Here is a 54697-nt window from a genome sequence, read left to right as displayed (position 1 = left end):
CCGGCGGGATGGCCACCGAACCGGCGCTGTTGCTGACCGCGCGGATCGGGCAGGGTGTTGCCACGGCCATGGTAGTGCCGGCAGCACTTTCGCTGCTGCTCGGCTCTTTTCCCGAAGGCCCACTTCGGGATAGGGCACTCGGGCTGAACGGCTCCTTGATGGCCGCCGGATTCACCACCGGCGCCATCCTTGGCGGGCTGCTGACCGATCTCCTCAGTTGGCGTTGGGCGTTCTTCATCAACGTACCCGTCGCAGTTGCCGTTCTCCTGGTTGCGCCTGTGGTGCTGTCCGAAAGCAAGCCGAACATCAAGCGTCGACTCGACATACCTGGAGCCATCACGGTCACCCTGGGCCTTCTTGCCCTGATTTTCGGCCTTACCCGGGCGGCAGAACATTCATGGGCCGATTCCCTGACGCTCGGCGCGCTTGCGGCCGCCGTCGTCCTCTTTGCCATCTTCGCTGCGGTTGAAAGCCGCGCCCAGCACCCGTTGGTCCCCCTCGGAGTCCTGAAGCGTTCGAGCGTAGCGTGGGGCAATATCGCCGGGGTTCTTGCGTTCGTCACCGAGACGTCGCTGGTGTTCCTGCTGACCCTTTACCTTCAGCAGGTCCTCGGCTATACGCCGCTGGGTGCCGGACTTTCTTTCGCCGTCCTCGGTTTGGGCACGGTTCTGGGCGGCCTCCTCGGGCCAAAAGTGATCGCGATGGTGGGCAACAAGAAGGCAATCGTTTACGGGTTTGTAGTGCAGGCCGCTGCTACTGGCGTCTTGGTCCTGCTCAGCGCAGAACCCGCTTCCATCGGATTGTTGTTGGTGGCGACGTTTGTTGGGGGCGTCGCAAACCTCGTGGTCATCGTCGGCTTCATGGTCACGGCCACCTCCGGCTTGCCCGACATCGAGCAGGGAATGGCGACCGGACTGGCCACCATGAGCCAGCAGATCGGCATCACCATGGGGATCCCCGTGATGAGTGCGGTGTTCACTGCCCAGTTGCTGGCGGTCGGAGCCAGCGATGCGACCGCCGTGCTGAGCGGCGTCACGGTAGCGATCACCGTCAACGCAGTTCTTTGCCTCGCAGCGGCATTGGCCGTGGCATTGTTCCTCAACAGGAAGGCGCCACCAGCCGCGGGCTGAAGCCGGGCGCCGGCGGCGAAAGCGTACGACGGCGGCAGGTCGCCGTCGTGCGCTTGTTGCGTTGGGTGCGGCTTGCTGCGGCTGCGGTTACGGCCGTTGGGACGCCGCTGCGGAAGGTTCGAGGTCCGCGAGGGTGAGCAGGTGCACGGGGTCGGCAGGGAAAGGCACTGTGGACGTCACGGCCAAGTCCGGGCCGACGTGAACCAGTTCGCCGGAGGCCATGGGGCGCCAGCCCGGGTTGTGATCCATGGGCTCGGTCGCAAAGAGGACGTGCGGAGATCGGGCAAGCTCTGTACTGCGGGAATGGATTCGCCTGCTTCGGACGTCTAGTGGCGCGGGCGGATCCGGAGCAGCGGCCGGATCCCTTTCCAGCACATACAAGGGGTGGGTTGCCGGGTACCTGAGCGCCCATAGTTCGGTCGCCGTGGACAGGATGAAGTTCAGGCTGAAGACAGGCAGTTCGCGGGCAATCCAGCTGATCGCCCGGGTGATGCCTGCTCCGATGTCCCCACCCGACCTGCGGGTTTCAGCAGTGATCAGCGCGAAAAGGCGTTCGCTGTCCGACTGTCCCAGCACCAAATCCATGACCCCGAGCTCGGTAAGGCGGCGGTCGAGTTCATCCAGGCCGTGGAGTACGCCATTGTGCGCCAACAGGCGTCCATCCTGTTCGAACGGATGAGTGTTGGCCAGGGTGAGCGCGCCGGTGCTGGCGTATCGGACGTGCGCCAGGAACGTGGTGCTCTTCAGGTCTCGAGCTTCACGGGCGAAGGCGTGATCCTCCCATGCGGCGAGGGGTTGCTTGGCCACATGGGGTTTTCCGTCCGCCCCGAACGTGCCTATGCCCGCTCCGTCAGGTTCCCGGCGGCTCTGCACGGAGAGGCTGTCCGGAGCGTCCAGCAGCCAGAAGGTGGCACGGACGGGCCGGGGACCGGCATGCAGTCCAAAGAGACGGCACATGGCAACTCCTCCAAGGGTTAGTGGTGGAAGCCCTGTGCCTGCTTGTCCGCGGGCATGGGTGCTGTGAGGCTGTCGAGGTAGTCCACTTCCTTCTTGAGGTCAGCCAGGAAGCTGGAGGCGAGGTCGCGCGTGAAGCCGTTGCGGACCACGATCCTTTGGACCGTGACGTCGCTCAACCCTTCAGGCAGGGGGTAGGCAGGAACCAGCCAGCCGTTCATTCGCAGGCGCTCGGACAAGTGGTGGAGGTTCCAATGTTCGGTGTGCCCGTCGTTGAGCTGCCAGGCGAAAACCGGGATGTCGGAACCGTCGCTCCAGAGGGTGAAGGCTTCCATGGCTCCGATCTCGGTGGAAAGATACAGCGCAACGTCGCGGGACGTGGCTTGGACGGACCGGTATCCTGCAAAGCCCAGCCTGAGGAAGAGGTAGTACTGCAGCAACACTTGGGCGCCGGGTCGCGAGAAGTTAAGGGCAAAAGTGGGCATGTCCCCGCCGAGGTAGCTGACGTGGAAGATCAGGTCCTCAGGGAGTGCCGCTGCGTCCCTCCACACCACCCAGCCGAGCCCGGGATAAACCAGCCCGTACTTATGGCCGGAGGTGTTGATGGAGGCCACCCGCTGGAGACGGAAATCCCATACAGTCTCCGGTTGCAGGAACGGAGCCACCATCGCTCCGGAAGCGCCGTCAACATGGATGGGAATGTCCAGGCCACGGCGTGCCTGGATGTCGTCCAAGGCTTCGGAAATGAGCTGAACGGGCTCGTAGACGCCGGTATACGTGACGCCCATGATCGCGACGACGCCGATGGTGTTCTCGTCCACGTACTGGTCCAGGTCATGGCCGTCCAGCATGGGGTGTTCAGCTGATACCGGAACGAAGCGGGCCTCCACATCCCAGTAGTTGCAGAACTTCTCCCAGCACACTTGGACGGCCGAGCTGAGGATGAGGTTGGGCTTATCAGTGGACTTGCCCTCGGCACGCCGGGCATGCTGCCATCGACGCTTCAGCGCCAGGCCGCCCAGCATGCAAGCCTCCGAAGATCCGATCGTGGACGTGCCGATGCTCTTTTCGGCATCCGGAGCGTTCCAGAGGTCCGCGAGCATCCGCCAGCACCGGGTTTCGATGAGCGCCGTTTGCGGGTACTCGTCCTTGTCGATCATGTTCTTGTCGAACGTCTCGGCGTACAACGTGGCCGCTTCTGGTTCCATCCACGTCCCCACGAAGGTCGCGAGGTTCAGCCGGGAATTCCCATCCAGCATCGCTTCATCATGGACAACTTGATATGCGGTGGACGGCAGGGCCTCGCCCTCGGGAAGGGTGAACCGGGGAAAGAGGGTGGATTCTCCCGGCCTGCTGAACAACGGGTTCAGCTCCACTGCCGTGTTGGGTTGGTGCTGTGACGTTCGGTGGGACCTGCTCATGGGCCAGCTCCTTTGCAATCGTCCGCTCGCTGCGGGGGCAACCTGTCTGCCGTTCACGCTACCCGGGCCGGCGAGCACACCCAAGGCTTCCGCCGGGCTGATGGCACAGCAAAACGCCCGACGGCGGTAGTCGCCGTCGGGCAGTTTTGTTTACGTTTGCGGGCGGTGCGGAAGCCTAGTCCGGAATCTCCATCTGGAATCCGCACTCATCGCAATGCAGCACGCGAGTGTTGAGGTAGGCCTCAAGTTCAGGATCAACGTTTCGGCTCGAGAAACCAGCGGTCAGCAAGCTCCGTTTGCCGGCGCCCGTGTGCATGGGGACTCCACAGTGCAGGTAGTGCTTTCCGAACTGCAGGAGTCCTGGGAGTTTCGCTGAAGTGTTCAGGACCTCCGCAACGTCTGCCACGGTTGCTGCGTGCTCGCGGAAGGAACCGCAATTCCTGCAGTTGTAGCCAACCTCGACGAGTCCGGCCGAGAGGTCGGAGTGGGCATCGATGGTGTCAACCATGAGGTGTTGGCTGGTGCCGCATTGTTCGCAGCGGGGCTGGGACGCCGAGGAAGACGTCAAGGAAGAGGAGGAAAAAGTGGGGTGTGCTGACTGAGCAGACATTGTTGACCCTGCGGTGATGGAGAGTGGATACCTTTGTCACAAGTATGGTTTCTCCACTCCTGAGAGTAAGTGCGCGGGTGCCGTCCTGGCAAGCGGCTGAATCACCTCGCAGGAATTGCCGCTACCGCAAATGCATGGGCGATGGGACGATTTTCATATGGGCGAACAAGAGTATGGCCAGCCCGCCGCGCCGCCAGGCGCAGCGTCAGAGGACAGGGGAGACCCCACAACACAGCAGATGCGGACCATCGGCCAGCGGAGGCGTGAAGCCGAGCGGAAACTGGACCTGCACTTGGAGGAAGCAAGCCATAAGGGCGAACCGTCCGCTACTGAAGGCGAGGGTCATTCCGAAGGGTAGAGCCGCTCGCGTTCCCGGGATGCTTGGGGTGGACCAGTGGGGTGTCACTGCTGTGGGCTTCGCCGTGATGGAGCTGCAAGGCGCTGTGGATGAGCGGAAAGTGGCTGAAAGCCTGCGGGGTATTGCCAAGCTGCCGCTGTGCACGCGGATCCCATTCTTCGCTGAGCAGGCCAACATCGTTCCGCAGCGTCAGTAGGCGCTCGAAGAGTTCGGTGGCCTCGACCTTGCGGCCAATACCCAACAATGCGTCCACCAGCCAGAACGAACATGCAAGGAACACGCCTTCGCTGCCTGGTAGTCCGTCATGGCCTGCCTCGGTGCGGTATCGCAGCACAAAGCCGTCGTCCGTGAGCTCCTTCTGGATGGCATCCACCAACCCGGCGACCCGGGGGTGGCGGTGGGGAAGAAAGCCAACGCGGGGTATCAGGAGCAGGCTCGCGTCGAGTTCCTTGCTCCCGTAGGACTGCACGAAAGTGTTGCGTTCCTCGTCGAAGCCCTTGGCCATGACGTCGGCGTGGATCTCGCTCCGGAGCGCTGCCCAGCGGTCGTGCGGACCGGGCAGTCCTGAGGTCCGGACGGCCTTGACCATGCGGTCGGCTGCAACCCACGCCATCACTTTGGAGTGGGTGAAGTGCTGCCGGGGCCCACGCATTTCCCAGAGCCCGTTGTCCGGTTGGTCCCACGCCCCTTCGAGGTACTCCATCAACGCGACCTGAATGTCCCAGGAATTGTCTACGGTGCCCGGAGGCGAAGCGGCCCGCGTCAGTGAGAGTCCGTCCAGAACCTCACCCCAGACGTCCAGTTGAAGCTGCGGAGCCGCGGCGTTTCCCGTGCGGACCGGCTGTGAACCTTCGTAACCGGACAGCCAGGGGATGTCTGCCTCCGGAAGTCTCCTGGCGCCGTCGAGCCCGTACACAATCTGAAGTTCGGAGGGGTCGCCGGCGATAGCGCGCAGCAGCCATTCCCGCCACGCCGCGACCTCTTCCGTGTAGCCGGCGGCGAGCAGCGATTGGAGTGTGAGCGTGGCGTCCCGGAGCCAGCAATAGCGGTAATCCCAGTTGCGCGGGCCGCCGATTTGTTCGGGCAGGGATGTGGTGGCGGCGGCCACAATGCCACCTGTAGGCGCATACGTCAGTGCCTTGAGGGTAATCAGGGACCGTTCCACCGGCTCCTTGTACTTCCCTGTCATTTCGCTGCGGCCGATCCATTCCAGCCAGAACGATTCGGTGGCCTCGAGTGCCCGGTGGGGGTCGATCCGCCTCGGCTCGCGCTCATGGCTCGGCGCCCAGCGGAGCACGAAGGGAACCTTGTCGCCCGCACGGACGGTGAAATCGCTGTACGTCCGCCGGTCCCTGCCTTCGAGCGGGGCGTGGGTGGTGAGGTATGCGGAGTCCGGGCCTGCTACTGCGCTGATGCCGTGCTTGCTGTGACGGACCCAGGGCACCACGCGACCGTAATCGAAGCGCAGGACCAGCTCCATGTGCATGTCCACCTCGCCGGACAGGCCTTCGACGATGCGGACCAGGTCCACGGCGTCGTCGCGGACCGGCATGAAGTCGGTGACTCGGACGGAGCCGCCGTCCACCTCCCACTCGGTTTCGAGGATCAGGGTGTCCTCACGATATTGGCGTCGGGTGCAGTTGCCGTCCGCAGGGGTCCCGGCCGGTACCAGGAGCCAGCGGCCGGCGTCGGAAGTGTCCAGCAGTGCGGCGAAGCACGCGGGCGAATCGAATCGGGGCAAGCACATCCAGTCGATGGAACCACTTCGCCCCACCAGGGCCGCCGTGTTCAGGTCCCCGATAATCGCGTAGTCCTCAATCCTGGCCATGGATTCGATCCTAGCCTTCGCCTGCCGCCAAACGGCTGAGGCCATCGAGGATGAGGTCCAGGCCAAAGCCGAATTCGTCGCCAAAGTCGTAGCCGGGTTTGAGGACATGTTCGACGGCGATCTCCACCATGTGCGGATACTCACCGGTGGCGAAGCGCTCCATGATGGGGTTGGTGATCTCGGCCGCGGTGTCGCGGCCTTCGAACGGCAAGGCTGCTTCCTGGAGGGCGAAGCCGTAGATGTAGCTGTCCAGCAGGGCGTAAGCATGGGCTGTCAGTTGTATGGAGAAGCCCGCCGTCCTCAGGGTAGCGAGGGTTGCCTCGTGGTGCCGAAGGGTTGCAGGACCGGGCGCGGAACGGCTCTCCATCAACCCGACTGCCCAAGGGTGGCGCCTGAGCGCGGATCGAACTGCCTGAGCCCTCCGGTGCATTTCCTCCCGCCATTCTCCATGGGGGGCGGGCAGGTCGATTTCACTGAAGACCATGTCCACGATGCCATCAAGGATTTCGTCCTTGTTGGCCACGTAGTAGTAGAGCGACATGGGTTTGGTTCCCATGCTTTGGGCGAGCGTGCGGATGGTCAGGGCCGCTATTCCGGACTCGTCGGCAAGCGCGACGGCGCATTCAAGCACCCTTTCCCGGCTGAGTGGAAGGCGTTGGGATGCTGCGGTGGTCACGAGTCTTCCTCTTTCCAAGCTGGCCTCTAGCGGTTTAGTACAGTGTACGGTAGCGTCATTGGTACAACGTACGAAAAAATCGAAACACACCAATGCAATGAAAGGACCGGCCATGGCAAATGGTCAGCAAGCCAAGGAATCACACCCGTCAGAAGCCCCGCCGGCCTCTGAAACCATGCGGGCGATCGTGCAGGAGGCGTACGGTTCGGCCGATGTCCTGCACCAGGTGCTGATCCCGCGGCCCACCATCAAGGAGAACGAAGTGCTGGTTCGGGTCCTTGCCGCAGGGCTGGATCGTGGTACGTGGCACGTCGCCTCGGGCCTGCCATACGCGTTGCGCTTGGCCTACGGATTCAAAGCGCCCAGAAACCCTGTCCCCGGGCTCGATCTCGCTGGCACTGTGGAGGCCGTTGGAGCGAAGGTGACGCGTTTTGCGGTGGGAGACCAGGTCTTCGGGTCAGGCAAGGGTTCTTTCGCCGAGTACGCGTCGGCCCGCGAAAACCAGCTCGCCCACAAACCTCGGAACGTCAGCTTCGAGCAGGCGGCCGTGGTCCCGGTGTCGGCCTGCACGGCGCTGATTGCGTTGCGGGCGGGTGGCATCGACCCCAGCCGAGGTGCCATGCCGCAACCGCTAAAAGTCTTGGTTACCGGCGCATCAGGCGGCGTGGGCAGCTACGCGGTGCAGTTCGCCAAAGCAGCTGGCGCCGAGGTGACCGGCGTGGCCAGTACCACCAAGCTGGACCTTGTCCGTACCCTGGGGGCCGACCACGTCATCGATTACACCGCGCAGGACTTCGCTGACGGCGCTGGACAGTATGACGTCATCATCGACATCGCCGGAAACCCCACCATCTCCCAGCTCCGCCGGGCGCTCAGCGCTTCCGGTAAGGCTGTGATTACCGGTGGAGAGGAGGGCGGATCGTGGACCGGAAGCCTGGACCGACAATTCCGGGCTGTGGCGCTCTCGCCGTTCATCCGCCAGCGGCTCACCATGATCGTGGGCACGCAGGGAGCGGAGGACCTTGAATACATCGCGGGACTCCTGGCGGCGGGAACATTGACCCCGGCCATCGACCGGACCTACCCGCTCGCCCGGGTGCCCGATGCCATGCGCTACTTCGACGCCGGCAAGGCCCGCGGCAAGATCGCGATCACCATCTGAGCCGCGCGGCGCCCAACGCAACAAACGCACGACGGCGGCAGGTCGCCGTCGTGCGTCAGGCCTCCATGCGTCAGGCGTCCCTGATGGGGCGGTCAGCGGGTACGGCGTCCGGCGCAGGGGCCGTGGTGATGGGTTCGGCCAGTGGGGGCGGGTTCCTGGCCCCGCCGCGCTGGGACGCGGCGCCGGCGAACACCACAAGGGCGATGCCGATGAACTGGACGATCGATGGCTGCTGGTGCAGCACGATGAGTCCGAGGAGGACGCCGAAAGCCGGTTCCAGGGACATGAGCGTGCCAAAAGCTGTGGAGGTCATGCGGCGCAAGGCCATGAGCTCCAGGATGAACGGAAGAACGGGCATCAGCAGTGCCACTCCAAGGGCAGCCACAAGGACCCCCAGGCTGAGGTGCCCCGCCGCTTGCGGAATTCCCACGATTGCGGCGGTGACGGCGGCCACGGGAACCGTGAGCGAGAGTGCGCCGATACCGGTAAATCGATCGCCGATCCTTTGGGTCAGCAGTATGTAGGCACCCCAACCTGCGGCTGCGATGGTCGCGAACAATACGCCCAACACATCAATCTGCCCGTGCCAGGGTTCGGTCAGCAGGATCACTCCCACCAGTGCCAGCACCGGCCATGCCAGGGCCCGACGATTGTGGCTGCGAACCGCTGCGACGGTCAAGGGGCCGAGGAATTCGATGGCCACGGTGGTGCCGAGGGGAATGCGTTCAATTGCTGCGAGGAACATGATGGTCATCAGTCCGGTGGCAATGCCGAGCCCCAGCAGGGTTGGCACGTCGTGCCTGCGAACGGAACGCAGCGGTGGGCGGGCGATGGCCAGGAAGATGATGGCACCCAGGCTGAGCCTTAACCAGGCAGTTCCTGCCGGACCGACTTCGGAGATGAGGTTCACGGAAAATGCGGAGCTAAGCTGCACCGAGATCATGGCCGCGACCGCGAGTCCCCACGGTGGAACCGGGATGCGGTTACGAGTGGTCATGAACCCGTCTCCTGCCGATGCCCCGAACCCACTCCAGGCTCAAACACTGCCAAGGAGAAGCGGGCGGGTTCGCTGCCGGAGTTGGCATACGAATGCGCGACGTCGCCCGGGAAGGTCAGGGAGTCGCCGACTTCGAGAGTTACAGCCTGGCCCGCCACGTCTACGGTCAGCGACCCCATGTGGACCTGAAGGAGTTCCTTGGTGCCCGCGGCATGGGCTTCGCTACCGTGGCTATCGCCCGGTCCCAGCGTCCAGTCCCACAGTTCCACCACGTCCGGAGATTCGGTTCCCGCCACCAGGACTCCGCGGCCACCCTGCCCGCTCCTCCACAAGGTGGCGCCTTCGCCGCTGCGGACCACCCTGACGGGCTTCGGCCGCGGTGACTCCACCAGGGCGGGAAGTCCGACGCCCAAGGCGTCGCTGATTCTCAGCAACGTGCCGACACTGGGGTTCGCTGCTCCCTGCTCCACGTTGACGATCATTCTCCGGCTCACGCCGGCGGCTTCGGCCAACTGATCAAGGGTCCATCCGCGGTTCTGGCGTTCTTGCTTCACCCGTGCGCCAATGGCCAGGGAGAGCGTGGTGGTGCTTTCATCCATAAGTGCAGCATACTGCACTGGCAGTGCACTGCAATTCGCGATGGGCGCGGAGGCCTAGCCGCGGGGATCGGCGCGTGCTACCACTGACCATAAGAACGAGACCCCCAAGGAGAAACTGTGGCCGAAGACCTGCCTGTCCTTGTTGTCGGTGCCACGGGTTTTCTGGGTGGCCAAGTGGTGGATGAGCTTCTCAAGCGCGGCAAGAAGGTTCGTGCGCTCGTTCGCCCCAAGTCCAAGACCCACAAGCTTGAGGCGAAGGGTGTGGAGATCGCCCGCGGAGACATGTTGGACGCAGCTTCGTTGATCACTGCGATGACCGGCGTATCCGCGGCCATCTCCACGGCCGCCGGCTATACCCGAAATGACAAGAACGCCCACGCGATCGACACCTACGGGAACAGCAATCTTGCGGTGGCGGCCAAGCATGCCGCAGTGCCCCGCTTCGTGTTGATCAGCATCGTCACCAGCGATCAAACTCCGCAGATTCCCCACTTTTGGAACAAGAAGCTCGCGGAGGACAAATTCGAGGAGCTTGGCGTCCCGTTTGTAGCGCTGCGGCCGGGTGCCTTCTTTGACCAAGCGGTCGGCATGGGTGGCGATCCCTTTGCGAAGGGTCGCTTTGTGTGGCTCGGATCCAAGAACGCTCGGCTGACGTTCGTCCTGGCCAGTGACGTCGCCGCTTACTTGGCGGAGGCGGTGGATGCGGACATCGTTGAAGGGGAGCGCATCGACATCGGCTGGAGCCGGCCCGTGAGCATTCAGGAAGCTGCGGACTTGGCCGGGCGCAGGGCCGGTAAGCCGATCAAAGTGATGACCATTCCAGCGGGAGCCATTGCCGGACTCGGCAAAGTCACCTCCAAGATCCTTCCTTTGGTGGGTGACATGGCCAGTATGGTGGCATGGTTCGAGACCGGTAAGTACGTTGCCGACACAACCCGCCAGGAGCAGGTCTTCGGGCCGGCGCCGACTCCAGAGGATGCCATCTCCCGGGTAGCCGCTCGCTACGGCCACTGATTGGCGCGCTGCCCCGCTGATCAACACGTCGCTCAATGTCTGGTGGGAGCGGTAGATCGTAAGTATCCTGATCACACAGATCCGGCCGGAGACATTTCCCGCGGGCCGGACCAACATGAGGAGCACGTTATGAGAATCGGTTCTTCCATTGCCCTGATCGCCGTCGGAGCTATTCTGGCTTTCGCGCTCGCCCCTGGACTCATCCCCTTCCTGGACCAGGTTCTGGTGGGCTACATCCTGATGGTGGTGGGCGTCATCGGCCTGATCATCTCCATCGCTATGTCCAACAGGACCCGCCGCACCGTCGTCGAACGGCGCACGGCTCCCGAAACCGTTGTTGAGCGGCGCCCCGAGGTTTAGCAGCCGCAACAAACGCATGAAGCGCACGACGGCGAGTTGTCGCCGTCGCGCGCTTCATGCCTTAAGGGAGGGGCAGGCTAGGCAGAGGTAACCCCGCTGCGCTGTCCCGCCGTGTTGGAGTTGCTCCACTCCGGCGAGCGGAAGTGCGCGCCACCGAACATTGGGAAGGGCAGCAAGCCCTCCTGGTCACGAAGCTGTGCCCACTGGCGGTTAATGCCGTGTGTTCCGTAGCGTCGGAGTTGGGTAACGCGGTCCAGGTCCAGTACGGCAAAGAGGATCTCTTCCCCGCCCCGAGCATGCTGCATGATGGTGCCCTCGGGGTCCACGATGACGCTTTCACCCACCCCGGAAGGGGATGCGCCGTTGACGTTCACCACATAGACCTGGTTGGCGAAAGCATTGGCTTGGGACATGACGATCTCCATGGCCCTGTCCCGGGTGGTGGTGAGCGTTGGCTGGATGATGACTTCGGCGCCGAGCCAGGCCAGTTGCCTCGCCACCTCGGGGAAGCTGCCGTCGAAGCAGATAGCCAGGCCAATGCGTCCGCAGCCGGGGATATCGAACGTGACGAAGGAATCCCCGGGAGTGGTGGTTTCGAAGGGCCGCCAGGGGAAAAGCTTGCGGTAGCGTGCCACGATTTCGCCTTGGGGTGAGACGGCGATTGCGGTGTTGTAGGTGTTCCCGTTGTCAGTTTCCAGCAGTGAGCCGGGGACGAGCCACACATTCAGCCGCCGGGCCAGTGCCGAGATGCGGTCGGTCAGCGGGCTGGGGATGGGGGCGGCGGATCGGGTTTCGCCTTCCGGGTCCGGCATCAGGAACTCTCCGGGTGCCGCAAGCAGGAGTTCGGGAACCACGATGACGTCCACGTCGGGGCCGAGCTTCTTGGCTGATTCGGCCTGGGCCTCGAATCGTGCCCAGGTGGCCTCGAGGTCGTGGGGGACCGGGTTGGTTTGAATTGCTGCGATGGACAGGATGCGCATTTATGCCTCGGTTTCGTTGCTGAGAATGGTTGAAAGTTGGTGGCGGGTGGTGACGTTGCCACGGGGGATGGCTTCGCCGGAGAAGAAGCGCCGGAGGCGGGGCTTCAAGATCGCGGTGACCAGCAGGCCCAGGGCCAAGGCGCCGATGCCGATCCAGAAGACCGAACCGATGCCCAACCACGAAAGCCCCGCGTATTCAGGGGACAGCATGTCCACTGCGCTGTACGCGAACGCTCCGATCATCAGGAGTGCGCCGAGTCCGGGGAGGACACCCTTCAGGACCAAGGTGGAAACGGAGTTTCGCATCAGTGGCGCGAAGTACACCACTGAAGCCATGGCCGTCGCTGCGTAGTAGGCCGCGATCATGAGGCCCACCGACAGAATGGCCAGGCCGATGAAGTCGGCGCTGATGGCCGTCAGCCCCAGTGTTATTGCCACGGTAATAATCGCCCACCAGGTGATGGACGTTGTGGGGGTTCCGCGCCTGGCGTGCATCGTGGTGGTCGCCGGGTGGAGGGCTCCATAGGTGCCCATGCTGAGCCAGGTCCGGGGAGTGCTGACAGCCACGGTCATGAGCGCCGCCAGCGCGGAGAGGCCCACTGCCAGCATGATGACCTGGCCGAACACGTCGCCGGTCGCCTGCGGGCCGAGGACTGAGAGGACATCGGAGACGGTTTCCGGATCCGTGATGCCCGCGGTTCCTGCGAAGCCAACGGCGGCGGTGGCCGTGACGACGTAGAAGAACAGCAGGATGACGGTAGTGATGACCACTGCCTTGCCGGGCGTTCCCTTGCGGTCCGTGGTTTCCTCATTGACCGCAATCAGGGCATCCCAGCCCCAGTAGATGAACAGGCACAGGATGACGCCGGAAACGAGCCCGGACACGTCGCCGGATGCGAAAGGGTTGAACCATTCAAGGCCCGGTTTTTCAGCGCCATCCGTGGCGTTGCCCGTAGCCATCGCGGTGAACGCTGCGACGCAGAAGCCGCCGAGAGCCACCAGCTGCAAGGCAATCAGTGCGTACTGAACCCATGCGGAGAGCTCGATACCCCTTGCAGCGATCCATGCACTCAGGACAACCAGCCCGCACGCTATCGCGGCCACTGCGATGGGCTCCGCTGCGATCCATGCCAAGCCGGCGAAGTTGAGCAGATACGTGGTGGCCACTTGGGCCAGCGCCGCGCTGGCAATGAAGGTTGCCATTTGGGGTACCCAGCCACCCAGGAACCAACCGGCTGCCGGTCCGAAAACGCGGGTGATCCAGACGAAAACACCGCCACAGTCGGGCATTTCCTTGTTGAGGTCCCGGAAGGCGAGGGCGGTGAACAGAATCGGCACGAATCCCAGGAGGAAGGCTGCCGGGGTGCTTGCGCCAACAGCCAAGACAACGAAGCCAAGGGTTACGGCAAGGCTGTAGGCGGGGGCTACGGCAGCAAGGCCCAGGGCAACGGTGGGGCCGATACCAATGGAGCCGGCCTTGAGGCCCTTGGACGGTGGGTTCTGGGGTAAAGGGCCCTTGGCGAGCCCGGCGGGGAAGGGTGGTTGTGGCACGGAGACTCCTCGTTGAAGCGGTAATTTGAATCACATTCAAATTTGAATGCCATTCAATAACGGTCTAGAGTCAAAGTCAACAGATATCTTCAGAAGTCGGGGTATCTTCAGAAGTCCGGGGGAGCGGCAGTGGCAAAGGTGCACAAGAAGGAAATTCGACGCCAGGAAATAGTGGCCGCAGCCCAGGCCGTGGCCGCGCGCGATGGCGCGGAGGGCGCCACGCTGCGTGCCATCGCCGCAGAGGCGGGCATGGCCGCCAACGCTGTGCTGTACTACTTCGGCAGCCACGCAGAGATCATTGCGGCTGCCGTGCATGCATCGTCGGACAGGTTCCTGGAAAAGCTCGACGAGGCCATCGACCCCGGCATGGGCCCCACGGCCCGGTTGGCCGCGGTCATCAGCGCGGGAACGACCGCCGGGCTGGACGACGACGTCTCCCGCATTCTCTACGAGTACTGGCCGCACATGCTGCGGGATCCCGAACAACGCCGGATCCAGGAAGAGCTCACCGCCGCCCAGGAACGCATTTACCGTGACATCATCGACGCCGGAACGCTCTCGGGAGAGTTTTCGCCCGTCTTGGATCCGGCCAGGATTGCCCGCACCCTTGTAGCCCAGGAAGACGGGCTGGTGATGGATGTGTTGGCCGGGAGTGCCAGCAGCGAGTATGTGCTGGACCTGATGGGGAGCCTTGCGGCCGCTCTACTGGGAGTCAAAGAGGAAATCCTGCTGGGGTTGGTCAGCGCCCGGAATGGGTCATCACCCGCGGCGTGACGGCGTAGGCTGCTTCCATGGAGAAGTCATTCGACATCGAACTTGTGAATCAGAACGAGTACCTGGTGCGTTGGGCATCCGAAGGGCAGACCGGGGAATCCCTGGTCCATACCAACCCGGATTTCCTTGCAGAGGCGGGATTGGGCGGCTTCGATGAACAGTCGGTCGTGGAAGAAACCACCAGCTACCTCGCCGAGCACCAGCCCGTGATCGACTTCCCCCAGACTGTTGACCTGGAAGAAATTGCCGCAGCCTACGGCGACTACGCGCAGCAACTCAAGGCACGGCTCGAAGCCAGATAACCGGGCGCCCCGGCCGCCCGATCCTCGAACCGGGAAGCCTATGCCAACGCGCCTGAACTCTCTATTCTCGTGACAAGGGCGTTTGGGAGCATGGCGTGCGGGGAGCTTGGGGGTGGCACATGGGCACACAGGTCAATACTCCGCCTGCTGACAACTACGCCGCCTTCATCTTGAGGCTGGAGGCGGCTGCTTCGAACCTGGGCAAGCGCGCGAAAGCCGTGGATAAGGCAGTCTCTTCCGTCTCGCTGCTCTTGGAGAAGTACCAAGTGGCACTGCTGGGATGGGAGCGTCGGCGTGCCCGTGTCAGCGAAGAGCTGGACCGGTACTCGGGCGAACCGCAGACGTACGCCACCCTGGCGGAACTCCACGACACGGCAGTCAAGATGGTGTCGACGCGCCGTACCCAGGCACTCCGGATCGCGGAAAAGCTGCGGCGCTTGCAAGCGCAACGAGAGGCCGTGGGTCAGTCGCTGCGCGAACTCGAGGCCAGCAGGGCAAAGCTGACGTCGGCACGGCGTTTGTCACGCGACCGGGAAAACCTGAACAGGGTCATCTACCAACTCGCTGGCCCACGATCCGGCCCAACCACCCGGGACCAGGGTCTGCGCAATGATCTGCGGGAAGCACGCCAGGCAGTCATCCTGGCCGAAGCGCTCATGGAAGTGAAGGGAACCTGACGATGAATGATTCGGTGCGCCAACCATTGCAGCACGACTCCGTGACGGTGGTTCGCTGGGAGAGGAAGCCAGGCGACAACCCCATGGTCAAGTTCATTATTTTCAGTGCTCTGGGCCTGGTCCCTGGCCTTGCCCTGGCCTTCATGCCCGGCTTGGGAGGCTTGGGTGCGACGACCCTCTTCACTGCGCTTTTCGCCACTATCCTCACCATCCCGGCGATCGCTGGTCAGCGGAGCTTCATGCTGGGGCTCACCAAGAGAGTGAACGACACCATCGTCGAGGTGACGGGTAGCTCCCGCGACAGGCTTTCTGTGAAGCAACTCCGCCGATTGATTGCCAGCGGCGAGCCTCTTCCGCTCACAGTCAGCGGGCTTCCCGGGTTGCGGCTTCACGCCAAGCGACTCCTCGCGGTTGAGGCCGACGCTCCCCAAAAGTGGGCCGTCAAGATCTCGGCAGTCCCGCAAAGGGAGGGAGTTGCCAGCTTTGACCGTTTATTGTCGGCGGCGTTGTCCGCCCGGTCGGAGGGTCCCGGCGCCAGCTAGTACTCCATGGCTCCTCCCCCGGATCAGACCCTGGCGTCGGCGGTGACGCGCTCGCCGTTGAAGTACTCAAGCTCCCAGCCGTCCGTCACGTGGTGATGGGCCAAGTTCAAGACAGCGTTGTGGACACTGTCCAAGGTGCGACCGATGGCACGGTTGAGCGTCAGCCGAATCAAGGTGCCGTGAGCAACTACCAGGACACGCTTGCCGGCAAACTCTGCGGCCAGTTCCTCGAGCGCTCCCAAGCCTCGGCTGGCGGCGTCGTCATCGCTCTCGCCGCCACGGAATCCACCCGGAATGCGCAGGGCCTCCAGCTCGGGGCCCGCCTGCAGTCCCTCGGCAGGTCCAAAGCTGCGTTCGGTCAGCTCCGGAACGAGCCGCGCGACCTTGAGTCCCAGCCCCTCGGCAATGATCTCGGCGGTCTCAGCGGCACGGCCCAACGGCGAGGAGACTACAGCGTCCCATGAGCGATCCGACAAGAAGGCGACGGCGTCGCGCGCCTGTCCGCGGCCGACGTCGTTCAGTGGAATATCGGTAGAGCCCTGCAACCGGCGCTCCGCATTCCAGTCGGTCTGGCCATGGCGGACGAGGGCAAAGGTTGTAAGGGTCATGCCTCCCATTGTGCCCTGAGGCCCTGCCGGACCGCAGTTCCGTGCGTCACGTGAGGAAAGGCCCGACGCCGGGACGTCGGTTAGTCCTTTTCGTAGACGGTTCGCCCGCCTACCACCGTTCGCACAACCTTCACAGCCAGGAGTGTGGCCGCGTTGCCGGCGAAGACATCGGTGTCCAGGACAACGAAGTCCGCATACAGGCCGGCTGCAAGCCGTCCGATCTCATGCTCGGCGCCGCAGGTCCACGCAGGATCCCGCGTTGCATGCTCGATCGAATCGGCCAGTGGCAGCGCGAAGTCAGGCACGTTGGTTCCGGCGGACGCGTCCAAGGCAGAGGCACGCGTGGTGGCCACATACATATTGGGCAACGGTGCGTGCGGGGACGTGGGGGAGTCGGTGCCGAAGGCAAGGCAGGCGCCGGCCTCCTTGATCCACGGCCATGGGAAACCGCGCTCCACCCGCTCGTCACCCAGTTTGGCGGCCCAGTTCTCGCTGATGGCGGGATCGGCGTGGACAGGTTGCATGCTGGCGGTGATCCCCAGCGCGGCGAGGCGATCGACGTCGGCCCTGTCCACCAACTCAAGGTGCTCGATCCTGTGACGGCGTTCGCGGGGGCCGTTCGCCGCCACGGCGTGTTCCACGGCGCCGATCGCTATCCGCACCGATTCATCCCCAATGGCGTGCATCGCAACCTTGAGGCCAGCGGCATCCGCCGCCGCCACCACCGGCGCAAGCTCGTCAAGGCTCCAGATCGGCTCGGCGTTTGACCCGTCGGCGTACGGCATTCCCAGGGTGGCGGTGCAGCCGTCGATGGTGCCGTCGATGATCACCTTGATACCCGCCACCCGAAGGAACGGTGTTTCATGCTCGACGGCGAGCGCAGCCGCCCGCTGGACCTGGGCGATGTTGTCCTCCACAGAGCCGGTGTTGTTAACCCGCCAGTAAGCGATGAGTCGGCTGGTCAGCGTGCCGTCCTTATCTGCCCGTTTGAAGGCGTCGAGGTCCGTCTCGTTGAAGCCCATGTCGCACGCGGCGGTGACCCCGGTTTCGCGGTAGGCCTGCTGGACTGCGGCGATGCTGGCCGAGTGCTCATTCTCGCTGACCTGGGAGTCCAGGAAGGGGAGCACCAGATCGTAGAAAGCGTTCTCGTCGATGTAGCCCGTGGCATGCCCGTCGGCGTTGCGTTTGATGGTGCCGCCGTGGGGGTTCTCTGTGTCGTCGGTGATCCCGAGTTCAGTGAGCGCCGCGGAGTTCACCCACACCGAGTGGAAGTCGTAGGCGAAGGCATAAACGGGTTTGTCCGGGACCACGGCATCCAGCATGCCGGCGTTCGGGACGCCGCCAGGTATTGCTCCGTGAAGCCACCCGGTGGCCAGGATCCGGTGGGCATCCGGTCGTTCGGTATCCCGAGCCTTGATGCGTTGCTGGATGTCTTGCACGGACTTGGCGCCCCACAGGCTGACCTGTCCCAAGGCTTCGCCGGTGCCCACCACGTGGGCGTGGCCGTCGACGAACCCGGGGACTACCAAACGGCCCTCGAGGTCCGTGACCGCGGCGTCCGGTCGCAACCGCGCCGCTGTGCCTGCGTCCCCTACGTAGAGAAGGCGGTCATCCTGGACAATCATGGCCTCCGCCCAGCGGCGGGTATCAGAGGTGAAGATGCGGGCATTGGTGTAGAGCTGGGTGGTCACGCTGCGTTTTCCTTGCTTTCTGTTCCTACGGTGTTTGCGTCGTATCGGGCGCCGTGGTCAGCGGTGATGTGATCCACTGCATGGCTGACATCGAGGAGTAACTGGTTGTCGAGTTCATGGAAGTGGTCGCTGTCCGGTTCCGGCCACGTGGACAGCTTCACGATCACGGTATCGGTGGTGGGATCCAGCCAAAGGTACTGGCCGTGGATGCCAATGCCGGTGACGTTGCCGCGCTCGTTTCCCGTGCACCACCACTGCCTTGTGTAAGAGCCGCCGGGGTGGAGCGCTGTGTAGGAGGAATCGGCCATGGCGTGGGGGTCCCCGCCGTCGAGGATGCTGCGGACCCACCCCGCGGACACCACCCTCCCGCCTGGACCTTTGCCGCCGTCGAGCATCAGCCGGCCCACGCGGGCGAGGTCGCGGGCGGTGCAGGAGACCCCGCCGTTCGCGAAGCCGAAGCCTGCGGGATCGACGGTGATGGTGGCGTCCCGGCCAGCATCGAGCTTGGACCACAGATACTTGGAGAGCGCGTCCGAGTAGCGCAGCCCCGTAACCCGCTCAATGATCCATGCCAGGACGTCGGTGTTGGCCGAGCAGTACTGGAACGAACCCACTGTGCCGTTACCCGTGAGCGTAGTGAGGAAGGCGTACGTGTCCGCAGGGTCGGCGCTTTGCCGGGTGCGCCAGCCGGAGGACCGGTCGTGGGTCTGGACTTCGGAGGACGGATCCATATAGTCCTCGCTGTAGTCGAGGTGGATCGCCATATCCAGGACGTGCTGCACGGTGGGTCCATCGTAGGCCGACCCTGCGAGTTCGGGGACGTAGTCGACCACGCGGGCGGATGTCACGATGTCTCCTGAGCCCACCAAAGCCCCCAGCACCAGTCCGCACATGGATTTGGAAACGCTCATGACCAGGTGAAGGTCATCCGGGGCGAAGCCGGGGCGGTAGTACTCCGCGATCACCTCGTTGCGGTGCAGGACCAGGAAAGCATCGGTGTAGCTCGCTTCCAGCCGTTGTGCCAGGGCGGGCAATTCAAGGGCGTCCAACCGCTCGGCAGCTCTAACAGGGGTGGCCGGGAAGCGGCGGGTAATGGCCGCCGTCGGAACTATTTCCCCCAGGTGCGCGAACGTCCATCGGTTGTGCGGTCCCACCTGCCAGGTATCGAGGGTTGGTTGCTCGGCGGCGCCGGGGTAGCGGGCGGGGTGGGCGCCTGTGGTGGGGGACGTCATGCGCGGGCTCCTTCGATGGAGGGGATGGCGGTAGGGCGGCGCTTCGCGGCCAGGCGTGTCAGGGCGATGTACACCCCGGCGGTAGTCACCACGGATACCGGCACCGAGAGGTCCAGGTTGCCCATGGCCGCTGCGATGGGGCCTGTCCACACGGCGTTGGTGAGGAACAGGGACGCCACAGCCGCGCCCACAACGATGGCGAGCAAACCGGGAACGTGCCAGCCGCCGGAGTACCAGAAGGGGCTGCCGGGCTTTTCGTCGAAGAGGTCCCTTCCGCTGTAGCGATTGCGCCGAAGAATGACGTCCGTGGCGAAGACCGCCATGGTGGGTCCCGAAATGAGGACCAACAGCTGGAGCATGAGGTTCACAGCTTCAAGCAAGCTGGTGGACATCACCAAATAGATGGTCAACGCCGTGCCGATGGCCCCAACTACCACCGCCGAGGGGATGCGCCGGATGGGTACGCCGATGGACTGGAACGCCATGCTGGCGGTGTAGGTGGTCATGCCGTTGAGCGAGATGGTGTTGATGATGACGCCCACCACGAAAAGGGGTCCGAGCCATGCGGGGAGCAGGGCCAGGAGCGCCGATTCGATGCCGAGGTCCATGGCGGCTGCGTCAATGCCGGTTGCGAGCAAGGCACCTACCCCTGTGAAGAACATGGCAGGAAGGGCGCCCCCGAGCGCTGTAGCCGCGATGATGTGCGAAGGCTTGGTGGACTCGGGGAGGTAGCGGGCCAGGTCCGGGCTGTTCGAGTAGGACAGGGGGCTGGAGGCCAGGATGGTAAAACCGATGGTCATCGCGGACCACAGTGGTGCACCTTCCACGGGCGCCGGAGCGGCGTAGCCCCACTGAACGTGGGGCAGGATGAACGCCGTCACCAACAGGAAGATGCCCAACAGTACCGAAGCCACTATGGGGTAGCTGCGCAGGATCAGGCTGTGCCCGAACACCGCAACCAGGACTGTGATGGCGGCAACCACGATGGTGACGAGGACTGGAACCAGAACGGGATCCGTGAGCCCCAGCTGGCCCAGGAGCTCGGCGCCCATGAAGGAGGATGCCAGCCAGTTGAGCGCCAGGAAGACTGCGGAGATGAACCAGCCGAAGAAGGCCACCACCAGCCTGTTCCCGCGGATTCCGTAGATGGCGCGGGTGATGACGGAGCCTGACGTGCCTGCGGCAGGACCACTGGTTGCGACGATGCCGGTGAGGATCCAAGGGAGGCTGCCGGCGATGATCACGAGGAAGGCCTGCCAGAGTTCCATGCCGAGCAGGATCAGGGAGGCGCCCACCGTGAAGTTCAGGACGCTGACGTTGGGGGCGGCCCAGACCGGGAAGAGGTCCCTGGCCCGGCCGTGCCGTTCGGAGGTTTCGATGAGTTCGATGCCGCGGGTTTCGGGATGGGCAAGGGGTTCGGGGTAACTGACCGCGTCAGTCATAGGGGGGTGGGACAACGTTGTTCCTCTCGGGCAAGGATCGGCTCGCACCGTTGGGAACCGATCCAATGACGCTATTGGTCGCCTGACCAATGTGCTATTGGTCACCAATCCAATAGACTGTGGGGCATGGTGTCAAGCCCCACATCGCAACGCGTACGAAAATTACCTGACGAGCGCCGTGCCGAGATCCTGGCCGAAGCCGCTTCGATTGCGCTGAATGAGGGCTTGGAGCGGATTACCCTTCGCGCCGTGGCCGACCGCCTGGGCGTGCGGCCCGGGCTGATCAGTCACTACTATCCCGCCGCCGAAGACCTGGTGATCGCCGCCTTCGTCCGCGCTGTTTCGGAAGAGCGGGAGGAGTTGTTCCCCGACGTCGGCACTCCCCTCGAGCGCATGGCGCACCTTGTCTTGCGCATCGAAGGCCAAGGCGCCTTCGAACTCACCCGGCTGTGGCTCAACGCCCGGCATCTGTGCCGGTTCACACCTGCCCTCGTGGAAGCTCTCTTGGCGCAGGAGCACTTGGATCGGACCAGGCTGACCGCCCTGATCGAGGATGGCGTGAGGTCCGGGGACTTCGTGGTGGAGGACCCCTTCGCCGCCTGCATTCGGATCTGGGTAGCCATTGACGGCGTGGGTTCGTACGTCAACAACGCCGAGGCCTTCGATTATGAGGCGTTCACTCGGTTCGTCACGGACGTGGCCGAATGGTCCCTGGGGGTACCTGCGGGACAACTTCGCGCGGCCGTGGACCGGCTGCATAGCGCCTGATTCAGTTGTCCCTGAATCGCCACGTTGCCCTTGCGGGTGGTTAATAAGTATCCTGATGACTTATCTGGTGTAACCGGATGATGCTGTTTGGGCTTTGAGCCTGGGCCGCCAGGGGCTGAAGCAGTCGGCCGCGCGGCCATCGTGGAAGTTTGATTGACGGCATTGCTTGGTGACGTCGGACGGTGGATTGGTCCGGGGTATCCAGGTGGGCCTGAAGGGCGTGACCATTCGTGGGCAACAATGAAGAGGCCGTGGACTCCCGCGTCCCCGATTCCATCGACGACACCTTGGACGGCCGATACCAGATGGGCCCTGTCCTGGGCCGCGGCGCCATGTCCACGGTCTACCGGGCAACGGACCTGCTGCTCGGCCGTGAGGTGGCCATCAAGATCTTCCTCCCGGGTTCGGGCGACGACTCCTTCCGTGGACGCCAGGAAACCGAAATGCGGCTTCTGGCAGGGTTTGACCACCCTGGACTCGTTGCTGCCTTTGACGCGGGCGTCGATACCCGAAACGACGAAGAACGTGCCTTCCTGGTCATGGAACTCGCCGAGGGCCATGACTTGCGCGCCGTGCTGTCCGAGGGTCCCCTCACCCTGCCGGAAACAGTGCGCATCGGCAGCCGGATAGCCGGGGCGCTGTCCCAAGTACATGAGCACGGTGTCATCCATCGCGACATCAAGCCCGCCAACATCCTGGTATCCGACGACGGCGAACTCGCCGAATCCGTGAAGTTGGCGGACTTCGGGGTCGCCTTGGTCATGGATGACAACCGCCTCACCGCCACGGGGTTCACTGTGGGAACGGCCCAATACCTCAGCCCGGAGCAGGCCCAGGGCCTGCACCTGACTCCGGCCAGCGACATCTATTCGCTGGGCCTGGTGCTGCTGGAGTGCCTGACCGGGAGGGCGGAATACCCGGGGACTCCCATCGAGACCGCCGCTGCTCGCCTGCACCGCGCTCCGGAGATTCCCCTGGAGCTCCCTGCGCCGCTGCGTACCCTTTTGGAGACCATGACGGACATGGACCCCGAAAAGCGTCCGAGTGCCCAAGACGTTGAGCTGGCGCTCGCCGAAGAAAAAATCCAATCGGGCCGGCGGACCGCGGTGTTGCCGCCGGTGCCGTCGCGGCCACCTTTCCGCACGCCAACCCGAAAGCAAGCCGCGATCAGCGGACTCCGGACCGTCGGCAAGAGGCGTCCCAAGACTGTCCGGGCAGTCGCCGCTGCGGCCGTGACTGTGCCGCTGGCTCTGATCTTCCTCACCCAGGGAATTGCGCCATCGGGCAACACCGCGGATCCCACCCAACCTGCAGATTCCGGGATATCCCAGGCGGAGCCCCAGCCAAGTTCGCCGGCTCTGCCAGTGGCCCCCGTGGCACCGGCGCCGGCACCTGCCGAAGCTGTGCCCGCCGAGGTGGTCAATCTTCCCGAGACACCGCAAACGGATCCCGTTCCCGTGGTCGAGGCGCCCGCCCCCGTGGTGGTGCCAGGCAAGGACCTTGCCGAGAAAAAGAGCGACGGCAAGAGCGAGAAGAAGCCTGAAAAGGCCAAGGGCAAGGGCGAGGACAAGTAGCCCCGGCTCGGGGAAAAGACGAACGACGGCGACCTGCCGCCGTCGTAACTTAACCTCCGGCCGTTCAGCGGCCGGGAACGCAACCCCCCGCGGCGCCTCGGCACTTGTAGGTGGCTCCCGGCATCAGGTCGATCCCCGCGAAAAGCTGCGGGAGGGTCACCAAGCAATAGCCCCTGCCTTTGAGCTGGGTGATGAGTTCGGCCTGGCCGTCGACGGTGGACGCGTGGACGTCGTGTTGCAGGATGATCGATCCAGGCTTGACCAAGCCCATGATCCGGGGGATGAACACAGCCTTGTTCCTGGACTGCCAATCAAGGGAGTCCACATCCCAGGTGACCTGCGGCAGGCCCACGGAGGCGGCAACTGTTGTGTTGGTTGCACCGTACGGCGGTCTCAGGAATACCGGCACCACACCCGTTGCTTTTTCGATGGCAGCCTGGGCTCCCTGGACCTCCCTTTCGATGCCTGACGCCGGAAGCTTGGTGAGGTACGGGTGGCTCATGGTGTGGTTGGCGATGCTGTGGCCCGCTGCCGCCACGGAGTGTGCCACCGCCGGATTGGCCCTGACGTAGCCGCCCTGCTGGAAGAACGTGGCATACACCTTGTGCTTGTCCAGGATGGTGAGGAGCCGGGTGGTTTGGGCATTCGGCCCGTCGTCGTAGGTCAGGGCAACACACGGGACGAGGTCGCAGTTGATGTGCGCCGCGCCGTCAGGGGTGCGCTGTGGGGCGTTGAACGGTGTTCCCGCGGTGACTGCGTTGCGAAGCACTTGGCCTGCGGGTGAGATGACGTTGTCCGTGGTTTGGGCACTGAGCTCCACAGTGAGCGGACTGGCCAAGGCGACGCCTGTGCCGGGGTCTTGGTGGATGGTCACGCTGAGATTCCCGGTTGTGGTCAAGGCGACGGCGGTGAGCAGCTCGGCATCGGGCAGCGGACCTGTGGGCAGTGAACCGGTGGGCAGTGAACCGGGGGTCGGGGCACGGGTCTCGGAACGGAAGATGTCCCCAAGGATTGTCCGCAGGGTTCCTGTCATGGCCGGGCTGATCAAGGCTGCGCTGTCAGTGACCGCCCCAGTGCTGAGGTCCTGGTAGCTGATCTGGTCCCTCCACGCGGTCCGGACACCGTTGGCCATTGTTGTCTGCACCCATCGGGAGCCCACCACGTTTCCCGTGGCCAGGATGATTTCATGCGTGACCGACACTCCGTCGGACAACAGCGCACCAGGGGTGGCTGACAGGGCCGCTGGTTGATGGCGGCCGCCGGCCCGGGCATCGAAAATGCCGAGCAGCCGTGCATCCAGGTCCCTGTTAAAGGACTCTGCGCCGCTGAGATACTGCCACGTCGCCACCGTGGGCGATTGTCCTGCCGTGCGCGTCGTCATGGCCTCAGTGGACGGAGTCCCCAGCGCGATCTTCGACGGTGCGGCGCCGATGACCGCGACAGCTGGTGGTGCCGGTGCCGGCGGCGTTGCGATCGGGACACAGCCCGCCAGGAACAGCACGATGACCACGAGTGGGATCGCGATGAGTGAGCGGACGGGGGCGGGCCGCTTCACGGTTTCCTCTACAAGAAATGTGAGGTCGTCATGCCTCGAATGATGACAGGCGCAATGGCAAGGAACCGGGAGACACTCCGGACGGTCTAGAGCCCCGCGGGAAAGCTGACGGCCACTGTTGTTCCGCCGCCGGGGGTCTCAGCCAGTGTGAGGTCGCCGCCGTGTGCTTTGGCGATGCTCCTGCACGTTGCCAGTCCGAGGCCCGTGCCCGGGCCGTCACCTTGCCGCCGCAGGCGTACCAAGGGCTCGAGGCATTTGGCCCGGTCTTCCGGGTTGATGCCCTTGCCGTTGTCCGCGATGAAAATCGTGGCGCCGTGGTAGTTGGAAACCCCACTGATGCGGACGCGGAGGTCGCGTTCGGGACTGCGGTAGTTCATGGCGTTGGAGAGCAGGTTCTGCAGGAGCGTACGGACTTGTCCACGGTCCGCGCGGACCGTGAGATCTTCGACGTCGACTATCCCGTCATTCTCAATTCCCAGGTCACCTGCAACTTCCTCGGTGAGCTCCCGCAGAGACACATGCTCCGGCTGTATGCCGCCGCCCACCCGGGAGTAGCTGAGGACGTCCTCCAGCATTCCGAGCATCCGCCGGCCGCTGGCACCAATGCGGTCCAGGTAGTTGGCGGCCGTGCTGCCAGGCTCGACGTCGGGATCGTCTTCCACCAACTCGACGTAGCCGAGGATGGTGGTCAAGGGAATGCGGAGATCGTGGCTGACGCGGCCAGCGAAACCGGCGAGCTTGGCGTTGCTGTCTTTGAGCTCGGCATAGGTGCGGTCCAGCTGGACCGTGCGATGCTGCAGTTCCAAGAGCTCCACCACTTGCTTGGCAAGGACTTCAAGCATGCTGATTTGTTCGGGGCGCAATTCTTTCGTCTTATCCGAGAAGACGCAGAGGGTTCCTGGCACAAAGCCCGATTCCGTTTGCAACGGGACAGACGCATAAAAGCGGACTTTGCCGATTTCCCCCGTGACAAAAGGGTTGTCCGCGAAACGCGGATCCTGGGACGCGTCGCTGACGACTGTCCGCTCGCGGGAGAGGAACACCTTGGCGCACATGGAGTCTTCTCGCGAGCAGACTCCGGGTTCCACACCCCACGCGCCAATTTGGTGCTGGTATTCCGCGCTGATGATGTTGACCACGCCGTAAGGAGCGCCGCACAACTCGGTGGCCAAGCGAACAAGGTTTTGCAGGGCGCTCATGACAGCCGTATTGGGAAGGAGCGTGGAATCGACTGCAGGATCCAAACCATATTCCTGTAATTCCAGATCCCGGCTTACGTCGTCGGTAAAAGCGAGCTGACCTTGTGCGCGCGTCATTAAACAATTCCCCCAAGCGTCTTTAGGATTCCCTGCCGATACTACCGGGCTGTGGGATGCAGTGGTTTACTGGGACGCATGACTGAGCAGGAACCGGCTTCTGCCGTGGATTCCGACGCCATCGACCTGTCCGTACGCACTCCGGCGCAGCGATCCCGAACCTTCACTGGGATCCTGGTCAACACGGCCTTGGCCAATATCACCACCAGCTACCTCTGGTACGCCTTGACCTTTTGGGTGTACTTGGAAACGCGCAACGTGATTGCCACAGGGGTTATCGGCGGCGCGTACATGCTGCTGATTGCCCTCTCCAGCATTAGTTTCGGCACGCTCGTGGACCGCCACCGCAAGCTGGCGGTGATGCGCTTCGCCGCAGTGTTCACCTTGGTGATGTTCGTCCTCGCCGGAGTCATGTTCCTCCTGACCCCGGTAGAGGCTTTGCTCGACCTGACGCAGCCCTGGTTCTGGATCTTCACCATGATCATCCTGATCGGCGCGGTGGTGGAGAACATGCGCAACATCGCCCTTTCCACCACGGTCACCATTCTGATTGAGCCCGACCGTCGGGCGAATGCCAACGGATTGGTGGGCATGGTGCAGGGACTGATGTTCCTGGTGACTTCCGTCCTGTCCGGGCTGTCCGTGGGAATGCTGGGCATGGGGTGGACCGTGGTGGTGGCTTTGGTCCTCACCGCGTTGGCCTTCGCACACCTGCTCACTCTGCGCTTGCCCGAGGAAGTGCGGGCAGCGGCCTCGGATGCGCAGGGCGGATTCGACCTGCGCGGGTCTTGGGCCGCTGTGATGGCAATATCCGGCCTGTTCGCCTTGATCCTCTTTTCCACGTTCAACAACTTCATCGGCGGCGTCTACATGGCGTTGATGGACCCTTACGGCCTGGAGATGTTCTCCGTGGAGATCTGGGGGACCGTCTTCGCGGTAGGCGCCACAGGTTTCATCGTGGGCGGAGCGCTGATCGGGAAGTTCGGGCTTGGGCCCAACCCCTTGCGGACCATGCTGATCGCCGTCGCTTTGATGGGAGTCCTCGGCGCGGTTTTCACCCTGCGCGAGTGGGCGTGGCTCTACATCGTGGGCATCTGGTTCTACATGGCACTTGTTCCCGTGGTGGAGGCTGCCGAGCAGACCGTTATCCAGAAAGTTGTTCCGCTCCCGCGCCAGGGCAGGGTCTTTGGTTTCGCCATGGCCTTCGAATCGGCGGCAGCGCCCATAACCGCATTCCTGATTGCACCAATCGCCCAGTTCTGGATCATCCCGTATGCCCGGTCGTCCGAAGGTGCCGCCCAGCTTGAACCGTTGCTGGGCGAGGGAATCTCCCGCGGCATCGCGCTGGTGTTCCTGGTGGCCGGACTCATCATGATCGCGGTGGCACTCATCGCTTTCCTCACACCGGTCTACCGCCGAGTGTCGGCATCGTATGCACAGGCCGGGGTGGAGGAACCGGAAAGTGAAAACGCGGGCACGTCGTCCACCAGCTGATCGGACACCAAAGATCACTCATTTCGGAGGAGACGGGAGGTCGCCGGCGGGCGCAGGGTGGAGACAGCCCGTGGTACAACGGACACTTCGGACAGCCCAGGAGAGATGGAGAGTTCTATGGCTCAGACGGACTCCGACGATTACGTCATCCGATTCGAGGCGGACTCCGTCATGTCCTTGGCCTGGAAACCCGGTGTCCGCATTGGTGCCGACAATGCCCGGGCAGCGGTAGACGCAGTGAATGAAATCGCCGCCGGACGCCGATACCCCCTGCTGGTGACCATGGCCGATGCCGGCCACCTCAGCCGTGGAGCCCGGGACGTCTTCGTTGAACCCTGCGCGGCCTCCAAGATCGCGTTGCTGGGAAGAAACCCCGTAGACCGGATGCTCGCCGACTATCAACTGGCTGTCCAGGAACCGCCGTGCCCTACTCGTTTTTTCACCTCTGAAGACGAAGCGATGGTGTGGCTCACGGCCCCGTCTGAGGCGGCCACCGATGGTCCGAAGGGGCGTGCTGGCTCCCTGGGAGGAACCACGCCGTGAGCCAACCGACGGTGGGGCGAACAGCTGGCACGACGGCTGTCCCCAGCAGGCCACGCCAGCGTGAGGTGGCAACCGAGTCCGAGGCGCTTGTGGCCGCTGCCTCGGCTGCGGTGGTTGCAGGCCTGGCAGCATTGCTCATCTTCTTCGGCCGCACCCCGCCGCTGTGGGGAGGCGCCTCCCTGGGGTTGGTGACGGCCGGGGCAGTCCTGGTGCTCGGGCTGGCGGCAGCATTCGTTGGCTACTGGCGTTCGCGTTACCTTCCGGACCAGAGCTGGCGGCTCAGCCTTCCGCCGTGGAAGTTCATCGTGGACGCAACAACAGTAGCCCTGGTTCACGCCCTGATCTCGGCCATCGCAACAGTAGCCACTTTCCTTTTGCTGCAGCGAAGTTTTCAGGGCCTCACCGTGGACATCTACGCGGCCACAGTGGGAATGGCAGTTGCCTGCGGACTGGCGGTGTATTGGATCTATCTCTCAGTGGCTGACATCAATACCCGGAAGTTGTCCGGCCTCCTGGTTCTCTTCATGGTGATGAGCACGGTGGCCAGCATGGCTACCTCGCAGGACCCGAAATGGTGGGAGTACCACTTCAGCCAGCTCGGCACCCTGGGCGGCGCATCCAGCGGCCTGTTCAATCTGTCGCTGATCGTTGCCGGCTTCTTCATCACCACGTTCGCCGTGTACCTCCACCGCGACCTGAGGTCCCTCATCGAGCGAAACGTGTTGGTGCACCGGTGGAGTGCCGGCCTGTGCTCGGGTGCGTTTGTGGCAATGGGGCTGCTCCTCGCGGGGGTGGGCGTGGTGCCGCTCTCCGTCAGTTTCCTGATCCACACCCTGTTCGCCTCCGGAATGGCCGTTGTCTTCATCCTCCTGCTCCTTGCCTCTCCCTTCGTTTTGAGAGGGCTTCCGCGCCGCTTCTTCTTCCTTTGCAGCGCTTTCCTGGCAGCCCTCATCGTGTCGCTTCTGCTGTTCTTCCCGGTGGGCTACTTCAACCTGACTGCCTTTGAACTCATCGCCTTCGTGATCATCTATGGCTGGATCGCCGTCTTTATCCGCCTGCTTGATGCCCTGGCTGCCGGTACCGCTGATGGCTGACGGCCAGCTCAGGTCGGAGGGACGGGCCCTGCGCTTTTCGTTGTGGGCCTCTGCCGTGGTCGCCGCCGGAGCGCTGATCCTGGGGATTGCCAGCGGGACCAGGATCATCGTGTTCGACGGCGCGTACATGGGAATCGGTTTGGTGCTGTCGGCGATCTCGTTGAAGGCGTCCTCCGCCTCCGCGGCAGGGCCGACGCGACGCTTCCCCTTTGGGCGGGACGCGCTGACGCCGTTAGTGGTTCTGATACAGGGGATCGCTGTGGCGGCCACGCTGTTGGTGGCCGTGAGCGATGCCGTGGTGGTCATTCGCGACGGCGGTTCGCCGGTCAGCGCCGCCGTCATCGCCATTTATGGGGCGATCACCGCTGCCATCGGATTCGCGACTGCTTGGTGGATGCGTCGCGCGGCACCGGACTCGGACCTGGTAGGAGCTGAGATTGCGCAGTGGCGGGCGGGAGCCATCCTCAGCCTCATGATGCTCTTGGGCGCCGGCGTGGCTTTGATTCTGCAAGGTATGGGGCTGGCGGAGGTGGCGCTCTATGTGGACCCAGTACTCGTCCTGGTCGCCTGCCTGATCCTCGCGTACATTCCCATCGGACTGATTCGGGCCGGATTGAACGAACTTCTTGAGGGAGCACCGTCCAAGGAGATCGACGCGGCCATCACTGCGGCGGTGCAAGCTGTTAGGAACGAGTTCGGGTTGGAACAGCCGCTGGTTCGATCCGGAAAAGTTGGACGGAAACTCTACGTTGAGGTGGACTTCGTGGTTGCCGGGTCGGCCTGGACTGTTGGTGAGGAAGACGCCGTCCGCCGGGCTGTGGTGGCCGCACTCGCACCTCTGGGCCTCGAGGTCTGGGCGTACGTGGCGCTCACTGCATCACCGGAGCTCTTTGAATGAAGCCGGCGGATCTATCCCTCGGCCACGAGGTATGGAATTATCGGCGAATGGACCAATATCTGTGGGTGTTGAAGCAAGATCAACTTGATTTGATTCGCGAATTGGAGCCAGCCAGGCTTGAGCTGCTCGACGAAGAGGGCCTGCTGAAACTGCATAAACGGGTGCGGCGGGCCCGCAATAAGTACACCACCAATTATCGGCGCAAAGCGGCAGATGAGGTGCTGGAAGCCGGCGCGCGCGGAGCTGCCGCCAACAAATCGGACAAAGCCCGCGCCCGTGCCTTCGTGTTCGAGGAAGCACTCTCCATGGTGAGTACGGAACTGGCCCGCGTGGCCCACCAGGCAGCGGAAGAACTCAAGGATGAGCGCTTGGAACGCGCCGCTGCCGGGAAGTCGTCCGGGCCGCAGACCTCAGGTGCCGGTGCCAAGTCCACCACAGGTCCGGGCCGCGCCCGCTCCCACCAGAAGACCACCGGTGGCGTAAAACGCGACGCTTCCAGCCGCTCGCAGGGCGCCCAGCGCCAAGCCAAGAAGGACGCAGGCTAAGCAGCCCACATCGGGGACGGCACAACGCACGACGGCGGGAGGTCGCCGTCGTGCGTCTTTGTCAGCCGCGTGCCGGCTAGCCTAGGCCGTGAAGGCGAGATCCTCCGCCTTCACCCGGAACCGCAACTCCTCCCGGCGGGACAGGCGCAGGGCTTCGTTTACCGCGCTCGCAGCCATCCGCTCGAGTTCGTTGCCGAGGGACCCGGCTACGTGCGGGGTGAGCAGCACGTTGGGGTGCGTGTAGAACCGGGATTCGGCGGGCAACACCCACGGGGTGGTGACGTCCAGGATCGCGTACAAGTCACCTTGTTCCACCCGGACGAGCAGCGCGTCCTGGTCCACCAGTTCACCGCGCGAGGTGTTGATGAACGTGGCGCCGGGCTGCATCCGTTCGATCAGTCCGGCGTGCAAGAGGTTCTTGGTGGAGGGTAACGACGGCGCGTGGAGGCTTACGATGTCGCTGCTCGCCACGAGCTGGTCCAGGCTGACAAGCCCGACACCAAGGGCCGCAGCCTCAGCCGGGGACAGGTAGGGGTCCGAGACCACGACGTCCAGATCATACGGCGCGAGCAGCCGGATAACGTGCCGGCCGATCTTCGAGGCACCAATGATTCCTACGCGTTTGCGGTAGTTGCCCATGTCCGGGAAGAGCTGCTCAGCAAGGACATCGGTCCGCGTGGTGTGCAGGGCGCGGGCGATCTGAAGGACGCGCTTGTTGGCCAGGACGATCATGGCCACGGTGTACTCGGCCACGGGGATGGCGTTGGCATCCGCAGCCGAGCTGATCTGGATGCCGCGTTCCCAGCATGCGTCGCCGATGTGGTGTTTCACGCTGCCTGCGGCATGCAGGACGTACCGCAGGCGGGGTGCTGCATCCAGGACAGCGTCGTCGATCATCGGACAGCCCCACCCGGTGATGAGGATGTCTGCTTCTGCGAGCATGGAACGGCCCGGCACCGACCCAAAATCCTGGATCGGTTCGCGGCTGAGCAGGTTCAAGGCTGGTTCCAACGGGTCAAGGCTGCGCGGCGGAAACACTGCCCGTGCCGTATGGGCGGGCATGGCCAAGGCGACATTCAAGGTCATTTGACGCTCCCTGCGGTGAGGCCGGACTTCCAGAAGCGCTGCAGCATGATGAAGGCCACCAGCAACGGAACGATCGAGAGGAGGGATCCTGTGATGACCATGGGGGTGAACTCAGGCTGCGGGATGGAGTAGCCCTGCCAGATGGAGATGCCCACGCTGACGGGCAGCAGTTGCTGGTCCTGGAGCATCACCAGCGGGAGCATGAAGTTGTTCCAGACGCCCACGAACTGGAACAGGGCGATGGTGATGTAGCCGGGCATCATCATGGGCAGGCCCAGGGAGAAGAAGGACCGGATGGGTCCGGCTCCGTCCACGCGGGCCGCTTCGAGGGTTTCGGCGGGGACGTAAGCGGCCGAGTAGACCCTGGCCAGGTACACGCCGAACGGGTTGCACAAAACCGGGATGAGGATGGCCCAGATGGTGTTGGTGATGCCGAACACCGAGGCCAGCAGGTACATCGGCAGGACGGTTGCAGTGTTGGGAATCAGGACGCCTACCAGGACGATCCCGAAGAATGAATCCTTGCCGCGGAACTGGAACTTGTCGAAGGCGTAGCCGGCCATGACGGAGATGAGCCCGCCGAAGACCGCTCCGAAGGCCGCGTAGAACATGGAGTTTGCCATCCAACGGAGGAAGACCCCGCCGTCCTGGTTCAGCACTGCCGCGATGTTGTCGAAGAAGGCCGGCTCCCCAAAAGCGTAGGCAGCAGTTCCGTAGAGGTCCGCGGTGTTCTTGGTGGAGGCGAAGAACAACCACACCACCGGGAGAACCATGTACGCGCAGCCCAGAATCAGCAGGGCATTCACGGTAAACGAACTGGCGAAGCCGCCGTTGCGGGCAGCCCGACGCCTCTTCGGTGGCCCGGCGGGGGTCGAGGCCCTGGGGCGGGACAACGTTGAGGTGCTCATGCTTTGTTCATCCTTGAGCTGAAGCGGGTAACGGCCCAGGACAGCACGGCGGCCATGAGCGCGATGATGATGGAGGCAGCTGCGGCCTGGTTGAGGTTGTGCCGGTTGAACGCGGCGTCGTAGGCCCACATGTTCGGCACCCAGGTGCTGGTGACGGAGGCCGTGGCCTTCGAGATGATCGACGGCTCGGTGAACAGCTGGAGGGTGCCGATCACGGTGAACAGCATGATCACGCTCAGGGCCGGGAGGATCAAAGGCAGTTTGATGCTGAGCGCCGCGCGGACTTCGCCTGCGCCGTCCACGCGGGCAGCTTCCAGGATCTCCCGCGGGACAGCCTGAAGGGCGGTGAAGAGCACGATCACGTTGTAGCCGGTCCACTCCCACACTGCGATATTCACAATGGACGGCAAAATCATCTGGTTGTCCAGGAAGTTCAGCGCAATACCGCCGCTTTCCAGGACGGAGACGATCGGGCTGACACCCGGAGTGTAGAGGTAGGCCCAGATCAAGGCAGCGATGACGCCGGGCACAGCGTGGGGGAGGAAGACCAGGAGCTGGAAGAGCTTCCGGGCACGCGCGACGGCCGCGTCCAGGAGGAGCGCGAACGCCAAGGCGCCGCCCACCATGCAGGGGATGTAGAGCGCGCAGTACATGGCCAGGCGGCCAATACCGCCCACGAAGCTCTCCGACTGCAGTACTTGGAAGTAGTTCTCGAGGCCGACGAATGAGGTCTTGGCTTCGCCGAAGCCCAGCCCGGACTTCTGCTGGGCGAAGAAGCTGAGCACAATCGAGTAGATAACGGGTGCCACCATCGCGAGTGCGAAGACTGCGAAGAATGGTGTGAGGAACAGTGCCGCCGTACGGCCGCCCGTTCCGGACATTGCGCGTTGCTTGCGGGTACTCGCGGCGCCTGTTGTGGTGGGTATTTGCGTAGCCATGATTACTCTCCTCGGGCGGGGGCTTCGTAGTCCCGAAGCCCCCGCCGTTCGGGCCTACTCCTTGACGGAGAGGCCGCTCTGCTTGAGCCCGGCTACCGTCGCGGTCTGGGCAGTGTCCACGGCTTCAAGAACCTTGCCGCCGGTGGTCAGCTTGCCGTAGGCGTCCTTCAGCGCTGTGTTGGTGATGTCCCAGTTGGGACCCCACTGCCAGCCCGGGGTAATGGTGGAGTAGGCCTTGTCGAAGACGGCGTAGATGTCGTTGCCGAAGTAGCTGGCGTCGAACGCTTGCTGCGCTACGGGCGTCAGCCCCGGGAAGGCCAGGAAGGCAGAACCGGTGTTGCCGCGGGCCTTGATGGCGTCCTGGCTGGTAGCCAGGTATTCGACGAACTTGGCCGCGGCGGCCGGATTCTTGCTGCTTTTGGTGATGTTGAAGCTGGAGCCGCCGTAGAACGCATCCGCTGGGGTTCCCCAGTTGGGGGCCTCGGCAGCGATCCACTGGCCTTTCTGGCCGCTGGCTTCGGTGCGCTTCTGGATGCCGGTCGCGCTCCAGTTGGCGCCAAGGACACCCACGACGGCGCCACTGGCCAGGTCTGCGGACCATTCGTCACTGAAGGACTGCTGGACCTTGACGATCTTCTGGTCTATCAGCTTCTGCCAGTACGTAGCCACCTTCTGCGTGGCGGCGTCGTTCACGCCCACCTTCCAGCTGTCGCCTTCGGTGCCGAACCACTTTGCTCCGGCCTGCCATGACAGGGCTGCGGTCAGTGCTGCTTCGTTCGGGTTGAAGCTTGCCAGGTAGGCCTCCGGCGCAACGGCCTTGAGCTTCTTTCCGGCTTCTTCGAAGTCCTCCCAGGTCTTGGGTGTCCCGACGCCGGCCTTGTCCAGCATGTCCTTGCGGTACCACATGATCATGGGGGCTGCGTCATAGGGCAGGGCATAGGTCTGGTCGCCGAACTGCACCAAGGCCTTGGTCTCATCCGTGAGCTTGTCCACGGTTTCGGCCTTGTTGATAAGCCCGTCCAGTGGCTGGAGCTGGCCGTTGCTGACGAACTGCGGCAGCTGCGGGTATTCGATGGTGGCAACATCAGGGCCATTGCCCGCCGTGATCGCGGTGGACAGCTTGGCGTAACCGCCGGCACCACCGTTGGGGATGGTTTCGAAGTTAACCTTGATCTTGCTTTGGCTTGCGTTGAACGCGGCGGCCACCTTGTCCATTCCGGCCATGGACGACCAGAACGTGATGGTGCCGCTGGGATCTTCCGTGGCCGTGGGGGCGGACGTGGCGGACGGGGTACTGCCACAACCCGTGACCAGGGCGGCACTGGCCATCAGGCTGACTGCTCCGAGCAGAAGCTGGCGACGCTTCATTCTGTTCTCCTTTGAAGTTCACGATGCGAAGTCGTGGTGTGCTCTGAGGGCACTTTTGGACTACCACCATGAAATCCACAAAAATGAACATCATCAACAAAGTGAACAGAAGTAAACAGCCATCTCGGGGCGTCCTGGGGGTTACACCTGCGTGGAGCCGCGCACTTCCAACGCCGGGGACAGGTTCACCCGCTGCAGCGCGGACGTGCTTCCGCGACGCGCCCCGATGCGGCTCAGGCACATCACCAAAGCCTGGTGGCCGACGTCGTATTTTGGCGGTGCCACAGCGGTGAGCGGGACGGCGCCGAGGGCGGCGATCTCGTCGTCGTAGGAGACGATGGCGAAGTCTTCCGGCACGCGGATCTGCCGTTCCAGGCACGCGCTGACGAACTGGAGCGCGTCCTCGTCGGTGTGGACAACGGCGGCCGTCACCTCCGCTGATGCGCACCAATCGAGGATCCGGTCCACCAGTTCACGGTGGGCCTGGGGATCGTTTTGGGCGCGGGACATGGCACGCACCATCGAGTCATCGCGGGCATGTCCGGCCCGTTGCATGGCCAGGTGGAAGCCCTCGATGAGTTGCGGGGCGGTGGGGCTGTTCTCACGCAGGCAAATAGCGACTTTCCGGTGCCCGAGGCCCAACAGGTGGTTCACGGCGATCTCCGAGCCGCGGACATGGTCGCTCCGCACGGCTTCGAGCCGGCCGTGGTCCAGGGCGTCGTCGATGGACCGTTCCACCACTACCACCGGCACCTCCGCCTCGGCCAGCAGCTCCAGAGTTTCGGTACCTGCCAACGATTGCCCGCTGGGAGTGATGAGGATTCCATCCACGCCGTGTTCGTAGAGCCGCCGCAGCTGCCGCCGCTCTTCCGCGTCCGAATAGTTGGTGACGCCCAGCACCAAGCGGACGCCCGCTTCCTGCGCGGCGGCTTCAGCGCCGCGGATAACGCCCGGGAAATAGTACGACGCCGACGGCACGATCATCCCGATGGTCGCCAGGGGCCTTCTCCCGCCCGGACGCCAGGATGTGGAGGGCTGCGTCGCGGGTCCAGCGGACGGTTTGCCACCCACCGGGATGGCGCCGCCGTGGACCCTTTCCAGCAGGCCCTGCTCCGCGAGCACCGCAAGGTCCCGCCGCACGGTCATCCCGGAGGTACCCAGTTTCGCCGCGAATTCGCTGGCATTGAGGGAACCGTTCAGGGCGAGTTCCCTCAGGATGAGCTGTTGACGATCCTCGGTCAGCATGCAGGTGTCCGCCTATCAAGTTCACTTGTGTTCAGTTTGTTCATTATGAACCAGAACCCGGCGACTTGGACGCCCGTTGCCTAACTGCCCAGCTGCACCACGGAAATCTCGACGACGGCGGCCCGGGGGAGAAGGTGCCTGCGGATCGCCCCGGCTGCTTCGCGGGTCACGGCCGGAGCAGGGTGGGAAGCACTCACCCCGATCCTGACTTTCACGGCCAGTGTGTCGCCGGTCTCGACCAGGCCGATCAGCGGAAGTTTCTCTCCGGTGACCGCAGCCAGGGCGGCACCGGCTATGGACTGCCACAATGGCTGGGCGGGATAGACCGAGTGGACCCCCTCGACCGCCTGGACGAGGCCGAGCAGTTCCTCGGCCAGGGCGGTTGACACGGCTGCCGACCCGCCCACAGGGGAAGTGTTCGCGGCTTCCAAAAACTCCGTCATGGCTGGTCCTCCGTGTTCAGCGGATCTGTGGTGTCAGGTGTATCGGTGGGCTGGACCGGTGCCGGCGGCTCGAGGACGTCCGTCACGGTGATGTTGATGGTCTGGATGTTCAGTTCTGTCTGGGTTGCCAGCGTCCTCGCCAGCTCGTCACGGAGGGCGGCTGCGCGTTCTTCCATGGGGTGTCCGTACACCACGGCTACTTCCACCTCCACTGTGATGGGGGCTCCCATGGTGGTCACCTCTCCCTGCAGCCGGCACTTGCCGGCCGCAGTCCCCGGGAGTGCGTCGGCCACGGACCGGATCAAGGCCGAGACCGCTCCTTCGGATTCCCACAGCGTGTCATCCGGGTGTTCCGCCTGCAAGGGAATGCTCCGTCCGGGCCGCAGTTCCAAGCGCAGGTTGTCCAGGATGGACTGCATCCAGTCGTCGTTGCCTGAGCCCGCGTCTGCTACATCGGACCGGAGCAAATCCCCGCCGAGTTGGGAGAGGTTGCGCAGGGAGGCCAGTGCGGCCTGGCATTCGGGGCACCTCTCCAGGTGCGCGGGATCATCAATCTGTCCCGTATCCAGATAGGCACTGAGATCCGCAAGGCTGTGCCCGCAGTCGAGGGTGTCGTTGGGGGTGTTCATCGCCATTCCTCCATGGTGCGTGCGAGCGTGATCCGTGCCCGGGCCAACCGGCCTCGGACACTGGCGGGGCTGATGTTCAACGTCAGCGCAATCTCCTCGTAGCTCTGGTCATTGAATTCCTTGAGTACCCAACAGCGTCGTTGCTCCTCGGGGAGTGCGGCGAGCGCGGCCTTGAGCGCTTCCACCCGCGAGGCGTTGACGGCGTTGTTTTCCGGATCCTGGGTTCCCGTCCGGGGGCTGTCATCGCGCGGGCTTTCCACGTGGTCCAGATCCACGTGGTTGCGTCGTTTCCTGAGGTGGTCGATGCTGCGGCTACCAAGGATCCTCAAGAGCCAGCCTTTGACGGCGGCAGGCTCCCTCAGGGTGTCCATCTGCTTCCATGCCTGCACCAGCGTTTCCTGGACCACGTCATCGGCGTCGGCGAGGCTGCCCGTCAACCGGCGGGCGGTGGCGCGCATCAGTGGGCCGTGTCGACGTGCGAGCGCTTCGAAAGCTGCCGTGTCACCATCTGCTGCCCGGCCGGCCAGCAAGGCATCCGGAACGAGGTCCAGTTGGTGCTGCGCCGCGGGTGAACCAGTCACGTTCTACCTTCCCAGTGGGGTCGAGGGTCATCGAGGAAAGGGGCCGGCCCCGCAATCGCTGCGGTGCCGACCCGGGAAAGGCCTACTTCCTGGTGAAGCCCTCTTTGAGCTTCTGGGCGGCATCCTTGATGTTGTCACCGATGTCGGCGGCAGCGTCCTTGACCTTCTCACCTGCTTGCTGGAGTTTTGCCTGGGCCTGATCGTGCTGGCCTTCACGCTCCAGCGACTGGTCGCCGGTCAGTTTTCCGGCACCTTCCTTCGCCGCGCCAAGGTGCTCGGCGGCGGCGTTGTTGATTTTGTCGTTGATTCCCATGGTGTTCCCTTTTCTTTTCAGGCGCGTGCTCTGTGGTGCCGCGCATGGTTTGGTGGAGAGAAATGCGTTCCAGCGGTTACCGTGCACGTCGCGATCCGGACACCTGGGTTCGGGCGCCGCTGGTAATTCGGACCAGGACGGGGATTGGATGTCCCAGCAGGGCATCTATTTCCCGGATGAGTTCTTCGGCGGTGTCGGCAAGTTCCCGCGGTGAGCTTCCCTTGCGGGCTTCCACGCGGAGCCGGAGAGCGGTTCCCCGCCGTGACTCCCACGCCGAAACGGACGTAGCCAGGACGTCCCGGTTCCCGCGGAGGGCTTCCCGGAGTGCTGTGGAGACCAGCCCGACGTCCACTACTGTCCGGCCGCGGGCGTCCCCTGCCCCCTGGGATCCGCCCCGTTCCTCAGCCCCGTCCTGTTGCTCGGCGAGGCGTGGAGTACGTCCCCCGCCTTGGGAGGCGAGCCAGGCCGCGCTGAGGGCGACCCCCACCAGCAGCGCCGCGATTCCTGCCACCAGCCACCAACTCCGCACGGGGTCCGGTAGGGGTGCGGTGTCCACGAGGTTCCGGGCGGAATCGCGGACGGATGAAGCCATTGTTGTCCAGGTATCCGCTGCTCCCGGCAGGGTTCCGGCCGCGATGACTGCGGCGCCGGCACCCAGTAGTGCAAGGCCCAGGAGGGCAAGCAGGATGCGGTTCAGTGCACGGTTTGTTTGCCTCATTGCCCCACTGCTCCTTGGTTCAGTACCCGGACACTCGACGACGCCCGGCGGTCCAGCGCGAAGGCGGCCAGTTCGCCGTCGACCACTGTTGTCACGGACTCAAGGTCCAACGGAACGCCCGACGTCGGACGCACCTGGACGCGTACGGACCGTCCACCGACGGTGGTGGTCACCTGCCCTGGGGCCAGGCCGGCGGCGAGCCGGGTGGTGTTGGAGAGAGCTGCAGCGATTACGTCGTCGTCCACCACCACGGCGGCGCGCTGGCTCGCCAAGGAGCGTCGGGCCTTCCGGCCCCTGCCCACGGCAAGCCCCAGCAGCAGCAGGCCCAGAATTCCAAGGCCGGCGCCGGTCGCTGCCATTCCCGCCGGGAGCGTGGTGTCCGGAAGGTCCACAAGCCACTGGAGCATCTGCGAGGGGCTTGCCAGCAGCGGCTGGTCCTTAAGGATCCACAGCACTGCTTCCGCTGCGAGCCATAGGAAAACGACCATGAGGACGCAGGCAGAGATGATAGACGGGAGGGCCCGCGACGAGTGCGTTTCCCGGCGGATCATCCGCCGTTGGATTCGGTCTTGGTTCACAGCACTCTCCTTTCATCGACTCGTTCCGTGGACTGATCCTTGGTACGGGGCTGCTCCTTGGCACCTGCGAGGCGGATATCCACCCGGCCGATCTCCAGGCCGGTCAGCTCCAGGCCGCGGGACACCAGCTGTGTTCGTGCTGCCTGGGCCTGCTGGAAGACGGTGTCCGTGGTTTTCCGCGGTCCCAGAAGCGGCGGGAGTGACAGCTTGACGGAGAGGCTTACCCCGAGCTTCCCGGCGTCGTCCTCCAGTTCGGCTGCCACGTTTCCCGCCCCTATCCGGAACGCCTGGGCGGTGACGGCTTCGAGCGTCTTCCGGAGAGCGTGCTGGGTGATGCGCGTGTGGCCGGCGCGACTCATGATGAGGAGCGCTTGCCCCGCAACGCGTCCAGCACGCCGCGCAGGTCAAGCTTTCCTTCGGCGGAGCGGCCCAGGACAGCCCCGACGCCCATGAACAGTGCCGTCAGCAGGAGGCCCCAGAATCCAAAGGCCAACGCTGCCAGCGCCAGGACCGCACCTATGGCCAGGCCGGTGACGGTGGGGTTCATGCGACCCTCGGCTCACGCTCGGCGTCGTCGGAATCGGCATCCTCGGAGGGAACGTGGATATCGGTGATAGTGATGTTGACCTCGGTGACTTCCATTCCCACGAGGTCTTCGATGGCCGTGTAGACGGCGTCGCGGGCGTTATCGGCCACTTCCTGGAGCGGGTGCGGATACTCGACCACCAGGGTGACGTCTACGGCCACCTGCGTCTGGCCAACTTCAACGTTGACGCCCTGCGTGAGGTCCTTCTGGCCAACCTTTTCGCGGAGGGTTCCGATCGCCCTGGCCGCACCGCCGCCCAAGGCGTGGACGCCGGGGATTTCCTGGATGGCTATGCCGGCGATCTTTGCTACTACGCCATCGGCTACCGTAGTGGCTCCGCGGCCGTCCTTGCCTTTGTCCAGTACCGGCGCCGGGGTGGTGGCGGTTGCGTTCTTTGCGGGTACGTCTGCGGGGGTGTGCGTCTGGGTGGTCATGGCAATCACTCCTGTGTAGTAGATGCTGGCGCTCTTTGCGCCTACATGAAGAAGACGAGGCAACCTCGACCAACCTCACGCTGGATACTGAGTGATGTGCATCACATTTTAGGCGGCGCCCGGGAAGTTCAGTTTTGTTCACTTCGCACCGCGCCCCGCTGCGGACACCTACTGTAAGGAGGCTAGCCACTACGCGCCCCTGCAGGAGACTCATGGCAACCGGCTTCACCATGCCCGCCCCGGATTTTGACCTCAGCCCGATAACCGGGTGGACGCGGCAGCATTGGCTGGCGTTCGCGGATCTACAGTTGCTCGCGGTGCGACCTCACTTTTCCCCGCGGAAGGCGCTGATCGGGCTGGGCGGCAGGCCGTCGTCGTCGGGGGTTTTATCCGACGGGATGGAGGGCTTCGCCCGAACGTTCCTGATGGCGGCGTTCAGGGTGGCTGGGGAGAAGGGGAGCGACCCCCATGGGCATCTTGGCCTGTACCGCGAAGGCCTCCTTGAGGGAACGCAGGCCGGGAGTCCGGAAGCGTGGCTGCCTATTACCGACCGTTCGCAGCCAATGGTGGAGGCTGCGTCCATCGTCCTGGGACTCCAGCTCACCAAACCTTGGCTGTGGGACACGCTCGGCCCTGGAGAACAATCCCGTGTAGCCACCTGGCTGCAGGGCTCCTCGCGGAGCAGTTGCGTGGACAACAACTGGGTCCTTTTCCAAGTGATGATCGCCGAGTTCCTGGCCGGTGCGGGGTTCGAACACGACGAGACCCAGATTGAGCACGGCCTGAAGCGTCTGGAGGACTGGTACGCAGGCGGCGGCTGGTACAGGGACGGGGACAACGACGGCACCGGCGACTTCTTCGACTACTACTGCGGCTGGGCGATGCACCTTTACCCCATCCTGTGGGCAGAGTTCGCCGCGGGCAGGCATCCCGATGCCGATGACCGGCTGGAGGTCTACAGGGGCCGGCTCGCTGCCTTCCTGGAGGATCACGTCCGTTTCTTCGGCTCCAACGGTGCACCTGTCTTCCACGGCCGCTCCCTGATCTACCGCTACGCCGCCGTTGCACCCCTGTTCATGGGGGAGGCGATCTGCGCCACGCCCTTGAACCCGGGCCAGACCCGCCGGCTCGCCAGCGGTGCCGCCCAGTACTTCCTCGACGGCGGAGCGTACGACGGCGGCCTGCCGTCCCTCGGGTGGCTCGGCGAGTTTGAGCCGATGACCCAGGAATACTCCGGTCCGGCCTCCCCGTACTGGACCTCCAAGGCGTTCGTGGGGCTCCTCCTGCCCGCGGACCATCCTGCGTGGACCGCGGTCGAGGAGCCGTCGCCGGTGGAGAACGACGATTGCGTGAAGCGGGTGGAGGGGCCCAATTACGTGCTCCACTCCACGGCCGCCGACGGCATCGCCCGCCTGCTCAACCATGGCAGTGACAAGTACTACGCCCCCGGCCCGGACGACCCCCTCTACCGACGCCTCGCCTACTCGAGCCACACGGCGCCGCTGTTCACAGAGCAGCCGGTGGACAACCACGTCGCCATCCTCAATGACGCGGGAGTTCCCAGCCGGCGTGCCAGGATTCACCGCCTCCGGGCAGGGTGCAAGCAAGCGGCCAGTTGGCACGCCCCAGTATGGAATGACGCCGACGATCCCGCTGGCTCGCCGTGGCGGGTAGCCACAGGAACTGCCGCGGCAAATGGATACGAACTGCGGGTGCATGCCATTAGTGCCCCGACCGGTTCAATCCAGACGGTCCGCGAGGGCGGCTACGCCCTTGCCGGCACCGTCCCGGTGGACCAGCAGGACGGATTCCTTCGTACCCCGGCACTGCGAACAGCCGTCTGGCCGCTCCACGGCTACTCAAGCAGCGGGATCTTCCGAGCGGAAGGCGTTTCGCCTTTGGGAGAGCATGCCGCGTGCAGCTATCTTGAGGGCCGGTTGTTGGGCGAACGCAGCTGCTTCGCCTCTCTGGTGTACCTCGGAGGCGAGGCCGACGCCCCGGTTCCTGCCGCCGTCGAGCCCTTTGCGGCTTTCGAGATCCACGACGACGGCACGCGCGTGAGTGCCCGGCTCACCTTGGCCCCAGGGCAGGTTCTGGAGGTGCTGTTCGAGTTCTGAGGTGCAGGCTGAAAGCTTGAGCCAATCTTGAGATGACCCGGCGTCGTTCTTGAGGACCCCATCCGATGGTTGAAACATCAGCCAATGGAGCTGATGGGAACTTCCAGGAAGGACCACCGAAATGACTGAGCAGATCTCCGCCAAGTCCATGAACACCGGCGCTGCCTACGTGAAGACCGATGCCCATGGCGGTGTCGTGGAGACTGGCCGCCAGGCAGGGGAAGTTCCCGGCCAGGCCCGTGCAGTCGTGGCCGTCCGTGAGCAATTCAACCCCCTCGGCGCAGGGCTTCGGAGCATCTGGCCGCAGTCGGTGGTCGGGTTCTAGGGACCTTTCATTTTTCTGGGCGGGCAGGCACCTCAGGTGCCTGCCCAAGGTCGTTAAGCTCGCGGTGGTTGGGGACGTGGCTTTGGCGGGGTTCGGGTGGCACGATGGTGTGCAGACGGCATAACTAAGGAGGCTTGTCATCAAGGAAGAGATGAGAAAGGCCGCCGACATGGCCGAGGAAGCCTCGAACTCGCGCACCTTTGCGGTTGTCGCCCGGGCGGGGTACGTCGTAAGCGGCTTGTTGCACATACTCATAGGCGCCATCGCCCTCCAACTTGCGGTGGGCCGTGGCGGTGAGGCCGATGTGTCCGGAGCTGTCGCATCGTTGGCCAGCCAACCAGCCGGGCCCTTCCTGTTATGGGCATGCTTCGCTGCGTGTGCAGCCCTCGCTTTATGGCAATTGGGGAACGCCATCCTGGGGCAAAGGACAGGGTCCAACAAACTCGGCAAGAGGCTCTCGGCGGTGGGACAGGCGATGGTGTTTGCCGCCCTTGCTGCCACCATCATTTCGTTCGTCGTAGGCAAAGGGCAGAACAGCCGGGAAAGTTCCAGCGACGTTACCGTCACGCTGATGAAGGCGCCCTTCGGGATGTTCCTGCTCATCGCTGCCGGCGCCGGGATCGCGATCACGGGCATTGTGTTTGCCGTGCGGGGATTTCGGCAGACATTCACCAAAGACCTCTCACTCTCGTCTGCCCGGACGGTACGGAAGTTCCAGGTGGGCGTGGGCGTGGTGGGGTACATCGCCAAGGGGATCGCCCTTTTCCTGGTTGGCCTGTTGGTGGTCATCGCCACAGTCCGGGCGCAGCCCGAACAATCAACTGGACTCGACGGAAGCCTCAAGGCGCTGAGGGAACAGCCCTATGGGCCGTATCTCTTGGCCGCCGTAGCGTTGGGGCTTATTGCTTACGGACTGTTCCTGATGGTGAAGGCCAGGACGCTCCGGACCTGACGCCACGGGTTTAGGGCTGCCGGCCCGTGGGTACAGGCAGGAGGACCGCTGGGTACAGGCAATGAGAACTGTGCAATCTGAAGCAGTGCAATCTGAAAAGGGGCAGAACCATGACTCAGGATGATCCAAACCAGAAGCCGCAGGCAGACGGGCACAAGCTCACCTCCGCACCGTCCGACCCCCGGAGTGGTTACCACACCGGTAAATTCCCGCAGCAGGAACAGCAACAGCCGGGGCTTACCAAGCCCTTGGAACCCCAACCGGACCACGGCGAGAAGAGCTATGTGGGACACGGCCGGTTGCGGGGCAAGACGGCGCTCATCACGGGCGGCGACTCCGGTATCGGTGCAGCCGTGGCTATTGCCTACGCCCGTGAATGCGCCAACGTGGCCATCAGCTACCTTCCGGAGGAAGAGGAAGACGCACAGTCGACGGCGGAATGGATCCGTGAGTGCGGCGCCCAGGTTTTGCTGCTGCCCGGCGACGCCCGGGACGAAGGTTTCGCGACCGACATCGTGGAGCGTACCGTGCAGGAACTAGGTGGCCTCAACGTAGTGGTGTTGAACGCGGCCTACCAAAAGAACCGCGAAGGTTTGGAGACCATCCCCACCGAGGAGTTCGACCGCGTCTTCAAGACCAACCTCTACTCGCTCATCTGGACGGCGCAAGCGGCGATTCCACATCTACGTCCCGGTGCGTCCATCATCGTCACGGCATCCATCCAGGCCTTCAATCCGTCAGCCCAGCTGGTTGATTACGCCATGACCAAAGCGGCCCAAGTGGCCTTCACCAAGGCCATGGCTGAGGAACTTGGACCCAAGGGAATCCGAGTCAATGCCGTGGCCCCGGGACCCATCTGGACACCCCTGATCCCTGCTACGGAATGGCCGGACAAGCTGCCCACTTTCGGGCAGGACACTCCGCTGGGCCGGGCCGGACAGCCGGCTGAGTTGGCCCCCGCGTACGTCTTGCTGGCATCCGACGAGGGTTCCTACATGTCCGGAGCAGTGCTGCCCGTCACGGGCGGCAAAGGACTCTGAGACTCGATGGGGATCCACAGCTCCCCACGTCCATGGCTACCTCCAGCTTCCACGTGGACGCTGAGCAGTTCTGGTCCGGGTGCCCACCTGTACGGGTTGGCAGGAAACCACTCCGTTGCAGCGTCCGCCCACATGTTTTGAAGAACTTCCGGGAACTTTCCTTCGGTTGTGAAGACAACCCACAACCCAGCAGGCACCTCAAGGGAGTCGAAACCCTCAGGTGCCGGCTGAGTGGAGGCTACTGCGTGCCAGTAGTCCAGGTTGCTTCCTTCGGTGCGCTGTTCATCGATGTTGTCCGTGACCGATAGCGGTCCTGATGGATCGGTATCCGCGAACTCCAGCATGCGCTTGGTGACTGCCGGATCCAGGCTTCGCTGGAAGTCGATGATGGCTTGGTTGGGCCCGGAGTGGACCAGCGGGACACGTGCTTTCAAGCCAATCAGGCGGAAAGCTGCCTTCTTCACTATGCGGTGCTTCATGTCGGTATTCCCTTCGATTCGGAGGTGGAACCTCAGCTGAGGTTGGGAATGAAGTACCGCGCCGGGGCGTCGCGCCTCGGTAGGCGTCAGCCCGTGCATGGCCCTGAACGCCCGCGTGAACGCTTCTGCTGATCCGTATCCGTAGCGAACGGCGACGTCCAAGACTGTATCGCCGTCCAGGATCTCCGCAGTGGCGGCCGTCAGGCGGCGCCGGCGGATGTACTCCGAGACGGGAATCCCCGCCAAGGAGGAAAACATCCGGCGGAAGTGATACTCGGACGTGAGGGCGGTCCGCGCCAACGCACCCACCTCTACCTCCGCAGTCAGGTCCTGCTCAATGAGTTCGATCGCTTGGTTCCATTCGCGCACGGCTATCTCCATTCCTCCACCGACGCTACGCGGACAGCTCCGCAGTTGCCCCGACAATCCATGCCCGAAAGTATCAGGCTCCCGGCACAACGAAAGAACCCGGAGGCTGCAGTCGCAGTCTCCGGGTTCTTTGCGGATATTCAGCTGTTACTGGCCACTTGAGCCAGATGCTTCGTCGTCCGGTTCGGAGGAGAATGGACGATCCTTGGGGGTGTCCTCCGTGTTGTGCTCGTCGAGTTCCGCGTCCGCTGATGGGACGGTCTTCTCGGCATAGTCACCCTCGGTGTAGTCACCACCGGCGTCGTCCTTCAACGCTTCCGGTGACGCACCTGCGTCGCCGTAGTCGCCCTCGGAATACTGACCTTCGCGTTCGTCGGCGTTGGCATCACGATTCTGGTTGTTAGCCATGGTGTGCCTTACGGCCAGTGACCAGGCCGTAGATCAGCAGCACGATGATCGAGCCGCCGATAGCCAGGAGCCACGTGGTGAGGGAGAAGAATTCCTGAAGGCCGGTGCCGAAGATGAGGCCACCGATCCAGCCGCCCAGCAGAGCGCCGACGACGCCCAACAGGAGGGTGATCAGCCAGCCGCCACCCTGGCGGCCGGGAAGAATAAGCTTTGCGATAGCGCCAGCCAAAAGGCCGAGCAGAAGAAAACCAAAGAAACCCATTTTTGCTCCTACTTTCTTGTTATGGAAATTCCATGAACGTGATGAAGCGAGTAAGTTCACCGGGTGCCTGTTCCAAGCTGTAGGCACCGTAATGGGGCCCCTGGAGGCCCTATGGAATTGGGGGAGTGGAACGATTTATGCAACCCCGATGAATTTGTTATATACAGCCAATAAAGCACTCCTGCCGATTGGGTCGGACTCGGTACTACACCAGTAACGCTAGCCGCTCAGCTGGCTAGTAGCAAGTAACCTGACTATTAGGCTGCCCTTGGCCCCAGGCCCGGGGATGCGCGGATTCGAGGCCTAACGGCCCTCCAAAGAGTCCTTGACGCCCTTAGCGGCGTCCTTGGCTTTCTCGCCGGCCTGCTTCAGATTTGCCGTGGTTTGCTCTGCCTGACCTTCGGCCTGAAGGTCCCTGTCACCCGAAGCCTGGCCGGTCTTTTCCTTGACCTTGCCAACTGCTTCTTCAGTGGCGTTCTTAATCTTGTCACCCAGTCCCATGGTTTTCACTCCTCGGGTTGTGATGCGGTTACTCCCTGCGGTTATCCGCTGGATGGCATAACATTTTAGTGGACTCTTTTATTTCGGCAAATCCGTATTAACTTGCCCACGGTCAAGGCGCGGGTGGCATGGTGCAGCCCGCGGGACTACTGTCGAAGGATAAACACCTCGGAAGGAGTGATTGCTGTGAAAGGCAAAGCATTGTTCGCCGTTGGCGTGGCTGTCGGCTACGTGTGGGGATCCAAATCCTGGCCGGAGGTGTACCGGCGGATCCGTGGAGGCACGGAAAAGGTCTGGAAGAACCCGGAGGTTCAGGAGAACGTCCATCAGGCCACGGAAGCCGTTCAGGAATCCGTTCCTGACATCCTGGACAACCTGTACGAGGCCGGCAAGAAGCTGATGGAGAAGGCCGAGACCATGTTCCCGGGCATCACCTCACCGAAGTCCGGCCAACACTCAGATGCGAAGCCCACTGCGACCACGGTGCCCACCATCAAGTCGGATGTCATATCTGATCCCGCCTTGGATGACACCACCGGTAGTGACTGGACGGGTGAGGGCGGCGCAGCGCCGGAAGGACCAGCCACAAATACGCCGCCCCGTCCTTAGTCGGCGCGGCCCACTGCCGTCAGGATTGCTTCGCCCAGTTCCTTGGGCTTGGTGAACTGCGGCCAGTGGCCCGTAGGCAGGTCTATGTATTGGACATCCCGGATCCGGGCTAGTTCGGCTGTGAACGGGTGCCCGGCGTCCATCCATTCCTTGAGCAGCGACGACGGAAACTGGCACGCGATGATCGTGGCGGGGACGTCGTAGCGCCGGATGTCGTTCAAGTGCTGCTGGTCGAAAGCGACCCCTTTGGGTTCCGGGATAGCCCGTGCGCGGAAGGCTTCCTTCAGGTGGTCGGTGAGGTCCACGAGATCTTCGTCCTCGAATGCTTCCCACGGCGGCAGCGGAATGTCGTGGCCGTCGTCGGGCAGTTCATCGTTGACGACCCCGCCCTCGCCGAGTGGTCCACTGTCCACATAGATGGCACGGGCCACGCGGTCGGGGCGGGCATCCACGACGCCATGAATGATGGCGCCGCCGCCCGAGTGGCCCACCAGGATGACCTCTCCCTGGAGCGAGTCCACTTTCTCCACTACGGCATCAATATGGGTGCGAAGGCCGATGCCCGCCCGTGCGGAATCCACCGACTCCAGCCCTGGCAGGGTGAGCGGATGAACAGTGTGTCCTGCCGCCACCAGGGGTGGGGTCACCTCCTCCCACGACGACGCGTCCAACCAGAAGCCGGGTACAAGGATGATGTCCATGCGGGTACCCTACGGGAGCCCACCGACAAGATGTAAGGGCGGTTAGTTCCCCAGCGCCAGGCCGTCCACGGCTTTCGCCACCATCTTGGCGCGAGAGTCCGGCGTTCGGGTTTTGAGGACTTGCAGGATGATGAGGTATCTGTCGGTCTTTCCGAGCCGGTCAAAAGCGTCGCTGGCTGCAGGGCTGAGTGCCAATGCGGCTCGCAGATCGTCCGGAACCTCAGCGTTGGCCTGTGAGACGTAGGCGGCTTCCCATCGCCCGTCCGCCTTCGCTGCGTCGATTTCCGCAAATCCGGATGACTGCATGCGTCCAGCCTGGATCAGGGTTTCCACTTTTCCTACGTTGACTTGGGACCACGAACTCCGGGCCCGACGACGCGAATACCTCTGCAGGAAGGTCTTCTGGTCAAAGCCCTTCCTTTGCCCGTCGATCCAGCCGAAACAGAGTGCGCCGTCCAGCGCCTCCCCGATGCTGATCAACCCGGCGTCGGAGTTCTTCTTGCCAATCACCAGCCAGGCCTCGGTCTTGGTGTCATGGTTCCCGGCGAGCCAACCTTCCCACTCCGCTCCGCTGGAGAACCTCAGCAACTCCGGCTCACTCTTCTCCATCGCGCACCTCCCTTTCCAACTAACTGGCAATAGTGGTTGTTTTGGCGGCTCATAACAACCACTAGTGCCAGTCAGTTGGGGGTTGACGTGGATCACGTTTCCGGGTCATAGTTTTCGTATACGATTTCGTACTCGATAAATGTTCGATCAGAGGAGGCGCCGTGACACTGGAGTTCCGGACCCAGGAAGTCAGCCAGGACATGCTGGCCCGGACGCGCAAAGTCATTGCGGTCCACATCAACTACCCCAGCCGTGCCGCGCAGCGTGGACGTACCCCGCAGCAGCCGTCGTACTTCCTGAAGCCCTCCTCGTCCTTGGCGCTCGGCTCGGCTGATGCCCCCGGCACGGTGGAGCGTCCGGCCGGTTGTGAACTGCTCGGCTATGAAGGCGAGATCGCCCTGGTCATCGGCAAATCCGCCCGCCGCGTCGGCCTCGACGATGCGTGGAGCCACGTCGAGTGGGTCACCGCGTCCAACGACCTCGGCGTCTACGACCTCCGCTACGCGGACAAAGGATCCAACGTCCGGTCCAAGGGCGGCGACGGCTTCACGCCGGTAGGTCCAGCGTTGATCCCAGCCGACGCCGTGGATCCCGCCGCCCTGCGCATCCGGGCCTGGCACAACGGCGAACGCGTCCAGGACGACACCACCGAAGACCTGCTCTTCCCGTTCGCGCAGCTCGTCGCGGACCTTTCTCAGCTGCTCACGCTCGAAGAGGGCGACATCATCCTCACCGGCACCCCCGCCGGCGCCTCCGTTGCCAAGCCGGGTGACGTCGTCGAAATTGAGGTCACCGGTGGTGACTTCAGCAGCGGCCGCTTGGTCACCAAGGTAACGGAAGGTACGACGCCGTTCGCGGACTTTGGTGCCCGACCCAAGACCGATGACACCCAGCGGGAAGAGGCGTACGGATCCCGGGAGGCGGCTGGCCTGGAGGCTGCAGGACCGGAGACGGCCGCGAGTGTTCTGACTCCTGAACTGAAGGCAAAGCTGGAAAGCGTCGCTACGGCCACGTTGTCGTCCCAGCTGCGCAAGCGCGGGCTGAACAACGTGAGCATCGACGGCCTGCAGGCCACCCGTCCGGAGCGCAAAGTGGTGGGCCTGGCCCGGACCCTGCGGTATGTGCCCAACCGCGAAGATCTCTTCAAGTCCCACGGCGGCGGGTTCAACGCCCAGAAGCGCGCCATTGACTCCGTGAACGAAGGCGAAATCCTGGTGATGGAAGCCCGCGGGGAAAAGGGGACCGGCACCGTGGGGGACATCCTCGCGCTGCGTGCCCAGGTCCGGGGGGCCGCTGCCATCATCACCGACGGCGGCGTTCGTGACTACGCGGCCGTGGCGGGACTGGAAATGCCGACGTACTTTGCGAATCCGCACCCGGCAGTGCTGGGACGCCGACACATCCCGTGGGACACGGATATCACCATTGCCTGCGGGGGGGCCACCGTGCAGCCCGGAGACATCATCGTGGCCGACTCGGACGGCATCCTGGTGATTCCGCCGGCTATTGCCGAGGAATTGGTGGACGACTGCATTCAGCAGGAAAAGGAAGAAATCTTCATTTTCCAGATGGTCCAGGAAGGCCACAGCGTTGATGGGCTCTACCCCATGAACGCCGAGTGGCAGGCCCGCTACAAGGCTTGGGAAGCCACGGAAGGGGCCCAAGGTGACTGAAGCCGCCGTCGAAAGTAAGTCCCAGCAGGCCTATGCCGCCGTGAAGGCGCGGATCGTGGAAGGCACCTACACTCCGGGCTACCGGCTGGTGCTGGCGAAAATCGCCGAAGACCTGGGCTTCAGCGTGGTTCCCGTGCGGGAAGCGATTCGCCGACTGGAAGCCGAAGGGCTGGTGAAGTTCGAGCGGAACGTGGGCGCCACGGTGTCCGGGATCGACCCCACCGAGTACCTCTACACGATGCAGACACTGAGCATCGTGGAGGGTGCGGCCACGGCACTTTCCGCTCCGCTGATCGACTCGGTAGCGATTGCCCGGGCACGTGCGGTGAACGAGGAGATGCGCGAGTGCCTGGAGCATTTCGATCCCGTCCGCTTCACGGCGCTGAACCAAGACTTCCACAGCGTACTTTTTGAACACTGCCCCAATCCGCACATTCTGGACCTCGTCCACCGCGGCTGGAACCGGCTGGCCTCGCTGCGCTCGTCCACATTCCGGTTCGTGCCTGGCCGCGCGCAGGAATCGGTGCGCGAACACGAGGCACTGCTGCAGCTCATTGAGAACGCCGCGGACGCAGACACCATCGAGAAAGCAGCCCGCCAGCACCGCGCCGCCACCCTGGACGCCTACTTGGCCCAAGCAAAACCGTAACCACCAACCACTGATCGCTAGTTAGGACTTCAACGATGACGACCTCAGTAGAGACCGCCAAGCACTACATTCCCGAGAATCTGCCGTCCCACATCCAGCACTTCATCAACGGTGAATTCGTTGATTCCGTGTCCGGCAAGACCTTCGACGTCCTGGACCCTGTCTCCAACGGCAACTACGCCACTGCTGCTGCGGGCCAGAAGGAAGACATCGACCTCGCCGTCGCCGCTGCCCGCGAAGCGTTCGTCAACGGCCCGTGGCCGAAGATGAAGCCGCGCGAACGTGCCCGCGTCCTGAACAAGATCGCCGACGCCGTGGAAGCGCAGGAAGCACGCCTTGCCGAACTGGAAACGTTCGATACCGGCCTGCCGATCACCCAGGCAAAGGGCCAAGCGCTCCGGGCTGCCGAGAACTTCCGCTTCTTCGCTGACCTGATCGTGGCCCAGTTCGATGACGCCATGAAGGTCCCGGGCTCGCAGATCAACTACGTGAACCGCAAGCCGATCGGCGTCGCTGGCCTCATCACGCCGTGGAACACGCCCTTCATGCTCGAGTCCTGGAAGCTCGCCCCGGCTTTGGCAACGGGCAACACCGTGGTCCTCAAGCCTGCCGAGTTCACCCCGCTCTCTGCGTCGCTGTGGGCGCAGATTTTCAAGGACGCCGGCCTGCCCGACGGCGTGTTCAACCTGGTCAACGGCCTGGGTGAAGAAGCCGGCGATGCACTGGTGAAGCACCCGGACGTGCCGCTGATCTCCTTCACCGGCGAGACCACCACGGGCCAGACGATCTTCCGCAACGCAGCCGCCAACCTCAAGGGCCTGTCCATGGAGCTCGGCGGCAAGTCCCCGTGCGTCGTGTTCGCCGACGCCGATCTGGACGCCGCGATCGACTCGGCACTGTTCGGTGTGTTCTCCCTCAACGGCGAACGCTGCACCGCAGGCTCCCGCATCCTCGTTGAGCGGGCCATCTACGACGAATTCTGCGAAAAGTACGCCGCCCGGGCCAAGAACATCGTGGTGGGCGATCCCCACGACCCCAAGACCCAGGTGGGCGCGCTCGTCCACCCGGAGCACTACAACAAGGTGGCGTCATACGTGGAGATCGGCAAGTCGGAAGGCAGGCTCCTGGCCGGCGGCGGCCGACCCGACCACCTGCCCGAAGGCAACTACATCGCACCCACGGTGTTTGCCGACGTCGCGCCTGACGCGCGGATCTTCCAGGAGGAAATCTTCGGTCCAGTCGTGGCCATCACGCCCTTCGAGAACGACGACGAGGCCCTCGCCTTGGCGAACAACACCAAGTACGGCCTGGCGGCCTACATCTGGACGCAGAACCTGACCCGTGCCCACAACTTCTCCCAGAACGTCGAAGCCGGCATGGTGTGGCTCAACAGCCACAATGTGCGTGACCTCCGCACCCCGTTCGGCGGCGTCAAGGCCTCCGGCCTGGGCCACGAGGGCGGCTACCGCTCGATCGACTTCTACACCGACCAGCAGGCCGTGCACATCACCCTCGGCTCGGTCCACACACCCAAATTCGGCGCCTAAACCCTAAACTCGGAGTTTTTGTACAGATAACGCCCCCCAAAGCCCGTTCTAAAGGGCCGTACCTGTACAAAAAATCCACCCAAATGACCCCTTTCAACGAAGAGAGAATCCCATGAGCAACCCCTTCACCGGCCCCATCCCCACTCCCACCGTTCCGGCTCCGGACATCGTCCGCTGTGCGTACCTGGAACTGGTGGTCACGGACTTGGAGAAGTCCCGCGCGTTTTACGTGGACCTCCTGGGCCTGCACGTCACCGAGGAAGATGAGAACACCATCTACCTGCGCTCCTTCGAGGAGTTCATCCACCACAACCTGGTGCTCCGCAAAGGACCCGTTGCTGCAGCCGCTGCCTTCGCGTACAGGGTGAAGTCCCCGGCCGAAGTGGACGCCGCCGAGGCCTACTACCGCGAGCTGGGCTGCCGCGTTGAGCGCCGCAAGGAAGGCTTCACCAAGGGCGTGGGCGACTCCGTCCGCGTGGAGGACCCGCTGGGCTTCCCGTACGAGTTCTTCTACGACGTTGAGCACGTCGAACGCCTCACCCAGCGCTACGACCTCTACTCCGCCGGCGAGCTGGTCCGCCTGGACCACTTCAACCAGGTCACCCCTGACGTTCCCCGCGGACGCAAGTACCTGGAGGACCTCGGCTTCCGCGTCTCCGAGGACATCAAGGACTCCGACGGCGTCACGTACGCCGCCTGGATGCACCGCAAGCAGACCGTGCACGACACCGCCCTGACCGGCGGCAACGGACCCCGCCTGCACCACATCGCCTTCTCCACGCACGAGAAGCACAACATCATCCAGATCTGCGACAAGATGGGCGCCCTGCGCATCTCCGACCGGATCGAACGCGGCCCCGGACGCCACGGCGTGTCCAACGCGTTCTACCTCTACATCCTTGACCCGGACGGCCACCGCGTGGAGATCTACACCCAGGACTACTACACCGGCGATCCCGACAACCCCACCGTCACCTGGGACGTCCACGACAACCAGCGCCGCGACTGGTGGGGCAACCCCGTAGTCCCGTCCTGGTACACCGAGGCTTCCCTGGTCCTGGACCTCGACGGCAACCCTCAGCCCATCATTGAGCGCGAAGACAAGTCCGAAATGGCCGTCACCGTCGGCGCCGATGGCTTCTCCTACACCCGGCCCGAGGGTGCTTCAGATGCGGCGGAGGGCTTCAAGCTGGGAGCGCAGGTCTAAACCATGTTGGACGCGAAGACGATCGAAGCCATTGCCGACGAGCTCCTCGAAGCAGGCCGGAGCCGCAAGCCGGTGCCGCGGCTGACGGCCCGCTACCCCGACATGACGGTGGAGGACTCCTACGCCGTGCAGCAGTTGTGGCGTCAGCGGAACGAGGAAGCGGGGCGCACGTTGGTGGGGCGGAAGATCGGCCTCACGTCCAAGGCCATGCAGGCCGCCACGGGCATCACCGAGCCGGATTACGGTGCCATATTCGATGACATGGTCCTCGAAACCGGCTGTTCCGTGGAGTGGGACAAGTACACCCATCCACGGGTGGAGGTGGAGCTGGCCTTCGTGTTGAAGTCCGGCCTCAAGGGGCCCGGCTGCACTATTTTCGATGTCCTCAATGCCACCGACTACGTGGTTCCGGCCCTCGAAATCCTGGACTCCAGGATCGAAATGGAGGGCCGGACCATCGTGGACACCATCTCGGACAACGCCGCGATGGGCGCCATGGTGGTAGGCGGACGACCGGTGCGGCCGGACGCCGTCGACCTCCGCTGGGTCTCCGCCATCTTGTACAAAAACCAGACCGTCGAGGAGACCGGAGTTGCCGCCGGAGTGCTCGACCACCCGGCCAACGGAGTCCACTGGCTGGCCAACAAGATCGCCGCCCACGGGGACTCGATGAAGGCCGGAGATATCATCCTGGCAGGCTCGTTTACCCGCCCCCTGTGGGTGTACA

General features: G+C 63.7%; 61 protein-coding genes (2 of these 61 running past the window's edge). 26 read left to right on the top strand and 35 right to left on the bottom strand.

Going from position 1 to position 54697, the window contains the following annotated elements:
* Window positions 1–1130: the 3' portion of an MFS transporter gene (locus ACR30Z_RS17640; RefSeq protein WP_434373889.1), read on the top strand. The gene continues 262 nt to the left of window position 1, outside the view; 1130 of the gene's 1392 nt are visible here — the last part of the coding sequence; its start codon lies off the left edge, out of view; it ends in the stop codon at window positions 1128–1130.
* Window positions 1131–1217: 87 nt separating this feature from the next.
* Here ACR30Z_RS17640 and ACR30Z_RS17635 read toward each other — a convergent pair whose 3' ends face one another.
* The 3 genes from ACR30Z_RS17635 to ACR30Z_RS17625 all read right to left on the bottom strand — a co-directional run bounded on the left by ACR30Z_RS17635 (window position 1218) and on the right by ACR30Z_RS17625 (window position 4013).
* Window positions 1218–2087 (bottom strand): class II glutamine amidotransferase, encoded by an 870-nt coding sequence (locus ACR30Z_RS17635; protein ID WP_434373882.1) that lies wholly within the window; start codon window positions 2085–2087, stop codon window positions 1218–1220.
* Window positions 2088–2104: 17 nt separating this feature from the next.
* Window positions 2105–3505 carry a glutamate decarboxylase gene (locus ACR30Z_RS17630; RefSeq protein WP_434373880.1) on the bottom strand — a complete coding sequence of 467 codons (1401 nt, stop codon included), beginning with the start codon at window positions 3503–3505 and terminating at the stop codon, window positions 2105–2107.
* A gap of 175 nt (window positions 3506–3680) precedes the next feature.
* A complete protein-coding gene (locus ACR30Z_RS17625; protein ID WP_144652367.1) occupies window positions 3681–4013 on the bottom strand; it encodes a hypothetical protein in 333 nt (110 codons plus the stop codon).
* Window positions 4014–4272: 259 nt separating this feature from the next.
* On the opposite strand from ACR30Z_RS17625, the gene ACR30Z_RS17620 reads away from it, so the two are divergent.
* Window positions 4273–4473: a hypothetical protein gene (locus ACR30Z_RS17620; RefSeq protein WP_434373878.1), complete on the top strand. Its 201-nt coding sequence runs from the start codon at window positions 4273–4275 to the stop codon at window positions 4471–4473.
* On the opposite strand, the gene ACR30Z_RS17615 is transcribed toward ACR30Z_RS17620, so the two are convergent.
* Both ACR30Z_RS17615 and ACR30Z_RS17610 read right to left on the bottom strand, forming a co-directional pair.
* Entirely contained in the window at window positions 4442–6301 is a 1860-nt protein-coding gene (locus ACR30Z_RS17615; protein ID WP_434373876.1) for a glycoside hydrolase family 15 protein, read from the bottom strand. The two genes, ACR30Z_RS17620 and ACR30Z_RS17615, sit on opposite strands and share 32 nt — an antisense overlap.
* Before the next feature lie 10 nt (window positions 6302–6311).
* Window positions 6312–6977, bottom strand: a complete 666-nt coding sequence (locus ACR30Z_RS17610) for a TetR/AcrR family transcriptional regulator (RefSeq protein WP_434373874.1) — start codon at window positions 6975–6977, stop codon at window positions 6312–6314.
* Between the two features lie 112 nt (window positions 6978–7089).
* On the opposite strand from ACR30Z_RS17610, the gene ACR30Z_RS17605 reads away from it, so the two are divergent.
* Window positions 7090–8139, top strand: a complete 1050-nt coding sequence (locus ACR30Z_RS17605; RefSeq protein ID WP_434373872.1) for an NAD(P)-dependent alcohol dehydrogenase — start codon at window positions 7090–7092, stop codon at window positions 8137–8139.
* Between the two features lie 70 nt (window positions 8140–8209).
* Here the strand turns inward: ACR30Z_RS17605 and ACR30Z_RS17600 are convergent, their stop codons facing one another.
* Both ACR30Z_RS17600 and ACR30Z_RS17595 read right to left on the bottom strand, forming a co-directional pair.
* Window positions 8210–9136 (bottom strand): EamA family transporter, encoded by a 927-nt coding sequence (locus ACR30Z_RS17600; protein WP_434373870.1) that lies wholly within the window; start codon window positions 9134–9136, stop codon window positions 8210–8212.
* Entirely contained in the window at window positions 9133–9735 is a 603-nt protein-coding gene (locus ACR30Z_RS17595; protein WP_434373868.1) for a helix-turn-helix domain-containing protein, read from the bottom strand. The genes ACR30Z_RS17600 and ACR30Z_RS17595 overlap by 4 nt, the downstream gene beginning before the upstream one ends.
* 117 nt (window positions 9736–9852) lie before the next feature.
* Between ACR30Z_RS17595 and ACR30Z_RS17590 the strand changes: the two genes are divergently transcribed.
* Window positions 9853–10749, top strand: a complete 897-nt coding sequence (locus tag ACR30Z_RS17590) for an SDR family oxidoreductase (RefSeq protein ID WP_434373866.1) — start codon at window positions 9853–9855, stop codon at window positions 10747–10749.
* 129 nt (window positions 10750–10878) lie between these two features.
* Window positions 10879–11109: a DUF6458 family protein gene (locus ACR30Z_RS17585; protein ID WP_144652359.1), complete on the top strand. Its 231-nt coding sequence runs from the start codon at window positions 10879–10881 to the stop codon at window positions 11107–11109.
* Window positions 11110–11186: 77 nt separating this feature from the next.
* On the opposite strand, the gene ACR30Z_RS17580 is transcribed toward ACR30Z_RS17585, so the two are convergent.
* Together ACR30Z_RS17580 and ACR30Z_RS17575 are read right to left on the bottom strand one after the other, a co-directional pair.
* A complete protein-coding gene (locus ACR30Z_RS17580) occupies window positions 11187–12089 on the bottom strand; it encodes a carbon-nitrogen hydrolase family protein (RefSeq protein WP_434373863.1) in 903 nt (300 codons plus the stop codon).
* On the bottom strand, window positions 12090–13640 hold the full coding sequence (locus ACR30Z_RS17575; RefSeq protein WP_434373861.1) for an APC family permease: 1551 nt from the start codon (window positions 13638–13640) through the stop codon (window positions 12090–12092).
* A 129-nt stretch (window positions 13641–13769) separates the two neighbouring features.
* Between ACR30Z_RS17575 and ACR30Z_RS17570 the strand changes: the two genes are divergently transcribed.
* The 4 genes from ACR30Z_RS17570 (at window position 13770) to ACR30Z_RS17555 (ending at window position 15935) form a co-directional block, all read left to right on the top strand.
* Window positions 13770–14414: a TetR family transcriptional regulator gene (locus ACR30Z_RS17570; RefSeq protein WP_434373859.1), complete on the top strand. Its 645-nt coding sequence runs from the start codon at window positions 13770–13772 to the stop codon at window positions 14412–14414.
* A 17-nt stretch (window positions 14415–14431) separates the two neighbouring features.
* Entirely contained in the window at window positions 14432–14716 is a 285-nt protein-coding gene (locus ACR30Z_RS17565) for a hypothetical protein (protein WP_144652357.1), read from the top strand.
* Window positions 14717–14835: 119 nt separating this feature from the next.
* On the top strand, window positions 14836–15393 hold the full coding sequence (locus ACR30Z_RS17560; RefSeq protein ID WP_434373857.1) for a hypothetical protein: 558 nt from the start codon (window positions 14836–14838) through the stop codon (window positions 15391–15393).
* Between the two features lie 2 nt (window positions 15394–15395).
* Complete coding sequence (locus tag ACR30Z_RS17555; RefSeq protein ID WP_434373855.1) at window positions 15396–15935, top strand: hypothetical protein; 540 nt, start codon at window positions 15396–15398, stop codon at window positions 15933–15935.
* Window positions 15936–15958: 23 nt separating this feature from the next.
* Here the strand turns inward: ACR30Z_RS17555 and ACR30Z_RS17550 are convergent, their stop codons facing one another.
* From ACR30Z_RS17550 to ACR30Z_RS17535, 4 genes are all read right to left on the bottom strand, one after another.
* Window positions 15959–16552, bottom strand: coding sequence for a histidine phosphatase family protein (locus ACR30Z_RS17550; protein ID WP_434373853.1), 594 nt, complete (start codon window positions 16550–16552; stop codon window positions 15959–15961).
* A 71-nt stretch (window positions 16553–16623) separates the two neighbouring features.
* Entirely contained in the window at window positions 16624–18234 is a 1611-nt protein-coding gene (locus ACR30Z_RS17545; RefSeq protein WP_434373851.1) for an amidohydrolase, read from the bottom strand.
* Window positions 18231–19466 (bottom strand): serine hydrolase domain-containing protein, encoded by a 1236-nt coding sequence (locus tag ACR30Z_RS17540; protein ID WP_434373849.1) that lies wholly within the window; start codon window positions 19464–19466, stop codon window positions 18231–18233. The genes ACR30Z_RS17545 and ACR30Z_RS17540 overlap by 4 nt, the downstream gene beginning before the upstream one ends.
* Window positions 19463–20908, bottom strand: a complete 1446-nt coding sequence (locus tag ACR30Z_RS17535) for a purine-cytosine permease family protein (RefSeq protein ID WP_434373847.1) — start codon at window positions 20906–20908, stop codon at window positions 19463–19465. Before ACR30Z_RS17535 ends, ACR30Z_RS17540 begins: the two co-directional genes overlap by 4 nt.
* Window positions 20909–21034: 126 nt before the next feature.
* Here ACR30Z_RS17535 and ACR30Z_RS17530 point away from each other — a divergent pair, with 126 nt between their 5' ends.
* Together ACR30Z_RS17530 and ACR30Z_RS17525 are read left to right on the top strand one after the other, a co-directional pair.
* A complete protein-coding gene (locus ACR30Z_RS17530) occupies window positions 21035–21676 on the top strand; it encodes a TetR/AcrR family transcriptional regulator (RefSeq protein WP_434373845.1) in 642 nt (213 codons plus the stop codon).
* Between the two features lie 230 nt (window positions 21677–21906).
* Window positions 21907–23250 carry a serine/threonine-protein kinase gene (locus ACR30Z_RS17525; protein ID WP_434373843.1) on the top strand — a complete coding sequence of 448 codons (1344 nt, stop codon included), beginning with the start codon at window positions 21907–21909 and terminating at the stop codon, window positions 23248–23250.
* A gap of 64 nt (window positions 23251–23314) precedes the next feature.
* Here ACR30Z_RS17525 and ACR30Z_RS17520 read toward each other — a convergent pair whose 3' ends face one another.
* Together ACR30Z_RS17520 and ACR30Z_RS17515 are read right to left on the bottom strand one after the other, a co-directional pair.
* Window positions 23315–24805, bottom strand: a complete 1491-nt coding sequence (locus ACR30Z_RS17520; RefSeq protein WP_434373841.1) for a polysaccharide deacetylase family protein — start codon at window positions 24803–24805, stop codon at window positions 23315–23317.
* An 86-nt stretch (window positions 24806–24891) separates the two neighbouring features.
* Window positions 24892–26121 carry a GAF domain-containing sensor histidine kinase gene (locus ACR30Z_RS17515; protein WP_434373839.1) on the bottom strand — a complete coding sequence of 410 codons (1230 nt, stop codon included), beginning with the start codon at window positions 26119–26121 and terminating at the stop codon, window positions 24892–24894.
* Window positions 26122–26199: 78 nt separating this feature from the next.
* Here ACR30Z_RS17515 and ACR30Z_RS17510 point away from each other — a divergent pair, with 78 nt between their 5' ends.
* The 5 genes from ACR30Z_RS17510 to ACR30Z_RS17490 all read left to right on the top strand — a co-directional run bounded on the left by ACR30Z_RS17510 (window position 26200) and on the right by ACR30Z_RS17490 (window position 30695).
* Complete coding sequence (locus tag ACR30Z_RS17510; protein ID WP_434373837.1) at window positions 26200–27615, top strand: MFS transporter; 1416 nt, start codon at window positions 26200–26202, stop codon at window positions 27613–27615.
* A gap of 117 nt (window positions 27616–27732) precedes the next feature.
* Window positions 27733–28158 carry a DUF7793 family protein gene (locus ACR30Z_RS17505; RefSeq protein WP_144652347.1) on the top strand — a complete coding sequence of 142 codons (426 nt, stop codon included), beginning with the start codon at window positions 27733–27735 and terminating at the stop codon, window positions 28156–28158.
* The gene (locus ACR30Z_RS17500) at window positions 28155–29252 is read left to right on the top strand and encodes a DUF998 domain-containing protein (protein ID WP_434373835.1); all 1098 of its coding nucleotides are present in this window, start codon (window positions 28155–28157) and stop codon (window positions 29250–29252) included. The genes ACR30Z_RS17505 and ACR30Z_RS17500 overlap by 4 nt, the downstream gene beginning before the upstream one ends.
* Window positions 29245–30150 (top strand): cation transporter, encoded by a 906-nt coding sequence (locus tag ACR30Z_RS17495; protein WP_434373833.1) that lies wholly within the window; start codon window positions 29245–29247, stop codon window positions 30148–30150. Before ACR30Z_RS17500 ends, ACR30Z_RS17495 begins: the two co-directional genes overlap by 8 nt.
* Before the next feature lie 65 nt (window positions 30151–30215).
* Complete coding sequence (locus tag ACR30Z_RS17490) at window positions 30216–30695, top strand: hypothetical protein (RefSeq protein WP_244296821.1); 480 nt, start codon at window positions 30216–30218, stop codon at window positions 30693–30695.
* 81 nt (window positions 30696–30776) lie between these two features.
* Here ACR30Z_RS17490 and ACR30Z_RS17485 read toward each other — a convergent pair whose 3' ends face one another.
* The 14 genes from ACR30Z_RS17485 to ACR30Z_RS17420 all read right to left on the bottom strand — a co-directional run bounded on the left by ACR30Z_RS17485 (window position 30777) and on the right by ACR30Z_RS17420 (window position 40522).
* Complete coding sequence (locus tag ACR30Z_RS17485) at window positions 30777–31781, bottom strand: hydroxyacid dehydrogenase (protein WP_144652343.1); 1005 nt, start codon at window positions 31779–31781, stop codon at window positions 30777–30779.
* Entirely contained in the window at window positions 31778–32689 is a 912-nt protein-coding gene (locus ACR30Z_RS17480; RefSeq protein WP_144652342.1) for a carbohydrate ABC transporter permease, read from the bottom strand. The genes ACR30Z_RS17485 and ACR30Z_RS17480 overlap by 4 nt, the downstream gene beginning before the upstream one ends.
* A complete protein-coding gene (locus tag ACR30Z_RS17475; RefSeq protein WP_434373830.1) occupies window positions 32686–33627 on the bottom strand; it encodes a carbohydrate ABC transporter permease in 942 nt (313 codons plus the stop codon). The genes ACR30Z_RS17480 and ACR30Z_RS17475 overlap by 4 nt, the downstream gene beginning before the upstream one ends.
* A gap of 54 nt (window positions 33628–33681) precedes the next feature.
* Window positions 33682–34995, bottom strand: coding sequence for an ABC transporter substrate-binding protein (locus ACR30Z_RS17470; protein ID WP_144652340.1), 1314 nt, complete (start codon window positions 34993–34995; stop codon window positions 33682–33684).
* 141 nt (window positions 34996–35136) lie between these two features.
* Entirely contained in the window at window positions 35137–36240 is a 1104-nt protein-coding gene (locus tag ACR30Z_RS17465) for a substrate-binding domain-containing protein (protein WP_434373827.1), read from the bottom strand.
* Window positions 36241–36320: 80 nt separating this feature from the next.
* Window positions 36321–36683, bottom strand: coding sequence for a hypothetical protein (locus tag ACR30Z_RS17460; protein WP_434373825.1), 363 nt, complete (start codon window positions 36681–36683; stop codon window positions 36321–36323).
* Entirely contained in the window at window positions 36680–37312 is a 633-nt protein-coding gene (locus ACR30Z_RS17455) for an Asp23/Gls24 family envelope stress response protein (RefSeq protein WP_434373823.1), read from the bottom strand. Before ACR30Z_RS17455 ends, ACR30Z_RS17460 begins: the two co-directional genes overlap by 4 nt.
* Window positions 37309–37893, bottom strand: a complete 585-nt coding sequence (locus tag ACR30Z_RS17450; protein ID WP_144652336.1) for an RNA polymerase sigma factor — start codon at window positions 37891–37893, stop codon at window positions 37309–37311. Before ACR30Z_RS17450 ends, ACR30Z_RS17455 begins: the two co-directional genes overlap by 4 nt.
* Window positions 37894–37975: 82 nt before the next feature.
* Entirely contained in the window at window positions 37976–38206 is a 231-nt protein-coding gene (locus ACR30Z_RS17445; protein WP_144652335.1) for a CsbD family protein, read from the bottom strand.
* Between the two features lie 76 nt (window positions 38207–38282).
* Window positions 38283–38924 (bottom strand): hypothetical protein, encoded by a 642-nt coding sequence (locus tag ACR30Z_RS17440; RefSeq protein ID WP_144652334.1) that lies wholly within the window; start codon window positions 38922–38924, stop codon window positions 38283–38285.
* On the bottom strand, window positions 38921–39502 hold the full coding sequence (locus ACR30Z_RS17435) for a hypothetical protein (RefSeq protein ID WP_434373820.1): 582 nt from the start codon (window positions 39500–39502) through the stop codon (window positions 38921–38923). The genes ACR30Z_RS17440 and ACR30Z_RS17435 overlap by 4 nt, the downstream gene beginning before the upstream one ends.
* Window positions 39499–39861 (bottom strand): hypothetical protein, encoded by a 363-nt coding sequence (locus tag ACR30Z_RS17430; protein WP_434373818.1) that lies wholly within the window; start codon window positions 39859–39861, stop codon window positions 39499–39501. Before ACR30Z_RS17430 ends, ACR30Z_RS17435 begins: the two co-directional genes overlap by 4 nt.
* Window positions 39858–40049: a DUF2273 domain-containing protein gene (locus tag ACR30Z_RS17425; protein ID WP_144652331.1), complete on the bottom strand. Its 192-nt coding sequence runs from the start codon at window positions 40047–40049 to the stop codon at window positions 39858–39860. The genes ACR30Z_RS17430 and ACR30Z_RS17425 overlap by 4 nt, the downstream gene beginning before the upstream one ends.
* Window positions 40046–40522, bottom strand: coding sequence for an Asp23/Gls24 family envelope stress response protein (locus tag ACR30Z_RS17420; RefSeq protein WP_144652330.1), 477 nt, complete (start codon window positions 40520–40522; stop codon window positions 40046–40048). The genes ACR30Z_RS17425 and ACR30Z_RS17420 overlap by 4 nt, the downstream gene beginning before the upstream one ends.
* A 212-nt stretch (window positions 40523–40734) precedes the next feature.
* Between ACR30Z_RS17420 and ACR30Z_RS17415 the strand changes: the two genes are divergently transcribed.
* From ACR30Z_RS17415 to ACR30Z_RS17400, 4 genes are all read left to right on the top strand, one after another.
* Window positions 40735–42639, top strand: a complete 1905-nt coding sequence (locus ACR30Z_RS17415) for a DUF2264 domain-containing protein (protein ID WP_434373815.1) — start codon at window positions 40735–40737, stop codon at window positions 42637–42639.
* Window positions 42640–42760: 121 nt separating this feature from the next.
* Window positions 42761–42964, top strand: a complete 204-nt coding sequence (locus tag ACR30Z_RS17410) for a hypothetical protein (RefSeq protein ID WP_144652328.1) — start codon at window positions 42761–42763, stop codon at window positions 42962–42964.
* 151 nt (window positions 42965–43115) lie between these two features.
* Window positions 43116–43916, top strand: a complete 801-nt coding sequence (locus ACR30Z_RS17405; protein ID WP_434373812.1) for a DUF1206 domain-containing protein — start codon at window positions 43116–43118, stop codon at window positions 43914–43916.
* Between the two features lie 110 nt (window positions 43917–44026).
* Complete coding sequence (locus tag ACR30Z_RS17400) at window positions 44027–44956, top strand: SDR family oxidoreductase (RefSeq protein ID WP_434373810.1); 930 nt, start codon at window positions 44027–44029, stop codon at window positions 44954–44956.
* Here the strand turns inward: ACR30Z_RS17400 and ACR30Z_RS17395 are convergent.
* The 4 genes from ACR30Z_RS17395 to ACR30Z_RS17380 form a co-directional block, all read right to left on the bottom strand.
* On the bottom strand, window positions 44908–45804 hold the full coding sequence (locus ACR30Z_RS17395) for an AraC family transcriptional regulator (RefSeq protein WP_144652325.1): 897 nt from the start codon (window positions 45802–45804) through the stop codon (window positions 44908–44910). The two genes, ACR30Z_RS17400 and ACR30Z_RS17395, sit on opposite strands and share 49 nt — an antisense overlap.
* A gap of 147 nt (window positions 45805–45951) precedes the next feature.
* Window positions 45952–46212: a hypothetical protein gene (locus tag ACR30Z_RS17390; RefSeq protein WP_144652324.1), complete on the bottom strand. Its 261-nt coding sequence runs from the start codon at window positions 46210–46212 to the stop codon at window positions 45952–45954.
* Window positions 46205–46474, bottom strand: coding sequence for a GlsB/YeaQ/YmgE family stress response membrane protein (locus ACR30Z_RS17385; RefSeq protein WP_011776522.1), 270 nt, complete (start codon window positions 46472–46474; stop codon window positions 46205–46207). Before ACR30Z_RS17385 ends, ACR30Z_RS17390 begins: the two co-directional genes overlap by 8 nt.
* A 303-nt stretch (window positions 46475–46777) precedes the next feature.
* Window positions 46778–46975, bottom strand: coding sequence for a CsbD family protein (locus ACR30Z_RS17380; protein ID WP_144652323.1), 198 nt, complete (start codon window positions 46973–46975; stop codon window positions 46778–46780).
* Window positions 46976–47161: 186 nt separating this feature from the next.
* On the opposite strand from ACR30Z_RS17380, the gene ACR30Z_RS17375 reads away from it, so the two are divergent.
* The gene (locus ACR30Z_RS17375) at window positions 47162–47584 is read left to right on the top strand and encodes a hypothetical protein (RefSeq protein WP_434373807.1); all 423 of its coding nucleotides are present in this window, start codon (window positions 47162–47164) and stop codon (window positions 47582–47584) included.
* Here the strand turns inward: ACR30Z_RS17375 and ACR30Z_RS17370 are convergent.
* On the bottom strand, window positions 47581–48285 hold the full coding sequence (locus ACR30Z_RS17370; protein ID WP_434373805.1) for an alpha/beta fold hydrolase: 705 nt from the start codon (window positions 48283–48285) through the stop codon (window positions 47581–47583). The genes ACR30Z_RS17375 and ACR30Z_RS17370 overlap by 4 nt on opposite strands.
* A gap of 42 nt (window positions 48286–48327) precedes the next feature.
* Window positions 48328–48894 (bottom strand): YdeI/OmpD-associated family protein, encoded by a 567-nt coding sequence (locus ACR30Z_RS17365; RefSeq protein WP_434373803.1) that lies wholly within the window; start codon window positions 48892–48894, stop codon window positions 48328–48330.
* Between the two features lie 161 nt (window positions 48895–49055).
* Between ACR30Z_RS17365 and ACR30Z_RS17360 the strand changes: the two genes are divergently transcribed.
* The 5 genes from ACR30Z_RS17360 to hpaH form a co-directional block, all read left to right on the top strand.
* Entirely contained in the window at window positions 49056–50567 is a 1512-nt protein-coding gene (locus ACR30Z_RS17360) for a fumarylacetoacetate hydrolase family protein (protein ID WP_434373801.1), read from the top strand.
* A complete protein-coding gene (locus ACR30Z_RS17355; protein WP_144652318.1) occupies window positions 50560–51216 on the top strand; it encodes a GntR family transcriptional regulator in 657 nt (218 codons plus the stop codon). The genes ACR30Z_RS17360 and ACR30Z_RS17355 overlap by 8 nt, the downstream gene beginning before the upstream one ends.
* A 35-nt stretch (window positions 51217–51251) precedes the next feature.
* On the top strand, window positions 51252–52763 hold the full coding sequence (hpaE, locus tag ACR30Z_RS17350; RefSeq protein WP_144652317.1) for a 5-carboxymethyl-2-hydroxymuconate semialdehyde dehydrogenase: 1512 nt from the start codon (window positions 51252–51254) through the stop codon (window positions 52761–52763).
* A 112-nt stretch (window positions 52764–52875) separates the two neighbouring features.
* Complete coding sequence (gene hpaD, locus ACR30Z_RS17345; protein ID WP_144652316.1) at window positions 52876–53970, top strand: 3,4-dihydroxyphenylacetate 2,3-dioxygenase; 1095 nt, start codon at window positions 52876–52878, stop codon at window positions 53968–53970.
* Window positions 53971–53973: 3 nt separating this feature from the next.
* Window positions 53974–54697: the 5' portion of a 2-oxo-hept-4-ene-1,7-dioate hydratase gene (gene hpaH, locus ACR30Z_RS17340; protein WP_144652315.1), read on the top strand. It continues 62 nt past the right edge of the window; only the first 724 of its 786 coding nucleotides appear in the window; it begins with the start codon at window positions 53974–53976; its stop codon lies beyond the right edge, outside the window.

This window comes from Paenarthrobacter sp. FR1 (genome assembly GCF_051106045.1).
Classification (GTDB): Bacteria; Actinomycetota; Actinomycetes; order Actinomycetales; family Micrococcaceae; genus Arthrobacter; species Arthrobacter nitroguajacolicus_A.
Note: the sequence above shows the minus strand (reverse complement) of the source record. Positions and strands in the feature narration are given on the sequence as shown.

Coding starts and splice junctions, on each gene's coding strand:
- ACR30Z_RS17455 (WP_434373823.1), bottom strand. CDS start 37,312: ATGAACACCCCCAACGACACCCTCGACTGCGGGCACAGCCTTGCGGAT.
- ACR30Z_RS17620 (WP_434373878.1), top strand. CDS start 4,273: ATGGGCGAACAAGAGTATGGCCAGCCCGCCGCGCCGCCAGGCGCAGCG.
- ACR30Z_RS17480 (WP_144652342.1), bottom strand. CDS start 32,689: ATGAGCACCTCAACGTTGTCCCGCCCCAGGGCCTCGACCCCCGCCGGG.
- ACR30Z_RS17595 (WP_434373868.1), bottom strand. CDS start 9,735: ATGGATGAAAGCACCACCACGCTCTCCCTGGCCATTGGCGCACGGGTG.
- ACR30Z_RS17580 (WP_434373863.1), bottom strand. CDS start 12,089: ATGCGCATCCTGTCCATCGCAGCAATTCAAACCAACCCGGTCCCCCAC.
- ACR30Z_RS17370 (WP_434373805.1), bottom strand. CDS start 48,285: ATGGACATCATCCTTGTACCCGGCTTCTGGTTGGACGCGTCGTCGTGG.
- ACR30Z_RS17555 (WP_434373855.1), top strand. CDS start 15,396: ATGAATGATTCGGTGCGCCAACCATTGCAGCACGACTCCGTGACGGTG.
- ACR30Z_RS17415 (WP_434373815.1), top strand. CDS start 40,735: ATGGCAACCGGCTTCACCATGCCCGCCCCGGATTTTGACCTCAGCCCG.
- ACR30Z_RS17625 (WP_144652367.1), bottom strand. CDS start 4,013: ATGGTTGACACCATCGATGCCCACTCCGACCTCTCGGCCGGACTCGTC.
- ACR30Z_RS17535 (WP_434373847.1), bottom strand. CDS start 20,908: ATGACTGACGCGGTCAGTTACCCCGAACCCCTTGCCCATCCCGAAACC.
- ACR30Z_RS17475 (WP_434373830.1), bottom strand. CDS start 33,627: ATGGCTACGCAAATACCCACCACAACAGGCGCCGCGAGTACCCGCAAG.
- ACR30Z_RS17390 (WP_144652324.1), bottom strand. CDS start 46,212: ATGGCTAACAACCAGAATCGTGATGCCAACGCCGACGAACGCGAAGGT.
- ACR30Z_RS17615 (WP_434373876.1), bottom strand. CDS start 6,301: ATGGCCAGGATTGAGGACTACGCGATTATCGGGGACCTGAACACGGCG.
- ACR30Z_RS17410 (WP_144652328.1), top strand. CDS start 42,761: ATGACTGAGCAGATCTCCGCCAAGTCCATGAACACCGGCGCTGCCTAC.
- ACR30Z_RS17635 (WP_434373882.1), bottom strand. CDS start 2,087: ATGTGCCGTCTCTTTGGACTGCATGCCGGTCCCCGGCCCGTCCGTGCC.
- ACR30Z_RS17630 (WP_434373880.1), bottom strand. CDS start 3,505: ATGAGCAGGTCCCACCGAACGTCACAGCACCAACCCAACACGGCAGTG.
- ACR30Z_RS17560 (WP_434373857.1), top strand. CDS start 14,836: ATGGGCACACAGGTCAATACTCCGCCTGCTGACAACTACGCCGCCTTC.
- ACR30Z_RS17550 (WP_434373853.1), bottom strand. CDS start 16,552: ATGGGAGGCATGACCCTTACAACCTTTGCCCTCGTCCGCCATGGCCAG.
- ACR30Z_RS17585 (WP_144652359.1), top strand. CDS start 10,879: ATGAGAATCGGTTCTTCCATTGCCCTGATCGCCGTCGGAGCTATTCTG.
- ACR30Z_RS17515 (WP_434373839.1), bottom strand. CDS start 26,121: ATGACGCGCGCACAAGGTCAGCTCGCTTTTACCGACGACGTAAGCCGG.
- ACR30Z_RS17420 (WP_144652330.1), bottom strand. CDS start 40,522: ATGACCACCCAGACGCACACCCCCGCAGACGTACCCGCAAAGAACGCA.
- ACR30Z_RS17460 (WP_434373825.1), bottom strand. CDS start 36,683: ATGACGGAGTTTTTGGAAGCCGCGAACACTTCCCCTGTGGGCGGGTCG.
- ACR30Z_RS17495 (WP_434373833.1), top strand. CDS start 29,245: ATGGCTGACGGCCAGCTCAGGTCGGAGGGACGGGCCCTGCGCTTTTCG.
- ACR30Z_RS17400 (WP_434373810.1), top strand. CDS start 44,027: ATGACTCAGGATGATCCAAACCAGAAGCCGCAGGCAGACGGGCACAAG.
- ACR30Z_RS17565 (WP_144652357.1), top strand. CDS start 14,432: ATGGAGAAGTCATTCGACATCGAACTTGTGAATCAGAACGAGTACCTG.
- ACR30Z_RS17605 (WP_434373872.1), top strand. CDS start 7,090: ATGGCAAATGGTCAGCAAGCCAAGGAATCACACCCGTCAGAAGCCCCG.
- ACR30Z_RS17510 (WP_434373837.1), top strand. CDS start 26,200: ATGACTGAGCAGGAACCGGCTTCTGCCGTGGATTCCGACGCCATCGAC.
- ACR30Z_RS17530 (WP_434373845.1), top strand. CDS start 21,035: ATGGTGTCAAGCCCCACATCGCAACGCGTACGAAAATTACCTGACGAG.
- ACR30Z_RS17540 (WP_434373849.1), bottom strand. CDS start 19,466: ATGACGTCCCCCACCACAGGCGCCCACCCCGCCCGCTACCCCGGCGCC.
- ACR30Z_RS17505 (WP_144652347.1), top strand. CDS start 27,733: ATGGCTCAGACGGACTCCGACGATTACGTCATCCGATTCGAGGCGGAC.
- ACR30Z_RS17470 (WP_144652340.1), bottom strand. CDS start 34,995: ATGAAGCGTCGCCAGCTTCTGCTCGGAGCAGTCAGCCTGATGGCCAGT.
- ACR30Z_RS17385 (WP_011776522.1), bottom strand. CDS start 46,474: ATGGGTTTCTTTGGTTTTCTTCTGCTCGGCCTTTTGGCTGGCGCTATC.
- ACR30Z_RS17425 (WP_144652331.1), bottom strand. CDS start 40,049: ATGAACCCCACCGTCACCGGCCTGGCCATAGGTGCGGTCCTGGCGCTG.
- ACR30Z_RS17445 (WP_144652335.1), bottom strand. CDS start 38,206: ATGGGAATCAACGACAAAATCAACAACGCCGCCGCCGAGCACCTTGGC.
- hpaE (WP_144652317.1), top strand. CDS start 51,252: ATGACGACCTCAGTAGAGACCGCCAAGCACTACATTCCCGAGAATCTG.
- ACR30Z_RS17365 (WP_434373803.1), bottom strand. CDS start 48,894: ATGGAGAAGAGTGAGCCGGAGTTGCTGAGGTTCTCCAGCGGAGCGGAG.
- ACR30Z_RS17440 (WP_144652334.1), bottom strand. CDS start 38,924: ATGAGGCAAACAAACCGTGCACTGAACCGCATCCTGCTTGCCCTCCTG.
- ACR30Z_RS17485 (WP_144652343.1), bottom strand. CDS start 31,781: ATGACCTTGAATGTCGCCTTGGCCATGCCCGCCCATACGGCACGGGCA.
- ACR30Z_RS17430 (WP_434373818.1), bottom strand. CDS start 39,861: ATGAGTCGCGCCGGCCACACGCGCATCACCCAGCACGCTCTCCGGAAG.
- hpaD (WP_144652316.1), top strand. CDS start 52,876: ATGAGCAACCCCTTCACCGGCCCCATCCCCACTCCCACCGTTCCGGCT.
- ACR30Z_RS17600 (WP_434373870.1), bottom strand. CDS start 9,136: ATGACCACTCGTAACCGCATCCCGGTTCCACCGTGGGGACTCGCGGTC.
- ACR30Z_RS17465 (WP_434373827.1), bottom strand. CDS start 36,240: ATGCTGACCGAGGATCGTCAACAGCTCATCCTGAGGGAACTCGCCCTG.
- ACR30Z_RS17405 (WP_434373812.1), top strand. CDS start 43,116: ATGAGAAAGGCCGCCGACATGGCCGAGGAAGCCTCGAACTCGCGCACC.
- ACR30Z_RS17380 (WP_144652323.1), bottom strand. CDS start 46,975: ATGGGACTGGGTGACAAGATTAAGAACGCCACTGAAGAAGCAGTTGGC.